36 protein-coding genes and 2 pseudogenes (2 of these 38 only partly in view) are annotated in these 57,671 nt (G+C 73.2%); 18 read left to right on the top strand and 20 right to left on the bottom strand.

Annotated elements, in window-relative coordinates; all coding sequences use genetic code 11:
* From OG276_RS39935 to OG276_RS39920, 4 genes are all read left to right on the top strand, one after another.
* A protein-coding gene (locus OG276_RS39935) for a hypothetical protein (protein ID WP_266914607.1) crosses the window boundary here: on the top strand, window positions 1–273 show its 3' end. The gene continues 522 nt to the left of window position 1, outside the view; 273 of the gene's 795 nt are visible here — the last part of the coding sequence; its start codon lies beyond the left edge, outside the window; the stop codon is at window positions 271–273.
* 1,107 nt (window positions 274–1,380) lie between these two features.
* Window positions 1,381–1,626, top strand: a complete 246-nt coding sequence (locus OG276_RS39930) for a hypothetical protein (protein WP_266914605.1) — start codon at window positions 1,381–1,383, stop codon at window positions 1,624–1,626.
* A 9-nt stretch (window positions 1,627–1,635) separates the two neighbouring features.
* Window positions 1,636–2,601, top strand: a complete 966-nt coding sequence (locus OG276_RS39925; RefSeq protein ID WP_266914603.1) for a helix-turn-helix transcriptional regulator — start codon at window positions 1,636–1,638, stop codon at window positions 2,599–2,601.
* A 133-nt stretch (window positions 2,602–2,734) separates the two neighbouring features.
* Entirely contained in the window at window positions 2,735–2,905 is a 171-nt protein-coding gene (locus OG276_RS39920) for a hypothetical protein (protein ID WP_266914601.1), read from the top strand.
* A 30-nt stretch (window positions 2,906–2,935) separates the two neighbouring features.
* On the opposite strand, the gene OG276_RS39915 is transcribed toward OG276_RS39920, so the two are convergent.
* Together OG276_RS39915 and OG276_RS39910 are read right to left on the bottom strand one after the other, a co-directional pair.
* Window positions 2,936–4,024: an integrase gene (locus tag OG276_RS39915; RefSeq protein WP_266914599.1), complete on the bottom strand. Its 1,089-nt coding sequence runs from the start codon at window positions 4,022–4,024 to the stop codon at window positions 2,936–2,938.
* Window positions 4,021–4,680, bottom strand: coding sequence for a helix-turn-helix transcriptional regulator (locus OG276_RS39910; RefSeq protein WP_266914597.1), 660 nt, complete (start codon window positions 4,678–4,680; stop codon window positions 4,021–4,023). The genes OG276_RS39915 and OG276_RS39910 overlap by 4 nt, the downstream gene beginning before the upstream one ends.
* Window positions 4,681–4,804: 124 nt before the next feature.
* Here OG276_RS39910 and OG276_RS39905 point away from each other — a divergent pair, with 124 nt between their 5' ends.
* From OG276_RS39905 to OG276_RS39895, 3 genes are all read left to right on the top strand, one after another.
* A complete protein-coding gene (locus tag OG276_RS39905; RefSeq protein ID WP_266914595.1) occupies window positions 4,805–5,014 on the top strand; it encodes a hypothetical protein in 210 nt (69 codons plus the stop codon).
* 512 nt (window positions 5,015–5,526) lie between these two features.
* The gene (locus OG276_RS39900) at window positions 5,527–6,213 is read left to right on the top strand and encodes a hypothetical protein (protein ID WP_266914593.1); all 687 of its coding nucleotides are present in this window, start codon (window positions 5,527–5,529) and stop codon (window positions 6,211–6,213) included.
* A gap of 222 nt (window positions 6,214–6,435) precedes the next feature.
* Window positions 6,436–6,723 (top strand): hypothetical protein, encoded by a 288-nt coding sequence (locus tag OG276_RS39895; protein ID WP_266914591.1) that lies wholly within the window; start codon window positions 6,436–6,438, stop codon window positions 6,721–6,723.
* A 73-nt stretch (window positions 6,724–6,796) separates the two neighbouring features.
* Here the strand turns inward: OG276_RS39895 and OG276_RS39890 are convergent, their stop codons facing one another.
* Entirely contained in the window at window positions 6,797–7,168 is a 372-nt protein-coding gene (locus OG276_RS39890; protein ID WP_266914589.1) for a hypothetical protein, read from the bottom strand.
* Between the two features lie 65 nt (window positions 7,169–7,233).
* On the opposite strand from OG276_RS39890, the gene OG276_RS39885 reads away from it, so the two are divergent.
* Both OG276_RS39885 and OG276_RS39880 read left to right on the top strand, forming a co-directional pair.
* Complete coding sequence (locus OG276_RS39885; protein WP_266914587.1) at window positions 7,234–7,458, top strand: hypothetical protein; 225 nt, start codon at window positions 7,234–7,236, stop codon at window positions 7,456–7,458.
* 536 nt (window positions 7,459–7,994) lie between these two features.
* Window positions 7,995–8,946 (top strand): annotated as a pseudogene (locus OG276_RS39880) (transposase); the annotation flags it as partial.
* A 15-nt stretch (window positions 8,947–8,961) separates the two neighbouring features.
* On the opposite strand, the gene OG276_RS39875 reads toward OG276_RS39880, so the two are convergent.
* Entirely contained in the window at window positions 8,962–9,270 is a 309-nt protein-coding gene (locus OG276_RS39875; RefSeq protein ID WP_266914585.1) for a hypothetical protein, read from the bottom strand.
* A gap of 274 nt (window positions 9,271–9,544) precedes the next feature.
* On the opposite strand from OG276_RS39875, the gene OG276_RS39870 reads away from it, so the two are divergent.
* The gene (locus OG276_RS39870; RefSeq protein WP_266914583.1) at window positions 9,545–10,069 is read left to right on the top strand and encodes a hypothetical protein; all 525 of its coding nucleotides are present in this window, start codon (window positions 9,545–9,547) and stop codon (window positions 10,067–10,069) included.
* 138 nt (window positions 10,070–10,207) lie between these two features.
* On the opposite strand, the gene OG276_RS39865 is transcribed toward OG276_RS39870, so the two are convergent.
* The gene (locus OG276_RS39865) at window positions 10,208–10,411 is read right to left on the bottom strand and encodes a cold-shock protein (RefSeq protein ID WP_266914581.1); all 204 of its coding nucleotides are present in this window, start codon (window positions 10,409–10,411) and stop codon (window positions 10,208–10,210) included.
* 197 nt (window positions 10,412–10,608) lie between these two features.
* Between OG276_RS39865 and OG276_RS39860 the strand changes: the two genes are divergently transcribed.
* The gene (locus tag OG276_RS39860; protein WP_266914579.1) at window positions 10,609–10,845 is read left to right on the top strand and encodes a hypothetical protein; all 237 of its coding nucleotides are present in this window, start codon (window positions 10,609–10,611) and stop codon (window positions 10,843–10,845) included.
* A 193-nt stretch (window positions 10,846–11,038) separates the two neighbouring features.
* On the opposite strand, the gene OG276_RS39855 is transcribed toward OG276_RS39860, so the two are convergent.
* Window positions 11,039–11,257: a serine protease inhibitor gene (locus OG276_RS39855; RefSeq protein ID WP_266914577.1), complete on the bottom strand. Its 219-nt coding sequence runs from the start codon at window positions 11,255–11,257 to the stop codon at window positions 11,039–11,041.
* A 269-nt stretch (window positions 11,258–11,526) separates the two neighbouring features.
* On the opposite strand from OG276_RS39855, the gene OG276_RS39850 reads away from it, so the two are divergent.
* The gene (locus tag OG276_RS39850; RefSeq protein ID WP_266914575.1) at window positions 11,527–11,874 is read left to right on the top strand and encodes a hypothetical protein; all 348 of its coding nucleotides are present in this window, start codon (window positions 11,527–11,529) and stop codon (window positions 11,872–11,874) included.
* A gap of 28 nt (window positions 11,875–11,902) precedes the next feature.
* On the opposite strand, the gene OG276_RS39845 is transcribed toward OG276_RS39850, so the two are convergent.
* From OG276_RS39845 to OG276_RS39835, 3 genes are all read right to left on the bottom strand, one after another.
* Window positions 11,903–12,292, bottom strand: a complete 390-nt coding sequence (locus OG276_RS39845) for a DUF1330 domain-containing protein (RefSeq protein ID WP_266914573.1) — start codon at window positions 12,290–12,292, stop codon at window positions 11,903–11,905.
* Between the two features lie 162 nt (window positions 12,293–12,454).
* Window positions 12,455–12,871, bottom strand: a complete 417-nt coding sequence (locus tag OG276_RS39840) for a hypothetical protein (RefSeq protein WP_266914571.1) — start codon at window positions 12,869–12,871, stop codon at window positions 12,455–12,457.
* 55 nt (window positions 12,872–12,926) lie between these two features.
* Window positions 12,927–13,871: an AraC family transcriptional regulator gene (locus tag OG276_RS39835; protein ID WP_266914569.1), complete on the bottom strand. Its 945-nt coding sequence runs from the start codon at window positions 13,869–13,871 to the stop codon at window positions 12,927–12,929.
* 207 nt (window positions 13,872–14,078) lie between these two features.
* Here OG276_RS39835 and OG276_RS39830 point away from each other — a divergent pair, with 207 nt between their 5' ends.
* Complete coding sequence (locus tag OG276_RS39830) at window positions 14,079–14,906, top strand: SDR family NAD(P)-dependent oxidoreductase (RefSeq protein WP_266914567.1); 828 nt, start codon at window positions 14,079–14,081, stop codon at window positions 14,904–14,906.
* A 63-nt stretch (window positions 14,907–14,969) separates the two neighbouring features.
* On the opposite strand, the gene OG276_RS39825 is transcribed toward OG276_RS39830, so the two are convergent.
* A complete protein-coding gene (locus OG276_RS39825; protein WP_266914565.1) occupies window positions 14,970–15,872 on the bottom strand; it encodes a DUF6193 family natural product biosynthesis protein in 903 nt (300 codons plus the stop codon).
* Window positions 15,873–16,004: 132 nt separating this feature from the next.
* On the opposite strand from OG276_RS39825, the gene OG276_RS39820 reads away from it, so the two are divergent.
* From OG276_RS39820 to OG276_RS39800, 5 genes are all read left to right on the top strand, one after another.
* Complete coding sequence (locus OG276_RS39820; RefSeq protein WP_266914563.1) at window positions 16,005–17,639, top strand: phosphodiester glycosidase family protein; 1,635 nt, start codon at window positions 16,005–16,007, stop codon at window positions 17,637–17,639.
* 105 nt (window positions 17,640–17,744) lie between these two features.
* Window positions 17,745–18,881, top strand: coding sequence for an alpha/beta hydrolase (locus tag OG276_RS39815; RefSeq protein ID WP_266914561.1), 1,137 nt, complete (start codon window positions 17,745–17,747; stop codon window positions 18,879–18,881).
* Between the two features lie 412 nt (window positions 18,882–19,293).
* Window positions 19,294–21,024: a BTAD domain-containing putative transcriptional regulator gene (locus tag OG276_RS39810; protein ID WP_266914559.1), complete on the top strand. Its 1,731-nt coding sequence runs from the start codon at window positions 19,294–19,296 to the stop codon at window positions 21,022–21,024.
* Between the two features lie 37 nt (window positions 21,025–21,061).
* The gene (locus OG276_RS39805) at window positions 21,062–21,799 is read left to right on the top strand and encodes an ABC transporter ATP-binding protein (RefSeq protein ID WP_266914557.1); all 738 of its coding nucleotides are present in this window, start codon (window positions 21,062–21,064) and stop codon (window positions 21,797–21,799) included.
* Entirely contained in the window at window positions 21,793–23,697 is a 1,905-nt protein-coding gene (locus OG276_RS39800) for an ABC transporter permease (RefSeq protein ID WP_266914555.1), read from the top strand. Before OG276_RS39805 ends, OG276_RS39800 begins: the two co-directional genes overlap by 7 nt.
* A gap of 114 nt (window positions 23,698–23,811) precedes the next feature.
* Here the strand turns inward: OG276_RS39800 and OG276_RS39795 are convergent.
* The 10 genes and pseudogenes from OG276_RS39795 to OG276_RS39750 all read right to left on the bottom strand — a co-directional run.
* Window positions 23,812–24,738: pseudogene (locus tag OG276_RS39795) on the bottom strand (hydroxyacid dehydrogenase); the annotation flags it as partial.
* 32 nt (window positions 24,739–24,770) lie between these two features.
* Entirely contained in the window at window positions 24,771–25,175 is a 405-nt protein-coding gene (locus OG276_RS39790; RefSeq protein ID WP_266914553.1) for a hypothetical protein, read from the bottom strand.
* A gap of 1 nt (window position 25,176) precedes the next feature.
* Window positions 25,177–31,167 carry a non-ribosomal peptide synthetase gene (locus OG276_RS39785; protein WP_266914551.1) on the bottom strand — a complete coding sequence of 1,997 codons (5,991 nt, stop codon included), beginning with the start codon at window positions 31,165–31,167 and terminating at the stop codon, window positions 25,177–25,179.
* Window positions 31,160–31,939, bottom strand: coding sequence for a thioesterase II family protein (locus tag OG276_RS39780; RefSeq protein ID WP_266914549.1), 780 nt, complete (start codon window positions 31,937–31,939; stop codon window positions 31,160–31,162). The genes OG276_RS39785 and OG276_RS39780 overlap by 8 nt, the downstream gene beginning before the upstream one ends.
* Window positions 31,940–31,943: 4 nt before the next feature.
* A complete protein-coding gene (locus OG276_RS39775) occupies window positions 31,944–32,891 on the bottom strand; it encodes a TauD/TfdA family dioxygenase (protein ID WP_266914641.1) in 948 nt (315 codons plus the stop codon).
* A gap of 47 nt (window positions 32,892–32,938) precedes the next feature.
* On the bottom strand, window positions 32,939–34,360 hold the full coding sequence (locus OG276_RS39770) for an MFS transporter (RefSeq protein WP_266914547.1): 1,422 nt from the start codon (window positions 34,358–34,360) through the stop codon (window positions 32,939–32,941).
* On the bottom strand, window positions 34,357–35,322 hold the full coding sequence (locus OG276_RS39765) for an ornithine carbamoyltransferase (RefSeq protein ID WP_266914545.1): 966 nt from the start codon (window positions 35,320–35,322) through the stop codon (window positions 34,357–34,359). Before OG276_RS39765 ends, OG276_RS39770 begins: the two co-directional genes overlap by 4 nt.
* A 33-nt stretch (window positions 35,323–35,355) precedes the next feature.
* Window positions 35,356–52,467 carry a non-ribosomal peptide synthetase gene (locus tag OG276_RS39760; RefSeq protein WP_266914543.1) on the bottom strand — a complete coding sequence of 5,704 codons (17,112 nt, stop codon included), beginning with the start codon at window positions 52,465–52,467 and terminating at the stop codon, window positions 35,356–35,358.
* Window positions 52,464–57,446 (bottom strand): non-ribosomal peptide synthetase, encoded by a 4,983-nt coding sequence (locus OG276_RS39755; protein WP_266914541.1) that lies wholly within the window; start codon window positions 57,444–57,446, stop codon window positions 52,464–52,466. The genes OG276_RS39760 and OG276_RS39755 overlap by 4 nt, the downstream gene beginning before the upstream one ends.
* Window positions 57,447–57,601: 155 nt before the next feature.
* Window positions 57,602–57,671: the 3' portion of an MbtH family NRPS accessory protein gene (locus OG276_RS39750; RefSeq protein ID WP_266914539.1), read on the bottom strand. 149 nt of this gene lie beyond the right edge of the window; 70 of the gene's 219 nt are visible here — the last part of the coding sequence; its start codon lies off the right edge, out of view; the stop codon is at window positions 57,602–57,604.

The raw sequence follows: 57,671 nt of genomic DNA, 5'->3' as shown, positions 1-57,671 counted from the left end.
CGCGCGCTTGTGGCGCTGAGGGAGCTGCGGCAGCGGGTGCAGGAGAGCGATTCCCCTGCACGGAAGGTAGAACTCTCGGCTGCCCTGGCCACGGCCCTGAGCGAGGTGCCTGGCCTAAGCGACGTGCAGCGGGTGATGCTTCAGATCGACGGCACTCTCCCTGCGCTGAGACCCCTACGGTCCCAGGCAAACAGAGCCTACGAAGCTGCGCTGGGTGAACTGGTCGCCGCCAGCCGGACTCTTCTGCGCTCCGATGACCGCCAGCCGGACTGATGCAGGCGCCGGCGTCCGCCCGGCTGGGGCCGCAAGCCGACCGCCCCCACGGTGCGCGGGTGCTTCACGCGCGTGGGGGCGGCCGGTGAAAAAGTGGGGCGGGGCTTGGCCGGCCCCGTTTCAGTGTGGCTTCGGCCACCGGGACACAGAACACCCATCCGGTTGTCGCGTAGTGCCAGGGCCGTTCCTGCGACCAGGCTGGGAGGCTTCTCTCCCTCGCCCGTCCTTCCGCTCTTTCGGATCGGACCAGGTCAGCGGGCCTGTGGTCTTCTCCGGTCTTTCAAGCTCAGGGTGCAGCCGAGGGCTGCACCCGGGGTCAGGCTCGCTGCAACGAGTTCCGACCTATTTCCCCTGTTGGTGTCGAGTGGCAACGGCCCGGGGAGACCGCGTCTGAGAGTTCCGCCCCGTGGAAGCGGACATGGTTCGCCACGTCTGCGACCTATGCCTGACCTGCAGGCATGTGGACGTGGCCCGGGAGTCCTCCCGGATACACCGGCGGCAGGAAACCCGCGGCCGGGAGCTCCCCCGGGGAAGGCGGGCATGGTCTCCCCGCGTTCCGGACCGGCCTGGCGTGCAGGCTCGGGGGATCGGCGCCGGGAATCAGCTGGGAGCCGCGCGGGGCAGCCCGAGCCACGGCCGGGCGGCCGGGCTCGAGACCGGCGCGGAGCCTACGGGCGGGGCAGGAGTCCTGACGTGCAGGAAGCCGGCACACAGGAAGACGAGCGACTGCAGCAGTGGCCATTCGTTCCGGGTCATGACATGCATCGCCTTCTCTCCCCCCTGAGGCGGCCCGACCGTTCGGGCTGACGACCCGACGATGCGGGTTCCAGAGCGGCGGGACAAGCTCCCTTGGCCTCAGCACGTGGGACACCGCCGGCATACAGCGGCGAGGACGGGCCCGGGTGCGGGGCGGCTGGTCTGCGGGGTTGGCGCTGATGCCGTCTCAACTTCCAGTGGGACAAAGTGGAATGGGGCTTCCTGCGTTGGTAGACGGGCATATGAGGGGTCCTGAACGCTGTGAGGAGGTCTACGACTTTCGGTCCTGCAAGGCCGGCGGTCATCTGGTGGACCTGTCGAGTGGTAACTAGACCTCTTCGGGAGAATCCGTTGAAGAAGAAGACCGCGCTCGCAGCCGCGTGCGTGGAGGCTCCGACGACGAGCACCGGAACCCTGGTTCCGGTGCCCGCCACGATCATCGTGGTCATCGTCATCCTCCTCGCCGCCGCACTCACCATCTACGGGATGCCGGTGGACACCGTCATCACCGTTCTCGCCGTCGGAGGCCTGCTCGCCATCGAGCTGGTCCGCCGACTGGTCGACACGCTCACCGCCGCTCGTCGCCAGGCCTCCTAGGAGACCGCGGTGGGGCGCGACAAAAGCGCCCTGGCTGAGCACACCCGAGGCCTGTCGCAGTGGCTGCTGTCACTGCGACAGGCCTCGGGCCACACCATCAGCCAGGTGGCGGAGCGAACCGAACAGGTGGGTCTGCCCACCTCCCGCAGCACCCTCTATCGCGCCGAGCTGGCCCCCGCCTCCGGGCAGCGGCCCAGCGTCCCGGCGTGGCGCGTCGTCGAGGCCTACACCAAGGCGTGCGGCGGCAGCATCACCGAGGCCAGGCGGCTGTGGACCAAGGCCGCCTCCCTCAAGGCCCCGGGCAAAGCCGGCGTACTACGGCGGCCGGCGATGGCGCCCCAGTACATCGCCGAGCCCGCCGAGCTCCTCCACGCGATGCGAGAACTGCGCGTCCAGGCCGGGAAGCCGTCCCTGCGTGAACTGGAGGACCGGGCCCGGGCCAACCCGGAGGACGTCACCATGCTGCCGCGCAGCACGCTCGGCGCCGTCCTCAACGGCACCCGCCAGTGCCGCCGCGACCTGCTGGCCTACTTCGTGCGGGCCTGCGGGGTGACCAAGGAGTCCGAGGTCATGCGCTGGCTCGCGGCGTGGGACCGCATCGAGGCCTCCCGCAACGGCACCGCCAACCACAACATGCACCAGCGCCTTACCGCGCTCGAGGAGGACCTCCACCACACCAAGACCACCCTGGCCACCGTCATCGCCCTGCCGGCGCCCCGCCCCGAGACCGGCCCCGTACTGATACCGGTACCGGTCCCCGGCATCCGCCCCGCAACCACCGAGAAGGAGAAGCCGAAGCCGCACGCCCCGGAGCCGGCCACCGCGCCGGCCGCCAGCACACCGGCCCGCACCCGGACCAAGCGCACCCGCCGCTCCGGGCAGTGGCTGACCGCACTACTCAAAGGCCTCACCAGCACAGCTGGAACCGCGGCTGTGAGCGCGGCTGTGAATGCAGCAGTGGACGCGGCCCTCTGAAATACCGTGGGGGGAGTATCCGACCACCGGATGCTCCCCCCACCACACCGGGTGCCAGCAAGACCCGCGTACGAAGCCCGTGACCATGTGGTCCCGGGTACGGGGGCATCGACACCCCATATGGCGAAAGCCGATGCCCGTCGTCGACGAGATCACCGGCTTCGCGCAGGACCGCCGCAGAGTCAAGAACGTCCCCTCCGTAGAGACTGTCCACATGCAGAGGGAGACGCTTCAGGCCGCGATTGCCGCCTTCCGCCAGGCGAGCGGGGTAAGGGATGGGGTTGCCGGACACGTCAGGGTGTGATCCATGCGGAGGTCGCGCGGTCGGATTTGGTCAGGTGAGGCCAGCGGAGGCGTTGTCGTCCCACCCGTCCTCGACCTGCATATAGCCGAGCATGGAACGGGAGTGGCGGGCCCAGCCGCCCTGGTCGGCGACGGCGATGGTGTCCTTGCCCTTCCGCCTGCTGGTGGAGGCGAGCCCGATGCGCAGGGAGTGGCCGGTCCAGGAGATCGGTACTCCGGCCCGCCGGGAGATGCGTTTGATAGCGCGAGTGACGCTGTCGGGGACGAGGCCGCCGGTGAGGTGGCCGTGCTGGTCGATGCCGACGAAGGCGGGAGTGGACGGATCGGCCCAGCGGGGGCCGTGCTCGGAGAGTAGGCGGTCGCGGTAGGCGATGTAGGCGCGGACCGGGCAGATCTCCGGGTCGGCGGCGTAGGGGATCTTGGCGTTGCGGACGGAGTGCTTGGTCTTGCCGGTGAGGACTGCGATGGCCAGGCCGCGCGGGTGGAGGGTGACGTCGCCGCTCTGGAGGCCGGCCGGGTCCTGGGAACGTGAGGCGTAGTGGAAGCCGGTGAGAACCAGGGCCTTGTCCCGGTCACCGGTGAGGGTGTCGGGGCAGGAACGTGCGATGGCGTACAGGCCGTCGATGTCGGCGCCGACCGCCTGTCCGCGGCCGCGCCGCTCTCCGGCCTGCAGGAGCTGGACCTCGAGTCCGGCCAGTGCCTTGCGGGCCTCGGCCTGGTCGTCGCCGCTGACCGCGGCACCGCGCTGGCGCAGGCCGATGACGACGGCGGCGAGGTGGGTGTCGGCGGAGCTCGGCGCGTACCCGTTCCCGTTCTGCTGGCCCTCGCGCAGCATCCAGGCCACGAAGGCGACCAGCGCGCCGCGGGATCCCTCCCGCTCGGGCAGGCCGGCGTCCGCGCAGAACCGGGTCCACACCCGCCACGACTTGGCGTACGTGTCCACCGTGTTGTCCGGGACGATGGCGGCGGCGACCGCGTCGGCCAGGTCCTCGGCCTCGGCCAGGCGCTGCGCGGCGGCGATGCCATGGCGTCGTGCCCACTGCTCGATGAGCAGCAGACGCTCGGACGCGGGAAGAAGTTCGTCGGCGCCGCCCGCCGCGTCCGTGGCCTGGACCGTCACCCTTCGGTCCGGGTGTCGTCGGCGCTCCGGAGGGCGGCCTCTGTGTCCCGCAGGGTCGATCCGGCCCGTTCGGTGGCCTCGCGCAGTACAGCCCGCGCCTCGGCCACTTCGGCAGTCGCGTGTTCCAGTCGGTCCATCGCCGCGTTGAGCGCGCGTGTGGCGGCGGCGACTTCGGCGGCCGCTGCCTGGTGCTCGTCGGCGTTGAACACCCAGACCCTGGTTCCCTCGGCTTCCTCGGGACCGGCGGGTGAACGGTGCTTGGCCTGGACGAGCCAGATCCTGTCGCCCTCGACCATCACCCCGTCTGCTGCGGTGTCCGCGGTCGGCGGCGGGACGACGGGCTGGGCCTGCCGTTCACCGTGCACCATCCGGTCCTGAGCCCGGTACCACCTCTCCAGGAAATCCCTCCGCTCCGAGCCTGACAGCCCGTCTGGTCCTGCGATGGCCTTGAGGAGCTCCTCCATGGTGTGCCGGTTGGGGAGCCGCTGCCCGCCGAGGGCGTGCGAGATCGTCGACTTGCCGAGTCCGGAGCGCTCGGCCAACTCGGCGAAGGACGGGTTTCCGTGATGCCTGAGCAGCTCCCGCATGAGCAGCACCAGTTCAGCGACTTCCTTGGGGGTCCCGGGCGGAAGGGGGTTCATCGGACGTCCGGCCATGGGTCTCTACGCCTCCTTGAACAGCAATGTTCGCATTGTTTCTCGGTCGTCTCTACACTGAGAAACAATAGATGGCCCGCTATGCCGGCGGACCGTCACGCCGTTGTCCTGCCTGGGGGTTCCGATGTTCCTTGCCGCCACATCCGCCGAGACCGGCTGGGTCATGTTCGCGCTCGCCATCTGCCTGCTGGTGGCGTTCGGGGTGTACCACGTCTCACGCTCCGCCCCGCTGGGCATTCCACCGGGGCAAGCCCTGCTGGCCGCCGGCGCGGCGGGCGGGGTGTCCGTGCCGATCGTCTTCCAGATCCTGGAGAAGCTGACCCTGCTCGCCTGACCGGTCGGCGCCAAAGGCGCGGCCCGAACAACGAGGGCGTCGGACCGCACCGTCCGGCGCCCTTCGCGATGTCCGCTCATCCCGCCCAACCCCCTTCCCGGTGTCCGGGTTTGTCGCGTCGGATAAGGAGAGCTTATCCGACGCGATACCCCATCCGGCCGCGGTTTCGGGGAAGCTGGCCGGATGGACCTGTCGATCTTCTGATTGCCATCCCAGCCGATTCAGGTGCGCGTCGGGCATCGAGGTGGCGGACTCTGACCGACGCCCTATCGCCAGCTGCCAGGACGCACCGACGGCTCGGCGGTTGGAGTCAGTTCGGCGCCGAAGACGGGCCACCAGCTCAGGTCCAACCCGCGCCGCTTGCCCGCCTCGGGAACGTGCCGACATTAGCCACCACTCCCAGGAATTGGTCACCTTTCGGCCAGAATGCAGAATTAAGCCAAGATCAAAATGAGCGAAAAACCGGAATATCGAGTTCAGCATTTCCGAGTGGTGGAATCAGTGTGCCAAATATGTGCGACCTGCCTGCGGTTTGGGTCGAATTGCCGCCTCAGGTAAACCTCAAGCTTTCAGCAGTTCCCTCGCGGATCCCCTTATCTATCGGTAACTTCATCGACGTAACGCAGACGCAAAGGGAATTACCCGACCAGGGGGGCAAAATGCATTTCAAGAGGGCAACTGCTGTGGCCGCGGGCGCGCTGGCCGCTACCGTTCTGTCGATGGGAGCTGCGGGCGCGGCTCCCGTCAATCCGCTGGACCCGCAGCCCATGGCCGAGTACTGCTCGCCCGGGACGCGTGCGGTCATCTCGAGCAACACTCCCAACACCCTTGACGTGAAGTACCGCACGTCCGTAACCAACAGCACCAGCAGCAACCAGAACTTTAAGTTCACGTCGAAGTCGGGCGGGACGACGACCTGGGGCCTCTCCATCACGGTTTCGGCCGAATTGAAGGCAGGGATCTTCGCCAAGATCGGGGCTGAGGTCAACGGCAGCGTCGAGAAGTCCATGACCGCGGAGATCGGCGAGGAGGTCTCGGGCACGGTGAATGCGCGCTCCACGCTCAAGGGAGACTTTGGCAACTGGAAGGAGAACGTTTCCGGATGGACTGCCTACCAGTACAGCAACTGCTCCTACGGGACCAAGACGTACTACACCGCGTATGCCCCGTACCGCACCAACTGGAGCGTGTACTACTAGCCTGACCTGTAGCGTCGCGTTCCACCCGCCGCGAGCGGGGAACCTAGCGGTGATGGGGAGACAGTGAGATCGAGATCGTTGGTGGCTGCCGGTGGGCTCCTGCTCGCCTTGGTCACAGGATGCACGGCCGAGTCGGAGCCTGGTGGGGGGGAAGCATCACCGGGCTCATCTGCCGGCTCATCGGCGCCTAGCGCGACCCGGAGCCCAGGCTCTGCTCTGAAATTGGAGCAAGCCAAAGGGAAGAAGCTTCTCATCAAGGAGACGGTTGGCGAGGCTGGGGTGGATCTCCCGGTCTTTACTCCGCCAAATGCGTCGTACACGGTGCACTTCGTATGCTCGGGTACCGGGGAGATGTCCCTTGAGGTCAGCGGGCAGAAGTGGATCAGTCGTCCCTGCGACGGCGTAGAGAACGCTGCTGAGCAGATTACCGACAAGCAGCCGCAGGCTGTGTCAGTAAAGTTGTCTGGTGCTGCATCCTGGAAGCTGGCGGTCGCCGACGGTTCCGTCTAAGAATCCGTCACAGTAGGGGTATCAAAAAGTGTGGGAGTGCCATGTGAATTCCGGCACTCCCACACTTTTTCTTTTATATAAGACGTCTACGCAGGGATTGGGTAGACCCCATGCTGACTGCGGCCGGCTGCTTCGTCACCGGCGAGCTGCTCTTGAGGTATTTGTTGCGGCGCTGCGGGAACAGCGCCCCTCTGTTGTACTCGCGTTCGTCCTTGCGCAGCTTCTCCAGGACGCCGGCCTCCACGTACGCGGACAGTGACACCGGGACGTCGGCGTCCACATCGACGATCCGCTGGAGCGCGACCACGGCGTTGCGCAGCCGGTTCATGGTGTCCGGACTGACGTATGCCGGGATCTTCTCCTTCGTTCCCGGGCTGGCCGGCGCCTGGCCGCCCAGCTCCTTGCCGAGGAGAGTTCCCTGCCCGAAGGGCATTCCGTTGCTCATGCTGTGGCTCCCCGCGGCGCCACAGCATGTGACCGAGCTGGTCGACCCCCAGTCATCACCACGACATGCCGCACACAGTGCTACGGCGCAAGGCGCGCGGCGAGTCCGTCGAGCAGATCCAGCCTGATCTGATCATCCCCACCGGCAAGCGCAAGGGGCAGATCCCCAGCGTCGTCAGCATCTACCAGGCGATCGCCGAGCACGAGGAGGCCCCGGCGTACCCCGAGGCCGTCGAGGCGGCGTACGACGACTTCGCCGCTCTTCGACAAGGCGACCACAGCTCCGCGTAGTCACTCAGCGCTACACGCCACCTGACGGCATCTATACGAGAACTGGGCCGAATCGCTGATCACCTGGGCCGCGATCACCCTCATGACCAGGCGCATCACCCAACGGAACTCCCGCCGGGCCGGACGACCCGAGCCCCGCGGCCCCATCGGGCACTGAAGCCGTTCTTCCGGAACAGCACCGACCGGACTCCGCCAGAAACCGGCTCAACTCCCACTCTGACACGCCCCAGGACGCCCCGTCAGCCCTTTCGCCCTCCCCGCCGTCCCGCCCTGGTCCTGCTCTCGGCCCCGGCCGCCGGACTGGCCCTCTCACCACCTCGATCCGGCTCACCGACGGCCTCTGAGTACAACCCCGTTCGATTCCCGACCTGGGAAAACTCTGATCAGACCTTCGAAAACAGGCTCTTACCTTGTCGTTTATGGTCCGGCGTCGAACGAGGGTCGAACTTGTTTGGTGTTTTCCCAGTTCACCAGCCGTGTGAGGGGCCGCGGGTCGATCCTGTGCTGAGCGCCAGCGCACTACGGAGGCCGGGATCGTGGGACGGGTCGAGCAGGAGGTTGAACGAGACGCCTTGACGGTGGTGGCTGGGTTCCGCTCGGAGTTGTACGCGTGTCTGACCGTCCGGAGCGACGCCCTGTTCGAGTTGTGCGACGCCTTGCTGTGTACCGACGGTCCAGTCCGTACCCTCGTGGACCTGGCGCTCGCTCCCGAGCATCGGCGCGGGCACGGAGCCTTGTACTCCGCAATCAACCACGACCGGATCGACGTCGCCCGGCTGCGGCGAGCACTGACCGGTGTCCCGCTTCCCCGAGCCGGCGACGGTCGGCTGGTGCTGGCGGTCGACGTATCCCCGTGGCTGCGGCCGGACGCCGACACCTCCTCGGACCGCTCCTTCTGCCATACCTTTGGCCGGGGCCTGGGCAAGCACCAGATGGTGCCCGGCTGGCCGTCCTCGATCGTCGCCGCGCTGGAGACCGGCCGGACCTCGTGGACCGCACTGCTGGACGCGATCCGGCTGGAACCCGGCGCCGACTTGGCCGCGGTCACCGCTGGCCAAGTCCGCGACCTCGTCCAACGCCAGCCAGTGGCGGGAGGGGGACCCGGAGGTCTTGGTCGTGCTGGACGCGGGTTACGACGCTCCCCGCATCGCCCACCTCCTGGCAGACCTGCCCGTGGAAGTTCTGGGCAGGCTCCGCTCGGACCGGGTGATGCGCAAGCCCGTTCCGGTGCCGTGGATCTGCCCGCCGCAGGGCGGCCGCCCGCCCAAGCACGGCGGTGAGTTCGTCTTCGGTGCCCCGGCCACGTGGGGCGAAGCCAGCGCGGTGACCGTCACCAACACCGACCGGTACGGGACGGCGACCGCGCAGGCATGGGTCCGGCTCCACCCCCGCTTGACCCGAAGGGCGGCGTGGATCGACCACGAGGGCCCGCTGCCGATCATCGAGGGCACTGTGATCCGCCTGTCGGTCGCGAAACTGCCCAGTGGCGGGGTGAACAAGGGATCACAGGCCGCTGTCGATGCCGGTCACGGCCGGCGGGCCGAGCGGGGCGTCAGACTCTGAAAGGCCCGCCTCCTTCAGTACTGCGGTGACGATCCGCATGGCGTCGAGCTCCGCCTCGTACTTGTCCGGGGCTTCAACCTCAAGTCGGATGGAGAAAGTGCCGTCGTCATTCAGGGTGAGGAGGCGCAGCCCCTCGTTCTCGCTGACCTCCGTATGCCGCGATGCCAACTTCCTTTCGACGACAGAGGGCACGGAATCAGCAACGTCCGACACGAACGTACCGGGGACCGTAATGACAAAGCTGGTCACGGCAACTCCTCACATATGACGAAACTCCAGTGCCATCCGACTGCCCCCAATTATTGATAGTGAACACGTATCAGGCCATCCCGGACGCGCGGGCCTGCCACTCCACTCCCTCGGCCGACCGTGCCCTGCCAACAGCCAGGCGCACGCCTCATGAGGTACGTGGTTCGAAGTGAGGGACGAACGTCTTCTGCCGGCCACTCCATGCTGTTCTGATGGTGTCGGGGATACCAGTCACACGGGGGCACTCATGTCGGCGCAGACCATCATCGGTCTGATGGGAATCATCATCCTGGCGGGCGGGGTCGTGGCCGTGGTCGCCATCTGGCGGACCGGCTCACCCTTCCCGGAGCTGACGGACACCAGAGACACCCCACCGCGAGGACCGAGCTGTGCGACCTGCGGCCACAGTGAGCACCGGGGTCGCTGCTCCGAGCGGGTTTCGGCCTCGGGGGACATCTACGACGGCGGCGGTGACTGGGTCGGCTACAGGAACGAGACGTACTGCAACTGCGGTCAGTACCGCACCAAGCCCTGGCCGCCCTGCACCATCTGCGGCCACAGTCGCGGTGAGCACTACATGCTTCTCAAGTGCAGGCACGTCAAGGGCTCCTCCAACGAAAGCGCCTGCGCCTGCCGCAGCTACCGCGCCGAGCCCGGGCCGAAACCGTCGTACTACCTGGACGAGCTGAGGACGGCGGACCGTCGTTGTCCCTTTCCCGCCGACGAGCATGGTGTCCGCACGCACCGGTGCCTCACGTGCGTACTGCTGGACGGCCGGTGCCGATACGACCGGCCGTGACGTCTCCGCCCTGTCGTACTTGCCTCACGGAGGTCCCTGCCAGCCGCCCCGTGCCCGGCGCCGGCGCCGGGCAGAGCTAGCCTGCGGAGATCAACCTCTTAGGGCATCCGCTCCGCTCACGCGGGCAGCCGGAAGGGGTCAGAGGGCTCGTACCTTGTCGGCCTGTAGTCCACGCTGCCCTTGCGTGACCTCGAACTCGACCCGCTGATTCTCTTCCAGGTTCCGGAAACCCGACCCCTGGATCGCGCTGAAGTGTACGAAGACGTCCTCGCCCCCCTCGTCCGGAGAAATGAACCCGAACCCCTTCTCCCCGTTGAACCACTTCACGATCCCCTGAGCCATGCCCACCCCTTTTCCAGCGCCCCGGGAACTCCGACCGAGCCCAGCAGCAGGCACATCCTCCCCAAGGGACCCCATGCGAAACTCCGAGGCGGGGTTCGCTCCGCTCCCCCACCCAGCCTGGCCCGGAGACCGGCGGAGAAGGGGAGGGCTCGTGGAATTGCGCGGGCTCGACGGATCGGTGCGGCGATGATGTGGCTGTGTTCTACGAGGATCTCAGCGAGTACGACTACCGGGCCGAGGATGCGTTCACGGACAGGGAGTCGGGCTTCTACGCACTCTGGTACCGCCCGGCCTACACCCGCCTGAACGTCGGGTGGCTGGACGCCGGCAAGCCGTACTCGAAAGGGGCGGTCCCCACGGCGTTCGTGGAGAAGCTGAAGGCTGTGCAGGAGGTCCAGTGGGTGAACGTCCGCCCCCGCGTGCTGATGCGATGAGCACGGCAGGAGGTGGAGACCACGCTCACCATGGTCCGGTCGATCCGATCCTCGGCGTCGGCGTCGGCGTCGGCCTGGACAGCCCTCGCCTCACGGTCCGCAGAGGAACAGGCGCGCGACCCGTCGGACGGTTCGGGTTGCGCTTCCGCTCCACCTGAACGGCCTGCTCCGCAGGGCAGGGTCGCAGTGGTGGCTAGCCGCGTCTGGGCGGTCTGGCTACCCTGCCGTCCTTCACGAAGAGCCTCACCCGGCGCTCGTTGAAGTCCATCGTCACCATGCTGCCCTCTGGCACCACATGGACCGCGATCTCCGGGAACTCCGCCCGGATGTGCTCTCGGGCCTCCTCCGCCGACGTGCCCGTCAGCTCGGGCCACTCGCTCTTCTCGTCCATCGTCTCCTCCAGGGTGGTCATCGCCTCGGGCCCCACTCGACGCTACCGGTCGCCCGCTGGTTCCGCCGCACTCCATCGGAGCGGGCCTGCGGAGCAGGTTCCGGGGGCCCGCGCGGAGCATGGGAGGTGACCCCGTTTCACGGGGGGGGGTATCGGGGGCCGGCTCGTTGGGCGGGTCTGGTCGCTCCCCTGCAGTTTTGCGGCCCGGATGGCTCCTATGGGGATCTTCAGGCCGCCAGCAAGGAGCACCCCTGAGGGACAGCCCGCTCAGGGGGTGCACGGCGTGTCCCGTGACAGCGATCGAGTCTTACCACCGAAGCTGCTTCATCCTGGAGGCCTGGACGAGCGAGACGGAGGCAGCGGTGATCGCGAGGGTGGCCGTGTGGGAACCGATGCCGACTGACGACCGGGACTGGGTGCTGGATGCTGCCGCCGCGGTGCCCGGTGTCCATGGCGGGTATCACCTCGTCGATCCTGCTACTGGCAACGGGCTGTCTGTCGCGTTCTTCGAGGACGAAGCCGCAGCTCACGCTGCATACAAGGCGATCGAGAAGCGCGCCGAGGAGATCGGATGGAACAAGGACCCGCACCCGGCGCCCGTTTCCCAGACGGTCTATGAGGTGGTCCGGCACACGTAGCGCGGGCCCAGGAGGCGCAGCCGTGGTCTCATGGCGAGCGCTCCTGTGTTCTCGCCGCTGAGCGGCCGGCCAACGGAGGACCGGCTTCTGTTCGCAACGTGCGAGCCCGCTCGGCCGGATCGTAGTCGGGTCCTACGCCCTGGATGAGCAGCACGTCGCCCTCTATGTGGTCGGTGCGCAGACTCAGGATGGCCTGGTAGGCGGGAGAGTCGTACCAGGCACGGGCTTCGGCCAGGCTGGGGAACTCGATCAGCACCATGCTGCCGGGCCACGTACCCTCCACGACTTCGGCCGGCGGACCGTGGATGACGAAGCGTCCCGTGAAGGGGTCGAGGGTTGCCTGGATGCGCTCCAGGTACTCGATGATGTCGGAGTGATTCCGGCGGCTGCGGAGATGTGCGAAGCCGTATGCGGACACCACGGGGCTCCTTCGTTCCGGGGGTGTGAGCGATGACCGGAACGTAGCCGAGTGGGGTGGGGCGGTGCGATTACCCCTGGGGTCATCGCACCGCCCCGTCGAGTACGCGCGTCATGGCCTCCGCCGGCCCATGGTTCTGCCTCGCGTGTTTGGACGGGCGGCCTAGATCGCCCAGCAGTACAGAGGCTGACGCGAGGCTTCGGCGGTGCGGGCGAGGTCGGCTACCTCGGTGAGGATCTCGATCGCTTCCTCGGCCGAAATCCCCTCGTCCTTCATCGTCGCGAGCCCGACCCACGCCCTGGCGACCTCAACCAGCCGCTCCGCGCTTGCCCTTGCCAGGGCCAAGCGCAGGCGCTCCGGGAACGCGAACGCTTCAAAACCGTCGTTCGCCATCGCTACGACGACCCGCGGCTTCGTGGCCACGCCCCCGCCCAGGAGGACCTCCCAGTCCCCCATCGCATCATCGGGGTAGAGGCCCGCACACATGAACGCCGGGAAACCGTGGTCCCGATGCTGAGGCCCCATCTCGGAAGCCACTCCGTCATCCGGAGCGACGAAGAACTCGACGGCAGAAGGCATCGCACGATCATGCCAGCACACCGCTCTCGAGGTCTCCTTCAATGCGACGCCCCGCTCAGGCGGCCTCGGGCCGGGTCTGGGCGGCTCGGCGGTAGCGGCCGGGGGCGATGCCCAGTTCCCGGGAGAAGGCGCGGGAGAAGGTGAACTCGGAGGTGTAGCCGACGGCTGCCCCGATGTCGCCGACCAGGTCGTCCGTCTCGCGCAGCAGTCGGGCAGCCAGGCCGATGCGCAGCCGGGACACGTACGCCAGCGGAGTGTCGCCGACCAGTTCCTTGAACTGCCGTGCGAACGCGGGGCGGGACATGGCGACGTCGCGGGCCAGGCCCTCCACCGTCCACGGGTGCTGCGGAGCGTCGTGGACCAGCGAGAGCGCGGCGCCGATCCGCGGGTCGCGCAACGCGGTGAGCCAGGACCGCTGTCCCGCCCCGGCGTCGGTGAGGTCGAGCCAGGCGCGGATCACCTGGACGAAGAGGACGTCGGTCAGCCGGGCTGCCACGACCCGCGCTCCGGGCCGGGTGCGGGTGGTCTCGGCGACCAGCAGCCGGATGATGCCCTGCAGTTCCGGGTCGGCGCTCATGCCGGGAACGTGGATCACGGCCGGCAAGGCGGACAGGACCGGGTGCTGCGCGGCGTCGCCGTCGTAGGTGAACTTGCCGCAGACGATGCGCAGGGCGGGCCCGAGACCTCCGAGGTCGACGACGCCCTCGCGGCCCGGGGGGTGGGCGGCTTCGAGTTCGGCGTACGGCACCGCGTCCGTTTCGGGGGTGCCGGCCAGGGTGTGCGGTTCGCCGCGGGGCAGCAGGACGACATCGCCGGACACGAGCTGCAGCGGCGGCCGGCCCTCGACGCGCAGCCAGCAGGTGCCCTCGGCCACCAGGTGGAAGCCGGCGGTGTTCTGCTGCTCCAGCGCACAGCCCCAGCCGGAGCCGCGGGAGCGGAGCTGGGCGAGCAGGACCCCGTTGAATCCGGTGGTGGCCAGTACGTCAGCGAGTACATCCATACCGGGCAGCGTATCTGCGGCAGCACGTTCTTGACGCTGAGTCGAGACGATTCGGCAAGTTTTTGATCGTTTACGCCATGGATCCTCTGCGATTGGGTTCCTAGAGTCAAAAGCGAAGAGGCGCCCCGAGGCGCCTTCGACCACCCCGCTGTCGGCCGGCCCGGCCGACACGTCACTTGCGAGTCCTTCGCGTACGGAGCACACATCATGAGCAAGATCTGGTTCGTCACCGGTTCCTCCCGCGGCTTCGGCCGGCGGTACGTCGAGGCGGCTCTGTCGCGCGGTGACAAGGTCGCCGCGACGGCCCGCGACACCGAGACGCTCAAGGACCTGGTGGCCGCCTACGGCGACTCCGTCCTCGCGCTCAAGCTGGACGTGACGGACAAGGGCGCGGTGTTCGCCGCCGTCAAGCAGGCACAGGAGCACTTCGGCCGCCTCGACGTCATCGTGAACAACGCCGGCTTCGGCCTGTTCGGCGCCGTCGAGGAGTTGACCGAGTCGGCCCTGCGCGACCAGATGGAGACCAACCTGTTCGGCGCCCTGTGGGTGACCCAGGCCGCCCTGCCGTACCTGCGCGCGCAGGGCAGCGGCCACATCGTGCAGATCTCCTCCACCGGCGGCGTCGTCGCCTGGCCGCTCGTCGGCGGCTACCACGCTTCGAAGTGGGCGCTCGAAGGCCTGAGCGAAGCCCTGGCCCAGGAGGTCGCCGGGCTCGGCATCAAGGTCACCCTCGTCGAGCCCGGCGCGTACGCCACCGACTGGGGCGGCGCCTCGGCCGTCTCCGCGGACCCCATCGCCGTGTACGACGGGGTACGGGACGCGCTGGGCGCGTTCATGCAGACCCTCGACTTCGGTGACCCCACCGCCGCCGCTGCCGCGCTGCTGAAGGTCGTCGACTCCGACAACCCGCCGCTGCGCGTCTTCTTCGGCACCCAGGGCAACGAGATGATCCCGCAGGCCTACGCCGACCGGCTCAAGGTCTGGGCCGACTGGCAGGACGTGGCCGTCGAGGCCCAGGGCACCAAGCCCGCCTGATCGGTGCCGCGGTGACCAGGGCAACCGTGTCGTCCAAGAGCAGACGGTTGTCGACGGGGATTCTCAGCCGTGCGGACTCCTCGTGGGGACCGGGCTGTCCTGCTGAGTTCCGTCACCGTCGCGGGCCTTGCTCGCCATCGCCCGCCTGGCGTCGTGGATGACTTCGACCGCGGAACCGCACCCTTGCGGGAGCCCTTCCACCACCAGCCTCACTGCCTCGTCGGCGGTGTCGGCCGTACGTACGGGAATGTCCCGGTCCCACAGGGAGATGACCTGCCAGCGGCCTTCTCCCAGAGGAAAGATGCTCGGGACGTCGCTTCCGGGGTCGGAGACCGTGAGCCGGCGGAACTGCAGGGATCCGTGACCGACCATGGGAAACAAGGCGCTCAGTTCCGGAGAACGGAACGCCGCCTCCACCAGGTCGTGGTCGACAAGCCGATCGGGCAGGCCGCGGAGGTACCCCCACTCATGGGCGACGCCCTTTCCCTGGTCATGTGCCAGGGCCTCCGGACTCACCCTCAGGAGTTCCCACCGGGCGGCCATGTCCGCCAGAGGCGTCCCCGCCTGCCAGTCCTGGACCACCTCGATGGCGGCCTCCAGGGATCGCACCGCACACACACCGGCGACACCCGCGAGCGGCAACCTCAGCAGCACCTCGATCCCGCGGCGTTCGGGGCGGAGTTCCACCTGGACAGCCCCGCACTCCGCCGCAAAGTCGGCCGCGAAGTGGCGTGACAGTCCCGTGGGGGAGTACGGGTCGCGCAGCCCGACCAACCGCGTGCCCGTCTTCACGGCGGCAGCTTGCAGCGCCGCCGTCAGGTCTCCTCCCGCGGCCGCCACCTCCGGGTACTGCTCAGCGTCAGGCCTCATCGTCGAGCCACCCATGCCAACCCCCGCAATCAGAAAGATCAAGAGTATGCGGCCGCCTTGATCACCGCATACCGATTCGTGCAGGTCAGGGGCCATTGCAGAGGAATCTGAGGTGGCCCCTGGCTCGTTCCCGGGGAATTCATGCGCGCAGCAAGCTGTGTTGCGCCACCCGCCACGTGTCGCTCCTGCACTGGACGGACGCACCACCTCACCTTCAGGGAGAGCCGCATGCGTCAGCCACCGCACCTCGCCGTGTCGTCCGTTGCCGTCCTCGCCGTCTGCGCGCTCGCCGCCCTCGGTGCGGCGCCGGCCACCGGAGCAGCGGGGCGGCCGACCGCGGCCCCGAGTCCGGTGGAGGCCGCTGCTCCCGAACCCAGTACGCTCCCGTTCCCCGAGTCGGCGCAGTCCACCGTGATCGCACCCGGGGTCACCCAGACCTCGATCGTCCGCGGTCTGACGGACGCCGACGACGTCTGGACCGTCCACGTGAACCAGCCCTTGACCGCCGACGGCTCCTACGGTCAGGCCACCGCGGCCCTCGGCCCCAAGGAGCGTGCCGACCAGGTGGCCGCGGCCCTGCGGGCCAAGGGCTTCGAACCCCGGGTGGAACGGGTCCTCATCCCCGCCTTCGCCGACCGCCCGGGCGGCACCCTGGGGTGGACCGTGCGGATCGGCCGGTACGCCGACCAGCGCGCGGCGACGGCCGCGCTCGCCCAGGTCCGGGCGGCCGGATTCGCCGGGGACACCCGGTACACGGCGCAGGACGGCACGGACGCCGACGCCCTGCAGCGGGTGTTCGTCCTGCGGGTGGACTTCAAGCGGTTCACCGGCCGTCTGGCCAGTGACTTCGGGCCGAGCATCGACGTCCACGAGAAGCTGCCCGACCTGGCGGCCGCCACCGGGGCGCTCGCGGGCGTCAACGCCCAGTGGTTCGCGGCGGGCGGCGCGTCGCTCGGCCTGTACGTCAAGGACGGCCGGCTGCTGGGTGCGGCGACCCAGGGCCGCGGGGGATTCAGGATCACGGACGGCGGGCGGCAGTTGGACGTCGACACGTACTCCACCCGGATCACGGTCAGGGCGGGCGGCTCCACGAGGGAGATCGACGGTGTCAACCGGATCCCCGGCGAGATCTGGAACTGCGGGGGCGTCGGCGGAGACCAGCCCACCCAGCACCCGAAGCACGATTTCAAGTGCACCGACGCGAGCGAGCTCGTCCGCTTCACCCCCGAGTGGAGCACCCCGCCGACCGGAGCGGGCGCCGAGGTGGTCCTGGACCGCGACGACCGGGTGACGGCGGTGCACCGCACGCGCGGGGCCAAGGCGCCCGCGGGCGGCTCCACGCTCCAGGCGATCGGGGAGAGCGCCGAGTGGCTGGTGGCGCACGCGCGCCCCGGAGCCCGGCTGGGCATCACCCAGCGCGTCCTGGACGGCGCCGGATACGACGTCCCGCTCACCCCGGACACCACGATCCTCCAGGTCGGCCCGACGCTGGTCCGGGACGGGCGGATCGCGGTGAACGCCCTCGCCGACGGCATCATCCGTGAGGAGGGCGACCAGACCTTCACCTACAACTGGGTGGTCCGCGGCAACCCGCGCTCCATGATCGGCGTCGACGGCCAGGGGCGACTGCTGCTGGTCGTCGTGGACGGGCGCCGGGCCGGGTGGAGCGAGGGCTTGAGCGTGGCCGCTTCCGCAAAGCTGATGAAGTCCTTGGGCGCCCGGGAGGCGCTGAACCTCGACGGCGGCGGATCGAGCGCGATGGTCACCGCGGGGTCGGGCGTCGTCAACCGCCCCTCGGACGCCACGGGTCCGCGGTTGCTCGGCAACGTCCTGCTGCTGCACGGCGCGGCGCCCGGCCGCTGAGACAGCGGCCGGCTCCGGTGCACGCGGAGCTAGGCAGAATGGTCCAGACCTTCTAGGGTGGGCATTCGTCAAGTCCTTCTGAACGCAGTCGCCTTGGGGTGGTTGATGGTCTCGCGCCGGTCCCTCCTGGTTCTCGCCGGAGTGAGCGCGGGGGCCGTCGCCCTGCCCTCCGTGCCCGCGCGGGCCGCCGGGCAGGTCATCGAGTTGCCCGCTCCCACGTCCCGGCGGCCGGTGGGCACCATCGACCTGCACCTGGTCGACCACGACCGTGACGACCCCCTCGCGCCGGACCGCAGGCCGCGCGAGCTGATGGTGCAGCTCTGGTACCCCGCGCTGACCACTGCCGGCTGCCGCAGGGCCCCGTACACCACGAGCCGGGTCGCCGCCGCCCTGGAGGCGGGTCTGCCGCTCAAGGCGGGCACCCTGGGGGCCGTACGGCCGCACGCCCGGACCGGCGCGCCGGCCGTGCCGGGAGCGCTGCCGCTGGTGCTGCTCGGGCACGGGCGCAAGGGCGGCCGCAGCAACTGCACCGCCCTGGCCGAGGAGCTCGCCTCGTACGGGTACCTGGTCGCGGGCATCGACCACACCTACGACGCCGCGGTGGTGGAATTCCCCGACGGCCGGGCCGTCCACAGCGTGCTGCCCGAGGAGTCGGACGACTGGGACCGCCAGGAGCGCCTGGAAATAGAAGCGCGCGTCGGTGACCTCCGGTTCGTCGCCACGACCCTGACCCGTCGGCGGCGGACGCCCTGCGCGGATCCGCGCGGGATCGGCGTCGTCGGCCATTCCATGGGCGGCGCCGCGGCGGCCGAACTCCTCCGGGTGGACGAGCGCTTCACCGTCGGGGTCAACCTCGACGGCGCCCTGTTCGGCTCGCCGGTGGCCGACCTCGGGCTGGATCGCCCGTACCTGCTGCTCACCGCGCTGGAGGACCACGACACCTGGCGGCGCTGGCGCGAGCACCAGCGCGGCTGGGGCCGCCAGCTGCGGGTGCGCGACACCGGGCACCTCACCTACACCGATCTGCCGCACTTCGCCGTTCCCGGCGGCCTGGCGGAGTCCTGGCCGGCCGACCTGTACGCCGAACTGCTCGGGACCCTGGACCCGGCCCGCTCGACCGAGCTGATCCGGACCTATACCCGGCTGTGCCTGGACCGGTTCCTGAAGGGCCGGCCGTCCCCCCTGCTGAACAGCCCCTCCCCGCGCTACCCGGAAGTCGACTTCCGCTGGACCCGCGGCTGAGGACGACCCCCACGGGGTGCAGGCGCCGGTGCCACCACGGCCCCGGAGTGCTGGACGGCCGGTCCGGCCGGTCCGGCCGGTCTCCACCGGGACGCACGCAGTGCGCCCGGCCGTCAGCGCGGCCCGGGCCACGACTTCGGCGCGATGTCCTGCGGCGTTCCCCGGCAGCGGGACGGGGCGCTACGGAGTTCCTCCTGCGGAGCGGGACGGCACGGTGGAGGATCTTCGGAGGGCGGCCGGAGGCCCTCGTGCGTCCGCCGGCGAAATCGAATCGAAAGCGGGGGGACAGAGGTGGTGGGCAGAGTGGGGGGCACACCACACGACTTCCAACGGGGGAACCATGGAATTCTGCTTGCTCGGCCCCGTTGAAGCCAGACGCGACGGCCGGCCCGTGGGCCTCTCGGGGGCCAAGATGCGTACGCTGCTGGCGGCGCTGCTGCTCGCCCGGGGGAGGGTGGTGCCCGACTCCCGGCTGAGCTGGCTGTTGTGGGGCATGTGCCCGCCGGTGACGATGAGCGCGCAGATCTACACGTACGTCTCGCGGCTGCGCAAGCTGCTGGAGCCCGAGGTCACGATCGTCCGGCGGGCCCCCGGGTACGCCATCGACGCCGAGGGCAGCCGGATCGACATCGTCGACTTCGAGCGGCTGGAGCGCCAGGGGCGCACGGCGCTCCAGCAGGGCCGGTACGACGAGGCGGGGACGCTGCTGGGCCAGGCGCTGGACCTGTGGCACGGGCCCGCGCTGGGGCACACCACGGAGTTCCTCGTCGAGAACGACGGACCCCAGTGGGAAGAGGGACGGGCCGCGGCCCTGGAGAACCGGATGGAGGCCGACCTCGCGCTCGGGCGCCACCAGCAGGTCACGGCGGAACTCACCCGGCTGGTCGGGGAGTTCCCGCTGCGCGAGCGGATGCGGGCGCAGCTGATGACCGCCCTGTACCGGTCCGGACGCCAGGCGGACGCGCTGCGCTCCTTCCACGAGGGCCGCGGGGCGCTGGCCGAGGAGCTCGGGGTGGAGCCGGGCGCCGAACTCACCGACGCCTACCAGTCGGTGCTGGACGGTTCGCTCGCCGTCACCCCGGTTCCCTCCGGCGCCGGAGTGCTCGTCTTCGCGTCGCGGCCCGCCCCCGCGATGCTGCCGGCGGAGCCGGGCCCCTTCGTCGGCCGCGAGCGGGAGCTCGCCGCGGCCCGGCGGCTGCTGGCGCCCGCCGGACGGCCCCGCCGGGGGCTGATCACCGGGATGGCCGGGGTCGGCAAGACGGCGCTGGCGCTGCGCGCGGCGCACGGCTGCGCGGACGACTTCCCCGACGGACAGCTGTACGCGGACCTCGCGGACGGTGAGGGCGGCTCCAAGGACACCCGGGCCGTCCTGGTGCAGCTGCTGCGCGCCCTCGGGCACGAGGCGGCGGCCGCCGCGAGTCACGATCTCGACGAACTGGTGCGCCTGTACCGCGCCCGCACCGACGGGCTGCGGCTGCTCGTCGTGCTGGACAACGTGACGGACGGCGGCCAGCTCGCCGCCCTGCTGCCCGCGGGGACGGCCGCGGCGGCGCTGGTGACCGGGCACACCCATCTGGCCCTGGCGACCGGTCCGCACACCGTCGTCGTGGAGCCGATGGGTGAGGACGACAGCCTCGCCGTACTCGCGGCGGCGGCCGGTACGGAGCGCGTGGCGGCCGACCTGGCCGCCGCCCGGCGGATCGTGGAGCACTGCGACGGCCTGCCGCTGGCCCTGCGGATCGCCGGAGCCCGGCTGGCCTCGCGGCCCCGCTGGTCGGTGGGGCTGCTGGCCGGCCGGCTGGAGGACCCGGGCAACCGGCTGCGCGAACTGCGCTTCGGCGACCTGGACATGGGCCGCTCGCTGCGGCAGTGGGCCCGCCGGACCTCGGTCCCCCTGGACATGCTGCGCCGTCTGGCTCCGCTGGGCGAGAGGTCGTTCACGGTGTCGGCCGCCACCACCCTGCTCGGGCTTTCCCACGCGACCGCCGAGGATCTGCTGGAACAACTGGCGGACGCCTCCCTGATCGAACCGGCCGACCCGGCCGGCGGCGTGCTCCAGTACCGCTTTCACCGGCTCGTACTGCTCTACGCCCGATCCCTGCCCGTACGGATGGCCGATGCGGCACTGCCCGCAGCGAGCTGATCCGTAACCCCTCACCATCCACGAGAGACAGAGGAATATGAGCAACGACGCAGTCGTGCTGACGTCGGTGACGAAGACCTACGGCGGCGGCGACCACGCGGTCACAGCGCTCGGCGGGGTCAGTCTGACCCTGCCCGCCGGTTCGTTCACCGCGATCATGGGCCCTTCGGGATCGGGGAAGTCGACGCTCCTGCAGTGCGCGGCGGGGCTCGACCGGCCCGACTCCGGTTCCGTCGTGGTGGGCGGCACGGAGCTGACCGGGCTGTCGGAGAGGGCGCTGACCCTGCTCCGCCGCGACCGGATCGGTTTCGTCTTCCAGCAGTTCAACCTGCTGCCGATGCTGACGGCGGAGCAGAACGTGGTGCTGCCGCTGCGGCTGGCCGGCCGCAAGCCGGGCAAGGAGGCGGTGCGCGAGGCACTGGGCCGGGTGGGTCTCGCCGACCGTGCGGGCCACCGCCCCTCCGAGATGTCGGGCGGCCAGCAGCAGCGGGTGGCCCTCGCCCGCGCGCTGATCACCCGGCCGGACGTGCTGTTCGGCGACGAGCCGACGGGCGCCCTGGACTCCACGACGGGCCGTGAGGTGCTGCGGCTGCTGCGCTCGCTGGTGGACCAGGGCGGCCAGACGGTCGTGATGGTGACGCACGACCCGGTGGCCGCCTCCTACGCGGACCGGGTGGTCTTCCTCGCGGACGGTCAGCTGAGCGGGGAACTGCTGCGGCCGACCGCCCACGAGGTGGCCGAGCGGATGACCACGCTGGAGGAGGTTCCGTGCTGAGCGTGGTGCTGGCGACGGTCCGGTCCCGGTGGACGCACTTCGCCGGCGTCTTCCTCGCGGTCGCGCTGGGTGTGGGCCTGACGGCGTCGATGGGGCTCGCCCTCGCGGCGACCCTGGACGCGCCGCAGGAGCTGAAGGACCGTGACGCGGAGGCGGTGTTCACGGTCAACGCGATGCTCGGCACCGCGGCGGCGGTGACCACCTTCACCTCGGTGTTCGTGGTGTCGTCCGCGTTCGCCTTCGCGGTGGCGCAGCGGCAGCGCGAGTTCGGTCTGCTGCGCTCCGCCGGCGCCACCGGGCGCCAGCTGCGGGTCGCGGTGGTCGCCGAGGCGGCGCTGGTGGCCGTGCCGGCCGCGGTGCTGGGCTGCCTGATCGGCAGCGCCGGTGGGCCGGCCCTGGTGGAGTGGATGGCCCGCGAGGGGCTGGCGCCGGACTGGCTGACCGTGGAGGCGCGGGTCTGGCCGTACGCGGTGGCCTTCGGTACGGGTCTGGTGGTCGCGCTGACCGGGGCCTTCGTCGCGTCCGGGCGGGCAGCGAAGACCAGTGCGGTCGAGGTGCTGCGGGAGGCCGCGGTCGACAAGCGGGTGATGACCGTGGGGCGCTGGCTGTTCGGCGGTCTGCTGCTGGCGCTCGGCGTGGGGCTGCTGGTGTCGAAACTGGTGTCGGATCCGGCGGACCTGCTCAAGCGCAAGACGTACACGACGCAGCCGATGGTGCTCATCGGCGCGTTCGCGCTGCTGACCCCGCTGGCGGCGGGGCCGCTGGTGCGGCTGGTGGCATGGCCGGCGGCGCGGATGCGGGGGGCGGTGGGCATGCTGGTGCGCGAGAGCGCGGCGGCGGGTGTCCGGCGGACCTCGGCGCTCGCGGCTCCGGTGCTGGTGAGCGTGGCGCTCGCCGGGTCGCTGCTGGGGTCGACGGACACGGTCGGTGCGGGCCGGGCGGACGAGGTCCGCAGCCGGACGGCGGCCGACTTCGTGGTGACCTCGGACGCGGGGCTGTCGGACGCGGCCGTGGCCGCGGCGGCCGTGCCGGGCACGCGGTCGGCGGTCTCGGCGGCCACCACCGTCGAGTTCCTGTACGAGGGCCTGGTGCGGACGCCGGAGCCGGCGCGGGTGGTCGACCCCGCGGCCTTCGCGGAGCTGTCCCGGCTGCCGCTGGTCGAGGGCTCGGTGAAGGACCTGGACGACACGTCGATCGTCGTGAACGACGAGTGGCCGGTGACGGCCGTGGGCCAGCCGGTCGAGGTGTGGCGGGCGGACGGTACGAAGGTCTCGCTCACGGTAGCCGCGGTGATGCGCCGGGGCACCGGCGGCAACGGGGCCTACGTCACGGCCGCCAACGGGGCGGGGGCCAGGCCCGACCGGGTCGAGGTCCGGCTGGAGCCGGGCGCGGACCGGGCCGCGGTGGCGGCGTCGCTGGCCGCGGCCGTGGGCGCGCAGGGCGCGCGGGTGGTCACCGCGGAGGAGTGGATCGCGGCTTCGCAGCCGGAGACCAAGCGGGAGAGCCGGCTGGCGATCTTCGTGGTGCTGGGGCTGGCGCTGCTGTACTCGCTGATCGCGCTGGCGGGGACGATGGTCTCGGCGACCTCTGACCGGAGCCGCGATCTGGCGGTGCTGCGGCTGAGCGGTGCCACCGGCGGCCAGGTCCTGCGCCTGGTGGCCGTCGAGGCGGCGGTGGTCGTGGTGGCGGGGGCGCTGCTGGGCGTCCTGGTGACGGCGCTGAACGTGCTGGGCACGTGGTCGGCGCTGTCGGTGCTGGTCGGATCGGCGGCGCCGTTGTCGCTGCCGTGGGGTGCGATGGCGGCGGTGGCGGCGTCCTGCGCCGCGGTCGCGGTGCCGGCGGCGGTGCTGTCGGCGGCCGTGCTGCTGCGCGGGCGGGTGGCGCCCGGCGCGGCGTGAGAGCCGCGGGCCGATCGAGCAGGCCGTGCGGCCCGGGTGATCCGGGCCGCACGGCCTGTCGCGTTACGCGGCCATGATCACGGGCAGGGACGGTGCGGCCGGCCGGTTGACGGTGGGGACCGCTTCTCCGGCGAGGACGCGGCGGACGGAGTCGGCGGCGTCGGATCCGGCCCGGTCCTGGGCCTCGCCGGTGGAGGCTCCCAGGTGGGGGGTGACCACGACGTTGTCCAGGGTGAACAGCTCGTGGTCGGTGCAGGGTTCGACGGTGAAGACGTCGAGGCCGGCGCCGGCGACGCGGCCTTCCTTGAGGGCGGCGTACAGCTCGTTCTCGTCGATGATGCCGCCGCGGGCGGCGTTGACGATCCGCACGCCCGGCTTCATCCGGCGGAACGCTTCGAAGCCGAGCAGGCCGGTGGTCTGGGGGGTGCGCGGCAGGTGGACGGTGATGAAGTCCGCGCTGTCGAGGAGTTCCTCCAGGGGGACGAGGCGGATGCCCTCCGCGGCGGCCACCTGCGGGTCGGCGTAGGGGTCGTGGGCCAGTACCCGCATGTCGAAGGCGGCGAGCCGGCGGGCGACGAGGGTGCCGATGCGGCCGAGGCCGATGACGCCGAGGACCTTGCCGGACAGTTCGACGCCGCCGAAGGCGGAGCGCTGCCAGGAGCCGGCGCGCAGCGAGGCGTCGGCGCGCGGCACGTGGCGGGCCACGGCGAGCAGGAGGGCGACGGTGAGCTCGGCCGCGCTGACGCTGTTGGCGTCGGGGGCGTTGACGACGCTCACCCCGGCGGCGGTGGCGGCGGGGAGGTCGACGTTGTCGACGCCGACGCCGGCCCGGCCGATGGCTTTGAGGCGCGGGGCGGCGGCGATGGCTTCGGCGTCCATCCGGGTGGCGCTGCGGATGAGTACGGCGTCGGCGTCGGCGAGGGCGGCCAGCAGGGCCGTGCGGTCGGTGCCGTCGACGTGGCGGATCTCGGTGCCGGGGCCCAGGGCCCGGGTGGCGGAGGCGGCGAGGGGTTCGGTGATGAGGACTACGGGTGCGCGCATGGGGTGTCGGTGTCCTTCCGGAAGGGCGGGGGTCAGGCGGAGCAGGCGCGGTCGAGGCGGTCCCCGGCGGCTTCGAGCTTGGTGAAGGTCTTCTCCAGTTCGCCGACCTTGCCCTTGCTGGGGTCGGAGGTGCGGATGCGGTCCGCGAACTCCTCGTAGACGCCCGCGAACTCGCCGAGTGCGGTGCGCACCTCGGCGTCGGTGGTCTTCTCTCCGGCGGCGCGCAGTTCGCCGGCGAGGGCGCCCGCGCTGCGGGCGACGCTTTCGGGGTCCTTCTCGATGTCGTCCGCGGAGCTCGCGAAGGTGTCGGCGGAGGCGATGGTGCGCCCGCACGGGTAGGGCGCGGAGGAACTCGCGCCGGTGGTCTCCTGGCAGCCGGTGGCCGCGGCGGCCAGCAGGGCGAGGGAGACGAGAGCGGTGAGCCGGTCGGTGCGCATTTTAGTAGCCACCCCACTGGATGAGGACTTGGTCCCGCTCGGCCTGCGAGAGCAGTTCGATGGAGCCCACGGACTGTTCCGGGGCGTCTGCCATGGCTTCCAGGGCGCGTGTCATGCGCTCCAGGAACACCCGCGCCTCGTCGGCGCCGTACACGTCGGGGCGGTGGCCCAGGCGCAGTTCGAGTCCGCCGTCGACGGGGACGGCGATGAGCCGCAGGGGGTAGTGCGTGGCGTCCTGGACCGCGAGTGCGGCCAGCCGGGGGCCGGTGACGGCGGAGGCCAGGGCCTCGGTGTCGAGGGGGTAGTTGACGAGCATGGTGGTGGTGTCGAAGAGCTCCCGGCCGGTGGTGAGGCGCTGGACGCGGGAGAGTCCGAGGTGGTGGTGGGCCATCAGGCGGACCTGTTCGGCCTGGAGCCGGGTCAGGAGCGCGTGGAGGGGTTCGCGGCCGTCGGTGCGCACGCGTACGGGGAGGGTGTTGCAGAGCATGCCGATCATGCGTTCGATGCCGGGCACCTCGGGCGGGCGGCCCGAGACGGTGGCGCCGAAGACGACGTCCTGGGATCCGGTGGCCTGGGCGAGGACCAGGCCCCAGGCCGTCTGGTACTGGGTGTTGAGGGTGATGCCGTGGGCGCGGGCGCGCTCGGCGAGCCGGGCCAGGAGCGCGTCGGGGACCAGGTGGGTGACCTGCTGCTGGGCCACGGCGGGCCGGTCGGCGGCTTCGGGTGCGATGAGGGTGGGTTCCTCGATCCCGTCGAGGTAGGCGCTCCAGGCCTCTTCGGCTGCGGCCTGGTCCTGGGTGACGAGCCAGCCGAGGTAGTCGCGGTAGGGGGCGACCGGGGGCAGGGTGTCGCCGCGGCCGGCCCACAGGGTGAACAGTTCCCGGGCGGCGACGGGCAGGGACCAGCCGTCCCAGACGATGTGGTGGGTGCTCAGGAGCAGCCGGTGGTGGTCGGGGGCCAGCCGGACCAGGGTGAGGCGCAGCAGGGGCGGGCGGGTCAGGTCGAATCCGCGGAGGCGTTCTTGTGCGGCGAGCCGGGCGGCGGCCTCCTCGCGTGCGGGGGCGGGCACATCGCTCAGGTCGTGTTCGGCCCACGGCAAGGCGGCCGTGGCGCTGACGGCCTGGACGGGTTCGCCGACGCCTTCGTGGTGGAAGCCGGCCCGCAGGTTGGGGTGGCGGTCCAGGAGGGCTTGGCCGGCGGTGCGCAGTGCGGCGGCGTCGAGGGGTCCCTCGAAGTCGAAGGCGACCTGGGTGTTGTAGGTGTCGTCGGCGCCGTCGGCTTCGAGGGCGTGGAAGAGGAAGCCTTCCTGGAGCGGGGTGAGGGGCAGGACGTCGGTCAGGTCGGGGACGGCCTGTTCGAGCGTTTCCACGTCCTGCTGGGTGAGGGCCGCGAGCGGGAAGTCGCCGGGGGTGCGGCCGCCGGCGCCGGGGCGGGAGGCGTGCAGGGCGATGCCGCACAGGGCCTCGCTCCACAGGGCGGCGAGTTCGGTCAGGGCCTCCTCGGTGAGGACTCCGGCGGGGGCGCCCCAGTCGGCGTACAGCTCGGGGCCCGAGGCGCCCTCGCGGGCCAGGACGTTGACCTCCAGGGCGTGGGCGGCGGGCAGGCCGGGGTCGGCTCCGTCGGGCAGGGCGTCGCCGGGCAGCGGCTGCCAGGGCGCGGCGTCGTCGGTGGCGCTGCCGAGGCGTCCCAGGTAGTTGAACAGGACGCGGGGTGCGGGCAGGGCCGCCAGCCGGTCGCGGGTCTGTGGATCGAGGTGGCGCAGCGGCCCGTGGCCCAGGCCGTCGCCGGGGACGGCGCGCAGCTGTTCCTTGACGGCCTTGACGGCTCGGCCCGCGGCGGGGCCGCCGGAGGTGATCTCGGCCCAGTGGGGGCTGCCGGTCTCCAGGCGGACGGGGTGGACGGCGGTGAACCAGCCGACGGTGCGGGAGAGGTCGAGGGCGCCCTCCTCGGCGCGGCCGTGGCGTTCGAGGTCGACGAGGAGCGGGGTGCCGGGGGCGGCGGTGGCTCGGCGTCCGCGCCATTCGGCGACGGCCAGGGCGAGGCCGGTGAGCAGGATGTCGTCCATCCGGCCGTGGAAGGCGGCGGTGACGGGGCCCAGCAGGGCGGTGGTCACCTCGGTGGGGAGCGCGGTCCTGATGTGGCGGGCGGTGGCGGCGGTGTCGGTGGCCGGGTCGACGGGGCGGGCGCCGATGCCCGGCTGGGGGATGTCGGTCATGGCCTCCCAGAGGGGGAGTTCGGCGCGCCGGGCGCCGGCTTCGGCGGTGCGCAGCTGGTGGTTGGCCCAGGTGCGGTAGGAGGTGGGCACGGGCGGCAGGGTCGGGGTGCGGCCGTCGGCGAGGGCCTCGTAGGCGGCTTTGAGGTCGGGCGGCAGGATCCGCCAGGAGACGCCGTCGACGACGAGGTGGTGGATGGCGAGCAGCAGCCGGCCGGGCCGGCCGGGCCGGCCGGGGCCGGCGTCGAAGCGTACGGCGGCGACCATCCGTCCGGCCGCCGGGTCCAGGGTGGCGCGGGCGGTCTCGGCGGCGCTGTGTACGGCGGCGTCGAGGGCGGCGCCGGTGAGGCCGGCGGTGTCGGTGCGGGTGAGCAGGCCGGGGTAGCGCAGGCCCTTGCGCGGGACGATCAGGCGCTGGTGCTCGCGCTCCAGCCGGGCGCGCAGGGCGTCGTGGTGGTCGAGGAGGATGTGCAGGGCCTCGGCGAGCAGTTCGTCGTCGGTGTCGGCGGGCAGGGCGAGGAGCATCGCCTGGTGGAATCCGTCGACGGAGCCGCCGCGGCCCAGTACGTCGCGGGCGACGGGCGGGAGCGGTACGGGGCCCAGTGCGGCGGTCGCCGGTTCGGACGGGGTGGCCAGGGCGTCGTCGGTGCGGGCGGCGACGGCCAGGGCTTCGACGGTGCGCAGTTTGAAGATGTCGGAGGGGGTCAGGCGCAGTCCGTGTTCGCGGGCTCGGGCGACGAGCTGGATGGCCATGATGCTGTCGCCGCCGAGCTCGAAGAAGGAGGCGTCGGCGCCGGCCCGTTCCACGCCGAGGACCTCCTGGAAGAGGCGGGCGAGGATCTCCTCCCGTTCGGTGACGGGGGTGCGGCCGTGTCCGGTGTCGGTCAGGTCGGGTACGGGCAGGGCGTCGCGGTCGACCTTGCCGTTGGGGGTCAGGGGCAGGGCGTCGAGGACGACGACGGCGGCGGGGACCATGAAGGACGGCAGGACGTCGGCGACGTGGGCGCGCAGTGCGGCGGGGTCGAGGGGGCCGGCGCCGGGTGCGGGGGCGGCGTAGGCGACGAGGCGGCGGCTGCCGGGGCGGTCCTCGCGGGCGACGACGACGGCCTGGGCCACGGCCGGGTGGCGGGCGAGGACGCTCTCGATCTCGCCGGGTTCGATCCGGTAGCCGCGGATCTTGACCTGGTGGTCGCTGCGGCCGATGTAGTCGAGGTGGCCGTCGGGGTGCCAGCGCACGAGGTCGCCGGTGCGGTACATGCGGTCGCCGGGCGGTCCGAAGGGGCACGGCTGGAAGCGGTCGGCCGTGAGGCCGGGGCGGCCGGCGTAGCCGCGGGCGAGTCCGGGGCCGGCGGCGTACAGCTCGCCGGGGACGCCGGGCGGTACGGGGCGCAGTCCCTCGTCCAGGACGTAGACGCGCATGTTGGTGATGGGGCGGCCGATGGGCGGGACGACGGCGCCGGACAGCGGCGCGCTCATGGTGGTGCAGACGGTGGTCTCGGTGGGCCCGTAGCCGTTGACCATGCGCAGGCGGGGGGCCCAGCGGGCGACGAGCGAGGGTGGGCAGGCTTCGCCGGCGACGAGCAGGGTGCGCACGGTGGGCAGGGAGTCGGTGGGCAGTACGGACAGGGCGGCCGGCGGCAGGGTGAGGTGGGTGATGCCGTGCCGGGCGACGAGTTCCACGAGTCCTTCGCCGGGGAGCAGCTGGTCGGCGGGGGCCAGGACGAGGCGGCCGCCGGCGAGGACCGCGGAGACGACTTCGAAGGTGGCGGCGTCGAAGCTGGGCGAGGAGAACTGCAGGACGCGGCTGTCGGTGTCGAGGCGCATGCCCTCGCGCTGGGCGGTGAGCAGGGAGGCGATGCCGGTGTGGGGGACGGCGACGCCCTTGGGGCGGCCGGTGGAGCCCGAGGTGTAGATGACGTAGGCGGTGTTCTGCGGGGAGAGCGGGGCGCGGCGGTCGGTGTCGGCCGGGTCGGCGGCGGAGCGGGCGGCTACGGCGGCCGCGGTGGCGGGGTCGTCGAGGACCAGGCGGGGGCAGCCGCCGGCGATGACGTCGGCGGTTTCCGTGGTGGTCACGGCGCAGACGGGGCGGGCGTCCTCGAGCATGTACGCGATGCGCTCGGCGGGGTAGTTCGCGTCGATGGAGAGGTAGGCGCCGCCGGCCTTGGAGACGGCGAGCAGGGCGGTCAGCCAGACGGCCGAGCGGGGCAGGGCCAGGGCGACGGTGGTCTCGGGGCCGGCGCCGGCGGCGATGAGGTGGTGGGCGAGCCGGTTGGCCCGCGCGCCCAGCTCGGCGTAGGTCAGCTCGCCGGTGTCGTCCGCGACGGCGATCAGGTCGGGCGTGCGGTGGACGCGGGCCTCGAAGAGGGCGGCGATGGTGGCCGGTTCGACGGGGGAGGCGGTGTCGTTCCAGGTCTCGGTGATCGTGAGGAGTTCGGCGCTGCCGAGGAGGGGGACGGTGTCGAGGGGGCGCTCGGGTGCGGCGACCACGGCGTCGAGGAAGGCGACGAACCGGTCCTGGTAGGAGGCGACCTCGGAGCGGGAGTACTGGGCGGGGTCGGCGTCGAAGTCGAAGCGCAGGCCGTTGCCGTCGGCGCGGTCGTACACGGCGAGGGCGAGGCCTTCGACGGGGCCGAGGGAGAGGTTGTGGGCGGTGGCCGCATGGCCGCCGAAGGAGATCTGGTAGTCGAAGGCCATGATGTTGACGACGGGGCCGATGAGGCCCATGTCGGTTCCGGTCAGGCCGAGTTCGCGGCGCAGGTCCTCGTAGCGGCAGCCCTGGTGGCGGACCAGGGTGCGGACCTGTTCGGAGACGCGGGGGGTGAGCTCGGCGAGGCTCTCGCCGGGCCGGACGTCGATGTGCAGGGGCATGACGGTGGAGGCGAAGCAGGGGGTGCGGCGTACGGCCTTCCCGACGCGGCCGGTGACGGGCAGGCCGATGACCACGTCGCTCCGGCCGGTCATCCGGGACAGGTAGGCGGCCATGGCGGCGATCAGGAGGATCGGCCGGCGGGTGCGGGCGGCGCGCGCGGCGTCGGAGAGCTGGTCGGCGCGGTCCTGCCCGACGATGCGGGTGCGGCGGATGAAGGAGGGCGCTCCGGCGGCGAGTTCCTGTGCGGTGGGTGCGCCCTGGGGGGTGCCGGGCAGGGTGACGGGGGCGGGCAGCGAGGCGAGGCGTTCGGCCCAGTGGGTGCGGTCGGCGGCGGCCTGGTCGGAGGCCCGGTAGGCGGCGTCCTCGGCGAGGACGTCGGTCAGCGGGAGGAAGTCGCAGGGTTCGGCGGCGCGGCCCTCGGTGAGGGCGGTGTACAGCTCGGCGATGCGGCGTCCGACCATGGCGCCGGCGACGCCGTCGATGACGAGGTGGTGGAAGCGGTGGAAGTAGAGGAACCGCCGGTCGGCGACCTTGACGAGGGCGAAGGTGCTGAGGCCTCCGGCGGCGAGGTCGACGGGCCGGTTGAGGTCGGCCCGCATCCAGGCCTCGGCGGCGGCCATCGGGTCGGGCTCGGCGCTGAAGTCGGGGGCGGGCAGCGGCGGCAGGGTGTCGTCGAGGTACTGCCACAGGCCGTCGTCGTCCTCGGAGATGGTGCGCACCCGCAGGACGTCGGCCTCCAGCAGCAGGGTGTGCCAGGCCTGCTCCATCAGGGCGTGGTCCACGGGGCCGTCGATGGCGAAGTACTCGCCCACGTTGTAGCCGCGGCCGGTGCTGTCGAGCTGGTGGGCGAACCACAGTCCGGTCTGGGCGGCCGACAGGGGCAGCCGCGAGGGCGGGAACATCTCAGGCATGACGGTCTCCAGCGGGGTCGAGGCCGAGCCGGCCGGTGAGGAAGTCCATGAGTTCGCCGGCCCGCCCTTCGAGGTAGAAGTGGCCGCCGGGGAAGGTGTGGACCTCGTGTCCGGCGACGGTGTGGCGGGCCCAGGCGGCGGCGTCCTGCGGGGTGCAGGAGGCGTCGTCGGTCCCGGTGACGACGGTGAGCGGGCAGGTGAGGGGGGCTCCGGGGGCGTAGCGGTGGCCGGTGAGGAGCCGGAAGTCCCCGCGCAGGGTGGGCAGGGTCAGTTCGCGCAGTTCGGGGATCTCCAGCAGTCCGGCGCCCGTGCCGCCCAGGCGGCGTACGTAGGCCAGTACGGCCTCGTCGTCGGGGAGCGGGAGCCGGTCCCGGGTGTCGATGTGGGGGGCCTTGCGGGCGGAGGCGAACAGCCGGACCACGGCGGACGGGTGGCGGGGGCGCAGCAGCCGGGCGGTCTCGAAGGCGAGGGTGGCGCCCATGCTGTGGCCGAAGAAGGCGGCCGGCAGGTCGAGCCAGGGTTCGATGGCGCGGGCGAGTTCGCGGAGCATGACGGCCATGTCGGTGACCGGTGGTTCGTCGAACCGGTCCTGGCGCCCCGGGTACTGCACGGCGACGACCTCCAGCTCCGGCGGCGCGGCCTCGGCCAGCTCGCGGAAGGCGCTGGCTCCGCCGCCCGCGTGCGGGAAGCAGAACAGCCGCGTGCGGGCCGCGGGCCGGGGGGCGAAGACGCGCAGCCAGGCGGAAGCGGTCGGGGTCTTGAGGACCGGCATCGCGTCAGCCCTCCGTGCCGGAGGGGGTAGGGGTGTGGGCCGGGGCGGGGGTGTGGGGCTCGGCCATGGCGACGGCGATCTTGCGGGGGCCGGTGAAGGGCTCGCGGCCGTGGCTGGAGAGCATGTTGTCCACGACGAGGACGTCGTCCCGCCGCCAGTCGAAGCGGACGCTGGCCTGCCGGTAGCAGGAGCGCAGGTGGTCCAGTACGTCGTCGGGGATCCGGCCGCCGTCCCCGTAGTACGTGTTGCTCGGCAGCTCCTCCTCGGCGAACAGCTCCAGCAGCCCCTCGCGGACGTCGGGCAGCAGGGTGGTGTGGTGGAAGAAGGTGATGTGGTTGAACCAGACCGCCTCGCCGGTCACGGGGTGGCGGTGCACCGCGTCGCGCACGGCCCGGGTGCGCATCCCGCCGCCGGGCAGCCACTCCAGGCCGAGGTCCTTGGCGGCGGCCAGGCGCTCGACCTCGGCGCGGTCGTCGGTGTTGAAGACGGACTCCCACGGGATGCCGAAGCCGGGGTGGAAGGTGCGGGTGGCCATCCAACTGCGGCGGGTGAACTCCTCGCGCACGTCGGGGTGGACGAGGTCCAGGATGCGGCGGGTGTCGGCGAGCGGGGTGGCCCCGAGGGAGTCCGGCTCCGCGATGCAGCAGAAGTAGAGCAGGCGCGGCCAGGACGACTGGTAGGAGTTCTCGTTGTGGAGGAAGATCTCCTCGTCCGGCGGGTAGTCCGTCGAGGTGTAGACGTTGCCCTTGATGGTGGAGCGCGGCGAGGACCGCTCGGAGTACGCGAGCGGAGCGCCGGACAGGGCCCGTACGGAGGCGTCGAACCCGTCGACCCCGCCGAGGGGGAAGCCGCGCAGCAGGACGGCTCCGTGCTCGTGCAGGGCGGCGCGGATCCTGGTCCGTTCGGCGTCGATGTACTCGGTGATGCCGGGGTGGGCGCCGTCGTGTTCCATGACGAGCGGCAGGGTGGTGGTGCGGGTCTGTTCGGGCTGGGTTGTCGTCATGACGGGTCGACCTTCTCGTCGCTCGTGTCGGAGCCGGCTGCCGTACGGGGTACGGGGCGGGGCTCGGCGTGGGGTGCGGTGCCGGCTGCGGTTGCGATTGCGGTTGCGCGGTCCTCGATGGCCGGGGAGGCCTGCGGGCCGGCGGCCTTCGGGTCCGCGGCCGGCCCGGCCTCGGGCTCGCGGCCGGCCCCGCGGATCGCGGGGTTCACCGCGGCGAGGACGGTCATCAGCGCCATGGCGGCGGAGATGCCGAGCACCGTGGTGGAGGTGGGGAAGGCGGCCAGCAGCAGGCCGCCCAGGAGGGCTCCGGCGGAGTTCATCCCGGAGGCCATGAGCATGAACACGCTGCTGACGCGGCCCTGCATCTCGTCGGGGGTGATCCTCATCTGGTGGACCCCGGCGCCCACGTTCATCAGGGAGCCGGCGAAGGCCATGCCGCCGCACAGGGCGCCGAGGGCGAGCGGGGCGGAGAGGAAGGCCACCGGGGCCATCAGCGCGGCCCACAGGGCGAACGCGCTGATCACCACGGTCGAGGGGGCCAGCCGCTTGAGGCACCACGAGGCGCTCAGGGCGCCGAGTGCGCCGCCCACGCCTTCCATCAGCCCGAGGACCCCGAGCAGTGCGGGCGAGTGCCCGGCCTCCTTGAAGATCAGTACCAGGGAGAGGTTGAGGATCTGGAAGAGCATGTTGCTGCCGGCGACCAGGGCGACGGCGGCGCGCATGAACTTCTGCCGCCACACCCAGGCCACTCCCTCGGACACCTCGGCCCGCAGGCTGCGCGGCGCCGCGGTGCGCTCTTCCTGGAGCTCCTTGCGGATGAACAGGACGCAGCCCAGGGCCACCAGGTGGGCGAGGGCGGTGACGCCGAACGGCAGCCACCGGGTGAGGGCGAAGAGGGCGACCCCGGCCGGCTGACCCAGCAGGCCGGCGACCTGGCTGCGGGCCTCGTTCTGGGAGAGCGCGGCCGGCAGGTGGGCGGGGTGCACCACGTTGCGCACCGCGGCGCGTTCGGCGAGCCGGTAGAAGACGAACGCCGCGCCCTCCAGGAAGGCGGCGGCCATCACGTGCGGGAGCCACATGTGGCCGGTGGCCAGGGCCGCCGCGACGCTGCCCATGGAGAGCAGGCCCACGAGGTCGCAGAGGATCATCAGCTTGCGCCGGTCCCAGCGGTCGACGAGGGCGCCGGCCGGGAGCTGGACCAGCAGGTGCGGCAGCAGGGCGGCGAAGCCGACCAGGCCGGCGCCGGCGACCGAGCCCTGCCAGATCATCAGCAGCGGGTACGCGGCCTGGGCGGCCTGCACGCCGAGCAGCGAGAACCCGGCGCCGGTCCACAGCAGCAGGAAGTCGCGGTTGCGGCGCAGCGGGGTGGCCCGGGCCTCGGGCTCGCCGGGGGCGGGGCGTTCTTCGAGGAGGGTCATGCCGCCCGTGCTTCCCGCGCACGGCGGACGCCCGCGGCGGCGGCGCCGGCGGCGCACCACTCCAGGACGGCCATGGCGCTGTGCATCTTGTTCTCGGCCTGCTGGAAGGCGATGCTGTGCGGTCCGTCGAGCACCTCGGCGGTGACTTCCTCGCCGCGGTGGGCGGGCAGGTCGTGCAGGAAGGCGGCCTGCGGGCTGGTCCGCCACAGGGCGGCGGTGACCTGGAACGGGGCGAAGAGCTCGCGCCAGTCGGGGTCGGCCTTGCTGCTGCCCGTGGTCTGCCAGCGGGAGGTGTAGACGGCGTCGACGCCGGCGGGCAGGTCCCGCATGTGGTGGTGCTCGGTGAGGGTGGCGCCGTGGGCCCGGGCGTGGGCCAGGGCCCGCTCCCGGATGCCGGGGGCGAGGCCGTAGCCGGGCGGGGTGCGCAGTTCGAGCGTGGTGCCCGGGTAGCGGGTCAGGCCGAGGGCCAGTGCGGCGGCGGTGTTGTTGCCCTCGCCGACGTACAGCACGCGCAGGTCGCGGATCCGGCCGAAGCGGCCGAGGAGGGTGGTGAGGTCGGTGAGCCCCTGGGTGGGGTGCTCCTCGGCGCTCATCGCGTTGACCACGGACATCTGGGACTGGGAGGCCCAGCCGCGCATCTCCGCGGGGTCGCCGGCGGTCCGGGCGACCAGCAGGTCGAGCATCCGGGAGAAGACCCGGCCGGTGTCCTCGGTGGTCTCCCCGGTGTTGAGCTGGAGGTCGTCGGCGCCGTAGGTGACGATCGTCCCTCCCAGGCGCAGCACCCCGGAGGAGAAGGCGGTACGGGTGCGGGTGGAGGTCTTGCGGAAGTACACGCCGGTGACCAGTCCGGCCAGCGGGTCCCGGGGGGCGGCGCCGCCGGAGAAGGCGGCGCCGCGCTCGACCACGGCGTACAGCTCGGCGTCGGTGAGGTCGTCGAGGGAGATGAGGTGTCGGGCTGACACGGTGTCCTCCAACAGGGGTGGGTTGACGGGGGTTCAGGCCTGGTGGCCGGGGTCGGCCAGCAGGGCCTTGACGACCTGCGGTCCGGTGTCGGCGTTGGTCAGGGCGACCAGTCCGCTGCCGTGCCCGAGGCGGGCGGTGGCCACGGCGTGGTAGCCGGTGACGGTGCCCGCGTGGCCGTACTCCGTGTCGGAGCCGGTGGTGTCGACGAGGGTGCCGAGCCCGTAGAGGGTGTCCGGGTGCGCGGCGAGCATGAGGCGGGCGGTGGCGGGGCTCAGGAGGGCGTCGGGCAGGCCCCGGTGGGAGTCGCGCAGGGCCAGCAGGGCCCGGGCGAGGTCGGTGGCGGTGGTCCACATCCCGCCGGCCGCGGTGTCGGTGCGGGTGCGGCCCGCGGCTGCGGGCCGTCCGGCGTCGTGGTGGCCGCGGGCGGCGCCCGCGGGGAGCCGGCCGTAGCCGGTGCCCGCCATCGCGAGCGGCTCCAGGACCAGGGCGCGCATCACCTCGGCGAACGGTGCGCCGGTGGCGTCCTGCACCAGCTGCTGCAGGACGGCGTAGTTCGCGTTGGCGCTGCGGAAGACCTCGCCGGGTACGGACTCCCGGCGGACGGAGGTCCGTAGCAGGCGGGCCAGCGGCACGGTGGGGGCGCCGGTGTACGCCGTCAGTCCCGAGCGGTGTCCGAGCAGCAGGCGGGCGGTGACCGGGAGGTCCGCGCCGGATCCGGGGACCCGCCAGGTCGTCAGGCGGGCGTTGACGTCCTCGTCGAGGTCGAGGACTCCCTCCTCGACGAGGCGCAGGACGCCGAGGGCGGTGACGAACTTCGTCGCCGAGCCGACCCGGAAGGCCGTGTCGGGGGTGACCCCGCGCGATCCGCCGGCCTGCAGGGTGCCGTGGGCCTCGGCGGCGGTGATCCGGCCGTCCTCGATGACGGCCAGCGAGAGGCCGGGGACCGCGTGTTCGGCCATCAGGCGGGCCGTGGCGGCGCGGCGGCCGCCGGCCGGGGCGCCGGTGTCCGCGGACCGCTCCCCCGCGGCGGCGGCCGCCAGGGCGGCGAGCGTCGTGTGCCGGTAGAGCATGACGGCCGTCACCGCGAGTCCCTGTTCCCGGGCTCCGACGATCACCTGGGGCACCAGGATGGAGTGCCCGCCGAGGGCGAAGAACCCGTCCGCGCGGCCCACCCGTTCGGTGCCCAGGACCTGGCGCCAGACGGCCGCGAGGGTCTTCTCGGCGGGGGTCCGCGGTGCCTCGTACGCCACGGCGCGCGCCGAGGCGGCCTCGTCCGGGGCGGGCAGCGCACGCTGGTCGAGCTTCCCGTTGGGGGTCAGCGGGAGGGCGTCGAGGCCCGTGAAGGAGGCGGGGACCATGTACTCCGGCAGCCGCGCCGCGCAGTGCGCGGCCAGCTCCGCGGCGGGGTGGGCGGCGGCCCGGGTGCCGGTCTGCGGCACCCAGTAGGCCGCCAGGCGGATGTCGCCCGGGCGGTCCTCGCGGGCCACCACCACCGCCTGGCGGACCAGGGGGTGTTCCTGGAGCGCGGACTGGATCTCGCCCAGTTCCACGCGGTAGCCGCGGATCTTGACCTGGTGGTCGATGCGGCCGAGGAACTCCAGGCTGCCGTCCGGCCGCCGGCGGGCCAGGTCGCCGCTGCGGTAGAGGCGGGATCCGGCCGGACCGTAGGGGTCGGGCACGAAGCGGTCTGCGGTCAGGGCGGGGCGTCCGAGGTAGCCGCGGGCGACGCCGGGGCCGGCGATGTGGATCTCGCCGGGGACGCCGATCGGGACCAGGTCGCCCGCCGGGTCCAGCAGGTGGATCGCCAGGTCGCTCAGCGGGCGGCCGATGGCGTTGCCCGCGCCCTCGTCGAAGTCCCGCCGGGTGAGCCGGTGGTAGGTGGAGTGCACGGTGGTCTCGGTGATCCCGTACATGTTGACCAGGGCGGTGCGGCCGAGGCCGCAGCGCTCCACCCACGGCCGCAGTTCCGGGATGTCGAGCTTCTCGCCCGCGAAGACCACGGCCCGCAGGGCGAGCCGGCCCACGCGGGGGTCGCCGTCCGCGGCGGCGGACACCAGCGACCGGAAGGCCGTGGGGGTCTGGCTGAGGACGGTGACCTGCTCCCCGGCCAGGAGGTCCAGGAACTCCTCGGGCGAGCGGGTGGTCTCCCGGGGGACGACGACCAGGGTGCCGCCGTGCAGCAGGGCTCCCCACATCTCGAAGACGGACACGTCGAAGGCGTAGGAGTGGGACATGCTCCACACGTCCGACTCGTCGAAGGCGTAGTGCTCCTGGGCCGTCGTCATCAGGCGCACGACGTTGGCGTGGGTGAGGGCGACACCCTTCGGGCGGCCCGTCGAACCGGAGGTGTAGATCGTGTAGACGAGGTTCTCCGGGACGGACGTGGGCTCCGGGGCGTGCGCGGGTTCGCCGTCGGCGTCCCCGGGCAGGATCCGCACGCCGTCGTACACGTCGTCGAGCAGCGGGGCCAGCTCCGCGCTGGTGACCAGCAGCCGGGCTCCGGCGTCCGCGACGATGTGGCCGAGCCGCTCCACCGGGTTGGCGGGGTCCAGCGGCAGGTAGGCCGCGCCGGACTTGAGGATGCCGAGCAGGGTGGGGATCAGGTCGCGGCCGCGCTCCAGGCAGACGCCGACCAGCTGTTCGGGGCCCGCGCCCAGGGCCCGGAGCCGGTGGGCGAGCCGGTTGGCCCGCTCGCCCAGCTCGCGGTAGGTGAGGGATCCGTCGTGGGCCCGGACGGCGACGGCGTCGGGTGTCGCCGCCGCCTGGGCGTCGAACAGCTCGTGGACCGTGCGCTCGACGGGCTCGGCGGCCGGCCCGCTCGCGGCGGAGCCGAGCAGCCGCTCGCGCTCCCCCGCGGGGAGGTGGACCGTACGGGCGTTGCCGTCGAGTCCGCCGGCCAGGGACTCCAGCACCGCGCGGTACATCCCCGCCAGCCGGTCGGCGTCGGCGCGGCCGAGCAGGTGGGTGTCGGAGTGCAGGCCGATCCGGCTGTCGCCGTGGACCTGTACGGAGAGGCCGAACTCGGTGGGGGCCTCACTGACGCCGGCCGCGCCGTCAACCCGGGCGGTGTCGACCTGGTGGAAGTCCACGTAGTTGAAGTGGACGTCCAGCATCCGGCGGCCGCCGCCCCACTCGCGCTGCACGGCGGGCAGCGGGTAGCGCCGGTGGCCCCAGATCTCGGTCTCCTGGGCGAACACCTGGCGCAGCAGGTCGCCCCAGGTGCGGGCGGTGCGGTCGTGCGGGAACGGCAGGGTGTTGAGGAGCATGCCGACCAGGCGCTCGGCGCCCGGCGCCTCGGGCCGGGTGTGGAAGACGACTCCGGTGTGGAAGGCGCCGGCGTCGGTGAGCTGGCTCATCACCTTCAGGTGGGCGGCGAGGACCACCGTCTTGAAGGGGACTCCCGCCTCGACGGCGCGGGCGCGCAGGGACTCGGCGAGGTCGTCGATCGGGATCCGCACGCCGTACTGCTCGCGGGGGCGGGCCGGGTCGCCGGCCCATTCCGCGGGCGGCACCAGCGGGGCGTACCCGGTGGCGACCCGTTCCCAGAAGGCGCGGTCGGCCGGCGAGTCCAGGGACTCCAGCTCGCCGGCGATCACGTCCGCGAAGCGCACGGGGGGCGCCGTGTACGGGGCGGGGGCCCCGGTGTCGCGGATCTCCCGGTAGGCGTCGAGGAGTTCCATCTGGAGCGTGTGCTGGCTCCATCCCTCCAGGATGACGTGGGACTGGGTGAAGGTGAGCCACCAGGTCCGCTCGTCCTCGCGGTGTGCGGCGACGCGCAGCAGCGGGGCCTCGTGCAGCTCGAAGAGGCGGGTGCGTTCGGCGGCGACGAAGGCGCGGAACCTCCTCTCCAGGGCGGCACCGTCCTCTGCGCGCAGGTCGTGGACGGTGAGGGGCACCTCGGCGTCGGCGTGGACGATCTGGAGGGGCACCGCGTGGCCGGTGATGCGGACCGAGGTGCGCAGGACCTCGTGGCGGGCCGTGACGACCCGCACCGCCTGCTCCAGCGCCTCGGCGCGGAAGGGCCCGTCGTCGTGGATCCGCAGGGAGACGACGGTGTGGTAGGCGCCGCGGCCGGTGTCGTCGCCGAGCTGTTCGGCGACCATGGCGAGCTGGACCTGGGAGAGCGGGTACGCGTCGGCCGCGTCGGCGGGCAGCGCGGCCCGCTCGGCGTCGGGGAGGAGCGCGAACGGCGCGATCCCGGCGGTGGCCCGCGGCTCGGCCGGCTCGGCGTGGGCGGCGAGCGCGGCGATGGTGCGGTGCGTGAACACCTCCCGGACGGAGGCCCGGTAGCCGGCGGCGCGCAGGGCGCCGACGAGGGCCACGGCCCGGATGGAGTCGCCGCCGAGCTCGAAGAAGTCCTCGTCGGTGCCGGGGGCGTCCACGCCCAGGACCCGGGCCCAGACCTCGGCGAAGGCGGTCTCGGCCGGGGTGCGCGGGTCGGCCTTGGGGCCTGCGGCGACGGTGCCCGCGGCCGGGGCCGGCAGGGCCTTGCGGTCGATCTTGCCGTTGGCGGTGAGCGGCAGGGCGTCGAGGACCACGAGGGCGGTGGGCACCATCGCGGCGGGCAGGAAGGTGCCCAGTTCGGCGCGGAGCGCGGCCGGGTGCAGCTCGGCTCCGGCCGCGGGCACGAGGTAGGCGACCAGGCGCTGGACTCCGGGGACGTCCTCGCGCACCACGGCGGCGGCCGCGGAGACCTCGGCCCGCTCGGTGAGCACGGCCTCGATCTCGCCGAGTTCCATGCGCACGCCGCGGATCTTGACCTGGTGGTCGACGCGGCCGAGGAACTCCAGGCTGCCGTCGGGGTTCCAGGCCGCCACGTCGCCGGTGCGGTAGAGCCGGGTGCCGGGCGGGCCGTAGGGGTCGGGCTGGAACCGCTCGGCGGTCAGGGCGGGTCGGCCGCCGTAGCCGCGGGTGACGCCGTCGCCGGCGACCCAGAGCTCGCCGGGGGCGCCCACCGGGACCTCGCGCAGGTTCGCGTCGAGGACGTGCAGGCGGGTGTTGCGGACCGGGTGGCCGATGGTGACCCGCAGGTCGCCGATCGGGTCGCGGGCGCGGATGAGGGCGTGGGTGACGTCGTCGGAGCATTCGGTGGGCCCGTAGGCGTTGACCATCGGGACGCCGGGGAAGCGGTCGAACCAGCGGCGGGCGAGGTCCGGCGGCAGGGCCTCGCCGGTGACGACCATCCACCGCAGGTAGGGCAGTTCGAGGGTGAGGACGCCCGCGTCCCAGGCGTCGAGCGCGGCCCGCAGCAGGGAGGGGACGACCTCCAGGACGGTGGTCCGTTCGGCGGCCGTACGGGGGAAGAGCTCCAGCGGGTCCGCCGCCGCGTCGCGGTCCTCGACGTGGACGCGGCCGCCCGTGGCGAGCGCGGCCAGCATCTGCCACACCGAGATGTCGAAGGCCAGCGGGGCGTTGTGGACCACGGTGTCCTGCTCGCCGAGCGCGAGGTCCTCGATCTTGGCCAGGAGGTGGTTGCCCATGCCCCGGCGGTGCACCAGGACGCCCTTGGGGCGGCCGGTGGAACCGGAGGTGTAGATGACGTACGCCAGGTTGTCGCCGTCGGCGAGCGGCTCCGGGTCGGTCTCGGGCAGCCCGCTCCAGGGGCCGGACGGTTCCTCGTCCAGGATGCCGTCGAGGGCGAGGACCGGCGGTCCGTCCCCGTCCGCGGCGGTGGGCTCGCCGTCGGTGAGGAGCAGTTCGACGCCGGCGTCCGCGACGAGGAAGGCGAGCCGCTCGGCGGGGTACTCGGGGTCGAGCGGCAAGTGGGCGCCCCCCGCCTTGAGGACGGCGAGGACGGCGAGGACGGTACGGGGGGAGCGCTCGGCCCGGATGCCGACGACCGTGTCGGGGCCGACGCCGAGGGCGCGCAGCCGGTGGGCAAGGCGGTTGACGCGGGCGTTGAGCCGCTCGTAGGTCAGCTCCACTCCGTCGGCGCTGAGCGCGGTCCGGCCGGGGCGGAAGGCCGCGTACTGCTGGAAGAGGAGTTCCGGGGCCGTCCACACGGGGTCGGCGGCCGTACGGTTCCACTCGGCCAGGCGCTGCTCGTCGCCGTGCGGCAGCAGGGCGGCCGTCGCGTCGCCGTCGGGGTCGGCGGCCATGCGCTCCAGGGCGGTGCGGTACATGTCGGCGAGGGCAGCGCCGCGTTCGCGGGTCAGGACGGCGGTGCTGGTCTTGAGGGTCAGGCCCTGGCCGGAGGTGTTGACCTCCAAGTCGAACTCGGTGGCGCCGGAGCCCAGGGTGGTGGCGGTGTCCACGGTGGTCTCGTCGACCACGTGGAAGTTCTGGTAGTTGAAGATCACGTCGATGACGCGCTCCCCGCCGGCCTCCCGCTGGATCTCGGGGAAGGGGAAGCGGCGGTGCGGCCACATCCGCGCCTCGCGGGCGAAGACCTCCCGGACCAGTTCGCGCCAGGTGGCGGCGGTGCGCCGGTGCGGGAACGGCACGGTGTTGACGTACATGCCGTACACGCGGTCGGCGCCGACGACCTCGGGGCGCGTGTCGCAGATCAGCCCGGTGTGGAAGGACTCCTCGTCGGTGAGGCGGGACAGCACGGTCAGGTGGGCGGCGAGCAGGACGCTCTTGAGGGAGGCGCCGGAGGCCGAGGCCAGGGCTCGCAGGCGCGGCTCCAGGTCGCGCAGCGGTACGGACAGGTCGTAGTCCTCGTCGGGTGCGTCGGCGGGGGCCCGCCAGGCGGCCGGCAGGGCCAGGGGTGCCTGCTCGGTGATGGTCTCCCGCCAGAAGGCGCGGTCCTGCTCCGAGGCCAGCGAGGCCAGTTCGGCGGCGACGGTGTCGGCGAAGCGGACGCCGTCGGCGGGCCGGGCGGCGGGGGCGGAGCCGTCGCGCAGCTCCTGGTAGACGCCGATGAGCTCCATCAGCATCGCGTGCTGGCTCCAGCCCTCGGTGATGGCGTGGGACTGGGTCAGGACCAGCCACCAGCCGTCGTCCTCGGTGTGGGCGGCGGCCCGCCACAGCGGCCGGCCGGCGTCGACGTCGAAGACGGCGGCGCGTTCGGCGGCGAGGAACGCGCGCAGGGCCCGCTCGCGCTCCGGCGCCGCGACGGGGCGCAGGTCGTGCAGGGTGACCTCGACCGCGGCCTCGGTGTGCACCAGTTGGACGGGGACGGAGCAGCGGGTGAGGTCGAAGGAGGTGCGCAGGACGTCGTGGCGGGCGGCGACGGTGGCGACGGCGCGGCGCAGGGCCGGTCCGTCGAAGGGGGCGGCGTCGCGGACCCGGTAGGCGGCCGCGTGGTGGTAGGCCGCACCGTCGCGACCGGGGAGGTCGCCGGCCAGCATCTCGACGAGCATGCCGGTCTGCACCTGGGTGAGCGGGTAGGCGTCGTCGAGGCCGCCGGGCAGGGCGCCGCGGTCGGCCGCGGAGAGCAGGGCGAAGGGCGCGACGTGGCCTTCGGGGGCGGCCGGTGCGGGCCGTCCGGTGATCACCTCGGCGAGGCCGGCGACGGTGCGCCGCTCGAAGAGGTCGCGTACGGACACGTCGAACCCGGCGGCACGGACCGCGCCGACCAGGGCGACGGCGCGGATGGAGTCGCCGCCGACGTCGAAGAAGCTGTCCTCGACTCCGGTGAGTTCCGGGTCGAGGGCCAGGACCTGCGCCCAGATCTCGGCGAGCCGGGCCTCGACGGGGGTGCGCGGCGCGGTGGCGCCCGCGGCGCCGGCGGCCCGGTCGGACTCGGCCGGGGCGGGCAGCGCCCGGTGGTCGAGCTTGCCGTTCGCGGTGAGGGGGATGCGCTCCAGGGCCACGAAGGCCGCCGGCAGCATGTGGTCGGGGAGTTCGCGGGCGAGGTGGGCGCGCAGTTCGGCCGGGCCGGGCAGCGGGCCCGCCGCCGGTACGGCGTACGCGACCAGGCGCTGCTCGCCCGGGATGTCCTCGCGCAGGACGACGCGGGCCCGGGCGACGCCCTCGTGGTCGGCGAGGCGGGTCTCGATCTCGCCGAGCTCGATGCGGTAGCCGCGGAGCTTGATCTGCCCGTCGGCGCGGCCCAGGTACTCCAGGGTGCCGTCGGGGAGCCTGCGGACCACGTCGCCGGTGCGGTAGAGGCGTGCTCCGGGGGGCCCGAAGGGGTCGGGCAGGAAGCGGTCGGCGGTCAGGGCCGGGCGGCCCAGGTAGCCGTGGGCCAGTCCCGCGCCGCCGACGAGCAGTTCGCCCGGGACGCCGCGGCCCACGGGCCGCAGCCAGGCGTCGACGACGTGGGCGCTGCTGCGCGGGACGGGCGTGCCGATCGGTACGGACACGGCGTGCGGGGCCAGTTCCGCGATGTGGTGGGTGGTGGAGAAGGTGGTGTTCTCGGTGGGGCCGTAGCCGTTGAGGAGGCGGCGCGGTGCGCCGTGGGCGAGGACGGTGCGGACCGTGACCGGGTCGAGGGCCTCGCCGCCGATCAGGACCGTGCCGATGCCGGCGACGGCGTCGGGGACGGTGGCGACGGTGTGGTTGAACAGGGAGGCGGTCTGCCACAGGTGGGTGACGCCGTGCTCGCGCAGGGCGTCGGCCAGGGCCCGGGGTTCCAGCACGGTCTCGCGGGCGAGGACGACGGTGCGTCCTCCGTTGAGCAGCGGGCCCCACAGTTCGAGGGTGGCGGCGTCGAAGGAGATGGAGCCGGCGTGCGCGAACCGGGTGGCCGCGTCGAGCTCCAGGCCGGGGGCTTCGCGGACGAGGCGGACGACGGCGCGGTGCGGGACGGCGACGCCCTTGGGCGTGCCGGTCGAGCCGGAGGTGTACATCACGTACGCCAGGTGCTCGGGGCTCGCGGTGACGCCGGGCCGGCCGGCCGCGGCGGTCGGCGTGTCGGCGTGGAGCGTGTCGGCGTGGAGGGTGGGTCCGGACCAGCCGGGCAGCAGGCCGGCCCGGCCGGTGGTGGTCACCAGGGCAGACGCCCCGGCGTCCTCCGTCATGAAGGCGAGCCGTTCGGCCGGGTATCCGGGGTCCAGGGGCAGGTAGGCGGCGCCCGCCTTGAGGACGCCCAGGAGTACGGCGACCAGCGCGGCGGAGCGGTCCAGGTGGACGCCGACCACGGCGCCGGGCTCGACCCCGGCGGCGGTGAGCGCCGCGGCGACCGCGGTGGCCCGGGCGTCGAGTGCGGCGTAGGTGAGGTCGTCTCCGTCGCCGGTCAGGGCGACGGCGTCCGGGGTCTCGGCGGCGCGCGCCTCGAACTCCCCGTGGACGGTGGTGAGCGGGGCGGGGGCCTGCGCGGCGGTGGCGACGGCGAGCCGGTGCTCCGCGGCCGGCAGGTGGTCGTCCTCCAGGGCGGGGCCGGCGGCCCCGGTGGAGGCCATCGCCTCCAGCACGGAGCGGTACATCGCGGCGAGCAGGTCCGCCTGGTCCTGGGTGAGGGTGCGGGTGTCGGAGCGCAGGCTGACGATCCCGTCGAGGGTGGTGACCCACAGGGAGAACTCGGTGGAGCTGCTGTTGATGCCGTTGCCCTCGTCCTCGGCGCTGCCGTGGCCGGCCGCCCCGAAGTCGAGGTGGCTGAAGAGCACGTCGACGAGGCGGCGGCCGCCGCCCCACTCGCTCTGCAGCGCGGGCATCGGGTACGTGCGGTGCGGCCAGGCCTCGGTCTCCCGTGCGAACACCAGCCGGACGAGGTCACCCCAGGTGGCGGCGGTGCGCTGGGCGGTGTCGTGGGGGAAGGGCAGGGTGTTGAGGTACATGCCGAGCAGCCGGTCGGCGCCGGGGGTCTCCGGGCGGGTGTGGCCCACCAGGCCGGTGAAGAACTCGGCCTCGTCGGTGACGCGTCCGAGCACCGTCAGGTGGGCGGCGAGCAGCACGCTCTTGAGGGGGACGCCGGCCTCGGCGGCGAGGGCGCGCAGCCGTGGGGTCAGGTCGGCGTAGGAGCAGCCCGCTCCGACCGGGACGGGGTCCGCGGCGGTCGTGTCGCCCCAGGCCTCGGGCAGGGCGTAGGGGGCGCGGCCGTGCAGGACCGAGGCCCAGTAGGCGCGGTCCTCGGCCGAGTCCAGTGCGGCGAGTTCGGCGGCGACGGCGTCGGCGTAGCGCAGGGCGGGCGCGGCGGTGTTCGGCTGCCGGCCGGCGCACAGGGCGCGGTAGGAGTCGACGAGTTCGCCGAGCAGGGTGTGGTAGCTCCAGCCTTCGAGGACGGCGTGGTGCTTGGTGAAGGAGCAGCGCCAGGCGTCCGGGCCCTGGACGTGGACGTGGACGCGCAGCAGGGGTGCGTCGGAGGCCAGGTCGAAGGGGAGGGCGCGCTCGGCGGCGGTGAAGGCGGCGAGGGCGGCGCGGCGGTCGTCCTCGCCGAGGGCGGACAGGTCGGTGTGGCCGAAGGGGACGGCCGGCTCGGCGTGGACCAGCTGGAGGGGGGCCGTGTACGAGGTGAGGTCGAAGGAGGTCCGCAGGATGTCGTGGCGGGCGGTGACGGCCCGGACCGCCTGCTCGAAGAGGGCGGCGTCGAAGGGCCGTTCGTCCTTGAGCAGGAAGGAGGTGAGGTCGTGGTAGTGGTTGCGGCCGTCACCGGCGATGCTCTCGACGATCATGCCGAGCTGGTTCTGGGAGAGCGGGTAGGCGTCGGTGAGACCGGCGGGCAGGGCGGCCCGGTCCTCGGCGGTGAGCAGGGCGAACGGTGCGACGGCCGGGGCCGGTCCGGCGGGCGCCGGGCGGCCGGTGATGCGTTCGCACAGGGCGGCGACGGTGCGGCTCTCGAAGACGTCGCGCACGGTGACGTCGTAGCCGGCGGTGCGCAGGGCGCCGACGAGGCCGACGGCGCGGATGGAGTCGCCGCCGAGCTCGAAGAAGCTGTCCAGGACGCCGACGCGGTCGGCGCCGAGGGCGGTGCGCCACACTGCGGCGACGCGCTCCTCGGTCTCGGTCCGCGGTGCGGTCCAGGCGGCGGCGCCGGCCGCGGCGGGGGCGGGCAGGGCGCGCTGGTCGAGCTTGCCGTTGGCGGTGAGGGGCAGCCGGTCGAGGGTGACGAAGGCGGCCGGGACCATGTAGTCGGGCAGCAGGGCGGCGCAGTGGGCGGCCAGTTCCGCGGTGTCGGGGGCGGCCTGCGGGGAGTCGCCCTGCGCGGAGTCCGCGGCGGGAACGAGGTAGGCGACCAGGCGGCGGTCGCCCGGGGTGTCCTCGCGGAGCACCGTACGGGCCTCGGCGACGGCCGGGTGGCCGCTCAGCACGGTGTCGATCTCGGCCGGTTCGATGCGGTAGCCGCGGACCTTGACCTGGTCGTCGCCGCGTCCGAGGAAGTCGACGTCGCCGCCGGAGAGCACCCGGGCGAGGTCGCCGGTGCGGTAGAGGCGGGCGCCGGCGGGCCCGTACGGGTCGGGTACGAAGCGGTCCGCGGTGGCGCCGGGCCGGCCGGCGTAGCCACGGGCCAGGCCGGGGCCGCCGATGTAGAGCTCGCCGGTGACGCCGGTGGGCACGGGCTGCATCCGGGTGTCCAGGACGTACTGGGAGGTTCCCGGGACGGGGCGGCCGATCGGTACGACCTCGCCCCGGGGGGTGCGTGCGGCGGTGACGTCGAAGACGCTGTTGCCGACGGTGATCTCGGTGGGGCCGTACTCGTTGACGACGCGGCCGCCGCCGAGCAGGGCGCACCAGTGGGCGGCGGTGCGGGTCAGGAGCGCCTCGCCGCCGACGACGAGCACCGGGGCGAGACCCTCGGCGCGGCCGTCGCAGAGCTGGTGGGCGAGCATCTCCAGGTGGCCGGGGGTGAGCTTGACGAAGCCGTACGGGCCGTGGGCGACGAGCCAGTCGCCCAGTTCGGACAGGTCGCGGCCGGGGCCGAAGAGGTGCACCGCGCCGCCGGCCAGCAGGGGGGCGTAGAGGGTGGGCACGACGAGGTCGAAGGCGATGGAGGAGAACAGCGGGGCGTTCCGGGCGGTGCCCGCGGCGAGGTAGTCGTCCACGGCCCAGGCCAGGTATCCGGCGAGGCTGCGGTGGGAGACCTGGACGCCCTTGGGGCAGCCGGTCGAGCCCGAGGTGTAGATGACGTAGGCGAGGGCGTCGGGGTCCGGGTCGAGGACGGCGGATCCGGCGGGGGCCGGGGGCAGTTCGCCGTCGGCCCGGAGCACGGGGACGGCTCCGCCGGTCACCTCGGCGGCGAGGTGGGCGTGGGCCGCGTCGGTGACCAGGACCGGGGATCCGGCGTCGGCGAGGACGGAGCGCAGCCGCTCGGCGGGCCAGGAGGGGTCCATCGGCACGTAGGCGGCTCCGGCCTGCCAGGCGCCGATCAGCGCGGGCAGCAGGTCGGGGGTGCGGTCGAGGAGGACGGCGACGACCGACTCGGGGCCGGCGCCCAGGCCGCGCAGGGCGTGCGCGATCCGGCCGGCCCGCTCGTGCAGTTCGCCGTGGTTCAGGGCGGCCGCGTCGGCGACGACGGCCGGGGCTCCGGGGGTGGCGGCGGCGCGGGCGGCGAGGAGGCGGGGCACGGTGACGGTGGCCGCCTCGCCGGGGGTGTGGGCCCAGTCGCCGAGCAGCAGGGCGCGTTCGGCGGGCGGCAGGAACGCGGCGCGGGCGTCGCCGTCGGGGTCGCCCGCCATGGACTCCAGTACGGCGCGGTACAGGGCGGTGAGCCGGTCGACGGCCCGCTGACCGAGGGCCTGGCGGGAGGCGGTGACGATGATGTGACCGGCCCGGGAGGAGACGGTGAGGGGGAACTCGGTGGGGCTGTCGTCGAGTCCCTCCGCGTGGTCGATCGTCGCGGTGTCGACCTGCCGGAAGTCCTGGTAGTTGAAGTACACGTCGAGGAGCCGGCCGCCGCCGCCCCAGGCGCTCTGGACGGCGGGGAGCGGGAAGCGGCGGTGGGCCCACAGCGCGGCCTCGCGGTCGAAGACCTGGCGCACGAGCTCGCGCCAGGTGGCCGCGGTGCGGTCCATGGCGAAGGGCAGGGTGTTGAGGTACATGCCGTACACCCGGTCGGCTCCGACGGCCTCGGGGCGGGCGTCGCAGACCAGGCCGGAGTGGAAGGACTCCTCGTCGGTGAGGCGGGCGAGGACGCTGAGGTGGGCGGCGAGCAGGACGCTCTTGAGGGAGCCGCCGGCCTTGACGGCCAGGGCGCGCAGGGCGGGCTCCAGGTCGCGCCAGTCGGCGGCGCCCTGCAGGGTGCCGGCGGGCTCGCCGTCCGCGGGGTGCCAGGTGGCGGGGAGGGTGAACGGGGAGTGGGCGGTGACGACGCCTTCCCAGTAGGCGCGGTCCTCCGGTGAGGCGAGGGAGCGCAGTTCGCCGGCGATGAAGTCGGCGAAGCGCAGGGCGGGCGCCTCGAAGGGTTCGGGGTCGCGGCCGTCGCGCACCGCGCGGTAGACGCCGAGGAGTTCCATCAGGAGCGAGTGGTGGCTCCAGCCCTCCAGCAGCGGGTGGCATTCGGTGACCGAGAGCCACCAGCCGCCGTCGTTCGTGGCGTGGGCGAAGAACCGCATCAGCGAGGGGGTGGCCAGGTCGAAGAGGCGGGCCCGTTCGCGCTCGGTGTGGGCCACCAGTTCGGCCCGGACCTCGTCGGCGCCGAGGCCGGAGAGGTCCTGGTGGCCGACGGGGAGTTCGGCCGAGGCGTGCACGATCTGGAGCGGGACGCCGTAGCCGGAGAGGTCCATGGAGGTGCGCAGCACCTCGTGGCGTGCGGTGACGATCCGGGCGGCCTCGGCCATCGCGGCCGGGGCGTACGGGTGCTCGTCGCGGATCCGGAAGCTGGAGACGTTGTGGTAGAGGTTGCGTCCGCCGTCGCCGGTCAGCATCTCGATGAGCATGCCGAGCTGGTTCTGGGAGAGCGGGTAGGCGTCGGTGGCGCCGTCCGGCAGCAGGGCCCGTACCTCGTCGGAGACCAGTGCGAAGGGGGCCGTGCGCGTCTCGGCGGGGGCGGCGGGGCGCCCGGTGATGAGCTCCGCGACGCGGGCGACGGTGCGGTGCCCGAAGACGTCGCGGACGGCGATGTCGAAGCCGGCCGCGCGCAGGGCGCCGACCAGGGCGACGGCGCGGATGGAGTCGCCGCCGAGCTCGAAGAAGTCGGCGTGGACCCCGATCCGGGCGGCGGCGAGCACCTGCGCCCAGACGGTGGCGACCTGCTCCTCGACGGGGGTGCGGGGGGTGGTGGCGTCCAGGCCGGGGGCGGCGGCCGCGTCGGCCGGGGCGGGCAGGGCGCGCTGGTCGAGCTTGCCGTTGGTGGTCAGCGGGACCGCGTCGAGGGGGACGACGACGGCGGGGACCATGTACTCGGGCAGGGAGCGGGCCAGTTCGGCGCGCAGCGCGCGGGTGTCGGTCTCGCGGGTGCCGTCCGCGACGATGTAGCCGGTGAGGCGGCGGTCGCCGGGCGCGTCCTCGCGGACGACGACCACGGCCTGGCGGACGCCGTCCAGGGCGGCCAGCGCCGACTCGATCTCGCCGAGCTCGATGCGGTAGCCGCGGATCTTGACCTGGTGGTCGATGCGGCCGAGGAACTCCAGGCTGCCGTCGGGGCGGCGGCGGGCCAGGTCGCCGGAGCGGTACATGCGGGATCCGGCCGGGCCGTACGGGTCGGGTACGAAGCGTTCGGCGGTGAGCGCGGGGCGGCCCAGGTAGCCGCGGGCGACGCCGGGGCCGGCCACGTGGATCTCGCCGGGCACGCCCAGGGGCACGAGGCGGCCGCCGCGGTCGAGGAGGCGGATGCGCAGGTCGCGCAGCGGGTGGCCGACGCGGTTGGGCGCGGTGCGGTCCAGGTCCCCGGCATCGAGGCGGTGGAAGGTGGAGTGCACGGTGGTCTCGGTGATTCCGTACATGTTGACCAGCGCGGGGGCGTCCAGGCCCATGCGGTCGGTCCAGGGGCGCAGTTCGGCGCTCTCCAGCTTCTCGCCGGCGAAGACGACGTGCCGCAGGGCCAGGCGCTCCAGGCGGGGGTCGCCGTCGGCGGCGGCGGTGACCAGGGCCCGGAAGGCGGTGGGGGTCTGGCTGAGGACGGTGACGCCGCGGTCGGCGAGCAGGGTGAGGAACTCGTCCGGGGAGCGGGTGACGTCCTGGGGGACGACGACGAGGGTGCCGCCGTGCAGGAGCGCGCCCCACATCTCGAAGACGGAGACGTCGAAGGCGTAGCTGTGGAACATGCTCCAGACGTCGGTCTCGTCGAAGCCGTAGTGCTCCTGGGCCGTGCTCATCAGGCGGCTGACGTTGGCGTGGCTGAGGGCGACGCCCTTGGGGCGGCCGGTCGAACCGGAGGTGTAGATGGTGTAGATGAGGTTGTCCGGGGTGGCGGCGGGCGCCGGGTCGGCGGTGGGCGCGGCCGCGACGGCCGGGGCGTCGGCGCCGTCAAGCACGACCAGGGGGCCGTCGTGCACCCCGTCCAGGACGGGGGCGAGCGCGGTGCTGGTGAGGACCAGCCGGGCGCCGGCGTCGGCGACCACGTAGGCGAGCCGGTCGGCGGGGTTGGCCGGGTCCAGGGGCAGGTAGCCGGCGCCGGACTTCAGGATGCCCAGGAGGGCGGGCAGGAGCAGCGGGCCGCGCTCCAGGCAGAGGCCGACCAGCTGTTCGGGGCCGGCGCCCAGGGCGCGCAGGTGGTGGGCGATGCGGTTGGCCCGCTCGTTGAGCTCGCGGTAGGTGAGGGTGTCGGGGCCGGCGACGACCGCGGTGGCGTCCGGGGTGCGGGCGGCCCGGCGCTCGAACAGCTCGTGCGGGCAGGCGGTGACGGGCTCCTCGGGGCGCTGTCCGTCCAGGACGCCGGTGGCGTCGGTGGCTCCGGTGGCTCCGGTGGCCATGGCCCGCTCGGCCGGGTCCAGGATCCGCAGGCTCTCGGCGGGGGCGTCCGGCCGGTCGACGGCGTCCTGGAGCAGCAGGGCGAGGTGGCGGGCCATGCGGCGGACGGTGTCCCGGTCGAACAGGGCGGTGGCGTACTGGAGCTGGGCGTCGAAGCCTCCGTCGGGGCGCTCCAGGACGCGCAGCGAGAGCTCGTTCTTGGAGATGCCGTCGCTCTCCAGGAAGGGCTCGACGCGCAGGCCCGGGAGGTCGAAGGCCTCGTAGCGCTCCTCGTGGAGGGTGAAGCCGACCTGGTAGAGCGGGGTGCGGGACATGTCGCGCTGCGGCTGGAGCTCGTCGACCAGGCGGGCGAAGGGGACGTCCTGGTGGTCGAAGGCGTCGAGCACGGTCGTACGGGCCCGGTCGAGGAGTTCGGCGAAGGTGGCGCCGTCGTTCCAACGGGCCCGCAGGACCACGCTGTTGATGCCGTAGCCGATGAGCTGCTGGAGCTCGGGCCGGGTCCGCCCGGAGACCACGGTGCCCACGGGGACGTCGGTGCGTCCGGTCCAGCGGGACACCAGGAGCTGGAAGGCGGTGAGGAACACCGTGAAGGGGGTGGTGTCGTGGGCGAGGGCCAGGGAGCGCACGCGCTCGCCGAGGCCGCCCGGGAGGGGGCAGGGCACCTCGGCGCCGCGGTGGTCGCGCACGGCGGGGCGGGTCCGGTCGGTGGGGAGTTCCACGGGCTCGATGCCGGCGAGCGTGCGCCGCCAGTGGTCGAGCTGGCGCTCCAGGCGGGCGCCGGTGAGCTCGGTGCGCTGCCAGGCGGCGAAGTCCGCGTACTGGAGGGTGGGGGCGGGCAGGTGGACCTCGCGGCCCTGCGCGTGGGCGGCGTAGAGGGCGGAGAGCTCCCCGGCGAAGACCTGGGTGGACCAGGCGTCGCAGGCGATGTGGTGGAAGACGACGGCCAGGACGTGGTCGTCTTCGGCGAGGCGCAGCAGGGTGGCGCGCACCGGGAGGTCGTGGGTGAGGTCGACGGGCGTGGCCAGTTCGCGGGCGAGGGCTTCGCGGGCGGCCCGCTCCCGGGTCCCGGGGCCGCCGTCGGCCGGGTGGCGCAGGTCGGTGAGGGCGATGCCGGCGGCGCGGGGGGCCTCGACGATCTGGACGGGTTCGGCGCCGTCCATGGCGTAGCGGGTGCGCAGGATCTCGTGGCGGGCGCACACCTCGTCGAAGGCGCGTTCCAGGGCGGTGGTGTCCAGGGCGCCGCGCAGGCGCAGGACGAGGGGGACGAGGTACTCGGCGCTCTCGGGCTCCAGCCGGTTCAGGAACCACATCTGCTGCTGGCCGTGGGAGAGGCGCAGGGGCGCCGAGCGGTCGGCGGCGGGGATGGCGGGGCGGCGCCGGGCGGCGCCGCTGCGTCCGGCGAGTCTGCGGCGCAGCAGCTCTTCACGGGCGTCGGCGGCGGATATCGCCGGCTGTGCGCTGTGGTCGATGCTCATGCGTGCTGCTCCTCGTCGGAAAGCTCGTCGGAAAGCTCGTCGATCTCGGCGCGTATGGCGTCCTCGACCGCCTGGGCCTGGCCCGCGACGGTCGGCTGCTCGAAGACCGTGCGGACGGGCAGGTGGATGTCGAACTCGTCGTGGAGTTCGGCGATGAGGCGGATGGCGAGGATGGAGTTGCCGCCGCTGCGGAAGAAGTGGTCGTGCGCGGTGACCTCGCGGCCCAGGATGTCCTGCCAGATCTCGCTGATGCGCTGCTCGGCGGGGCTCAGCGGGGCGTCCGGGCCGGCCGCGGGGGCGGCGACCGGGGCGGGCAGGGCGGCCCTGTCGAGCTTGCCGTTCGCGTTCAGCGGGACGGCCGGGACGGGGAGCAGGACCGGCGGGATCATGTAGTCCGGGAGCCGGCGGGCGCAGTACGCCTGGAGCTCCTCCTCGGTCGGTGCCCGTTCTCCCGCGGCGACCGTGTAGCCGGCGAGGGCGAGTTCGCCGGAGGCCGTGCGGTGGGTGACGACGACCGCGTCGCGCAGCAGGGGGTGTCCGGCGAGTACGGCGCGGATCTCGCCGAGCTCGATGCGGTGACCGCGGATCTTGACCTGGTCGTCGCCGCGTCCGAGGAAGTCGACGGCGCCGCCGGGCAGCCGCCGCACCAGGTCGCCGGTGCGGTAGAGGCGTGCGCCGGCGGGTCCGCCCGGGTCGGGCACGAAGCGGTCGGCGGTGGCGCCGGGGCGGCCGACGTAGCCGCGGGCCACGCCGGTGCCGCCCACGTGCAGTTCGCCGGTGGCGCCGAGCGGGACCTCGCGCAGGTTCGTGTCGAGGACGCGCATCACCATGCCGGGCAGCGGGGAGCCGATCGGGACGACGCCGTCGGCGACCGGGGCGGTCAGCGGGTGGACGCAGGTGCCGACGGAGGTCTCGGTCGGCCCGTACTCGTTGACGAGTCCGCCGGGGCCCAGCAGCCGCGCCCAGTGGTCCGCGAGGGAGCCCTGGAGGGCCTCGCCGGCGACGACGACGACCGGGGCGAGGGCGGCGGCCTGCTCGTCGTCGAGCTGGTGGCCGAGGATCTCCAGGTGACCGGGGGTCAGCTTGAGGAAGCTGTACGGGCCGCCGTCGGCGAGGCGTTTGCCCAGTTCGGACAGGTCGAGGTTGGCGGGCAGCAGGTGCACGCTCTGCCCGCAGGTCAGCGGGGCCCACAGGTTGGGTACGACCAGGTCGAAGGCGACGGAGGAGAAGACGGCGCTGCCGCCGTCACCGGCCCCGGCGAGCGTGGCGGTGGCCCAGGCGAGGTGGTGGGCCAGGCCCCGGTGCGGGACGCCGACGCCCTTGGGGGTGCCGGTCGAGCCGGAGGTGAAGATGACGTACGCCAGCCGGTCCTGGTCGGCCGGGACGGCGGGGGCCCCGGCGGGGGCCGCGGCGATGCGGCCGTCGGGGTCGGCGAGGTCGACGACGGTGCGGGCGCCGGCCGCGAAGCGTTCGGCGTACCCGTCGCGGGTCAGGACCGTACGGGCGCCCGCGGCGTCGAGCATGGCCTCGACGCGCCCGGCGGGGAACGCCGGGTCGAGCGGGACGTACGCGGCTCCCGCCCGCCAGACGCCCAGCAGCGCGGCGTGCAGGTCGGGTCCGCGGTCGAGCAGGACCCCGACGGCCGAGTCGGGGCGGACGCCCAGGGAGCGCAGGTGGTGGGCGATCCGGTTGGCCCGGGCGTCCAGTTCGGCGTAGGTGAGGGTGAAGCCGTCGCCGCGCACGGCGGTCGCGCCGGGGGTCCGGACGGCCTGGGCGGCGACCAGCTCGGGCACGGCCGGGCCGGCGGGCAGGGCGGGGGCGCTGCTGCGGGCGGTGGTCTCGGCCCTCTCCTGGGGGCCGGCGAGCTCCAGTGCGTCCAGGCGCAGCTCGGGGTCGGCGGCCACGGCGGCGAGCACCCGGGTGAAGTGTCCGGCCAGGCGTTCGGCGGTGGCGGCGTCGAAGAGGGAGGTGGCGTACTCGAAGGCGCCGAAGAAGGAGCCGTCGGGGCCCGGGCGCATCATCAGGGTGAGGTCGGTGTGGGCGATCCGCCAGGCGTCCCGCAGGTCGGCGCGGGCCCGCTCGTCCTCGACGCGGCCGTTGAACTCGCCGCCGTGCAGGTCGAAGGCGACCTGGTAGAGCGGGGTCCGGCCGAGGTCGCGGTCGGGTACGAGCTCCTCGACGAGGCGTTCGAAGGGCAGCTCGGGCTGGGCGAAGGCGTCCTTGGCGGTGCCGGCGACGGCGTCCAGGGCCTCGGCGAAGGTCCGGGAGCCGTCGAGGCGGCAGCGGAGCACGAGGCTGCCGAGGAAGAAGCCGACGACGCCTTCGAGTTCGGGCAGGCCGCGGCCGGCCACCGGGGTGCCGACGGACAGGTCCCACTGGCCGCTGTGACGGGCCAGTACGGCCGCGTACGCGGTCAGCAGGGTCATGAACGGGGTGGCGCCGTGGCGCTTGCCCAGGGCGGTGAGCCCGGCGACGACGTCGGCGGGGACGTCGAAGAGGGCGGCGGCGCCCTTGCCGTCGCGGACCGCGGGGCGGGGCCGGTCGGTGGGCAGGGCCAGCTCGGGTGCTCCGTCCAGCTGTGCGCGCCAGTGCGCCAGGACCGGGGCGAGGACGGCCTCGGTGAGGCGGCCGCGCTGCCAGGCCGCGTAGTCGGCGTACTGGACGGGGAGGGCGGGCAGGACGGAGCCGAGCGGGTGGGTACCGCGCAGCGCGGCCTCGGTCAGCAGGGCGAACTCGCGCTCCAGGATGCCGCTGGACCAGCCGTCGGTGGTGATGTGGTGCATGGCCAGGCCGAGGACCTGGCTGCCGTCCTCGGCGCGGACGAGGAGGGCGCGCAGCAGCGGGCCGTGTTCCAGGTCGAAGCCGTGGGCGCGGTCGGCGGCGAGCAGGGCGCCGGTCTCGCCGGGGGCGGCGGTGGCGGTGCGGACCTCGATGCGGACGGCCGGGTCGATGATCTGCAGGGGTTCGCCGTCGGTCTCGACGTAGCGGGTCCGCAGCGCCTCGTGGCGGGCGGTCAGGGCGTCGACGACCTGCTGGACGGTGTCCGGGCCGGCCTCGGCGGGTACGTCGAGCTGCACCCAGGAGACCCAGTCGGGGCCCTGGGGGGCGATCCGGTCCAGGAACCACATGCCGCGCTGGCCGTAGGAGAGCGGCAGCGGCGTTCCGCGCGGGACGGGGCGCGGGCCGGGCTCGTCCGCGGGGCCGAGCAGGGCGGCCTGTCCGGCGAGGGTGGTCTGCACGAACAGTCCGCGCAGCTGGATCTCGCGGCCGGAGACGGCGCGCAGCCGGGAGGCGAGGCGGGTGAGCTGGAGGGAGGTGCCGCCGAGCCGGAAGAAGTCGTCGTCCAGGCCCACCGAATCGATCTTGAGGATGTCCTGCCAGACGCCGGCGACGAGCCGTTCGGCGGCGGTGGCGGGCGAACGGTGGCGGGTGGAGCGGGTGTCGGCGGTGGTGCCGGGGGCGGGCAGCGCGCGCCGGTCGACCTTGCCACTGGTGGTGAGGGGGAAGGAGTCGAGCTCGACGAACACCCCGGGAACGTGGGTCGCGGGCAGCCGCTCCTGGAGGAAGCCGCGCAGGTCCGGGAGGGTCTCGCCGTCGCGCAGGCGGACGTATGCGGCGAGTCGCTTCGCGCCGTCGGGCAGGGCGTAGGCGGTGACCACGGCGCCGGCGACGGCCGGGTGGGCGGCGAGCTGGGCCTCGATCTCGCCCGGTTCGATGCGGACGCCGTTGATCTTGACCTGGTCGTCGAGGCGGCCGAGGAACTCCAGGACGCCGTCGGCCCGCCAGCGCACCCGGTCGCCGGTGCGGTAGAGGCGGGAGCCGTCCTTGGCGTAGGGGTCGGGCACGAACCGGTCGCCGGTCAGGCCGGGCCGTCCGGCGTAGCCGCGGGCGACGCCGGTGCCGCCGATGTGCAGCTCGCCGGGGGTGCCCACGCCCACGGGGGCGCCGGCCGGGTCGGTGACGAGCAGCCGGATGCCGTCGATGGGGCGGCCGATGGGGACCAGGCCGGAGGTCTGTTCCGGGTCGAAGCGGTGGGCGGCGACGTCGACGGAGCACTCGGTGGGGCCGTAGGTGTTCCACAGCTCGGCGGCGGACAGCTGCCGGAGCCGCTGGGCGAGTTCGGCGTGCAGCGGCTCGCCTGCGCAGGTGACGGCCCGCAGGGAGGCGCAGCGCTCCCAGCCGCTCTCCTCGACCAGCATCCGCAGGACGGAGGGGACGACCTGCAGGACGGTCGCCGCGCTGTCGCCGACGGCGCGGACCATGGCCGCCGGGTCGCGCTCGGCGCCCGCGGGGGCGATGACCACGGAGGCGCCGCAGGTCAGGGGGGCGAAGATCTCCCAGCAGTGCGCGTCGAAGGTCGGGGCGGTCTTCTGCAGGACGCGGTCGGCGGGGGTGAGGGCGAGGCTGCGCACCGCCCAGTCGATGCGGTTGGCGATGCCGGCGTGGGGTACGACCACGCCCTTGGGGCGGCCGGTCGAGCCGGAGGTGTAGAGGACGTAGGCGGCGTTGGCCGGGTCCGGGCCGGTCTCGGGCGCGTGGTCGGGCAGGACGGCGAGCGTCTCGCCGAGTTCGGCGGGGACGACCGGGCGGGCGCCGGCGGCGAGGACGGCGTCGGCCGCGTCCGCCGAGGTGATGGCCACGGCCGCGCCGGTGTCCTTGACCAGCCAGGCCAGGCGCGCCGGGGGCTGCTCCGGGTCGAGGGGTACGTAGGCGGCCCCGGCCTTCCAAACCGCGAGCAGGGCGGTGACGAGCTCGTGGCCGCGCGGGAGGCAGACGGCGACGGGCACCTCGGGGCCGGCGCCCAGGGCGCGCAGGTGGCGGGCGAGCTGGTTGGCCGAGCGGTCGAGTTCCGCATAGCCGATGCTGCGTCGGCCGTCGACGACGGCGACCGCTCCCGGTGTCCTGGACGCCTGACGGGCGACGAGGTGGTGGGTGAGGGGGATCTCGTCGGGCGAGTATCCCGTCCGCGGTTCGAACATAACGCTGGCACTCCTAATGAGATCGTCGGGCGAACCCCGGAAGCGGTGTGTGCGGGCGGGCCGTGCGCACGGGTGCCTGAGCCGTGCGCACGGCCCGCCGTGGTGCGGCGGAGCGGCGGTGCGGCGGAGCGGCGCTGCTGCGGCGACGGGCCGGATCAGCCGGCGGCCTGCTCCGCCATGCGGCGGCGCAGGCTGGCCGGACGCATGTCGGTCCAGATCTCGTCG

This window comes from Streptomyces sp. NBC_00086 (assembly GCF_026343255.1).
In the GTDB taxonomy this organism is placed as follows: domain Bacteria; phylum Actinomycetota; class Actinomycetes; order Streptomycetales; family Streptomycetaceae; genus Streptomyces.
Note: the sequence above shows the minus strand (reverse complement) of the source record. Positions and strands in the feature narration are given on the sequence as shown.

Coding starts and splice junctions, on each gene's coding strand:
- OG276_RS39920 (WP_266914601.1), top strand. CDS start 2,735: ATGCCCGTCGTCGACGAGATCACCGGCTTCGCGCAGGACCGCCGCAGA.
- OG276_RS39910 (WP_266914597.1), bottom strand. CDS start 4,680: ATGGCCGGACGTCCGATGAACCCCCTTCCGCCCGGGACCCCCAAGGAA.
- OG276_RS39905 (WP_266914595.1), top strand. CDS start 4,805: ATGTTCCTTGCCGCCACATCCGCCGAGACCGGCTGGGTCATGTTCGCG.
- OG276_RS39900 (WP_266914593.1), top strand. CDS start 5,527: ATGTGCGACCTGCCTGCGGTTTGGGTCGAATTGCCGCCTCAGGTAAAC.
- OG276_RS39890 (WP_266914589.1), bottom strand. CDS start 7,168: ATGAGCAACGGAATGCCCTTCGGGCAGGGAACTCTCCTCGGCAAGGAG.
- OG276_RS39885 (WP_266914587.1), top strand. CDS start 7,234: ATGCCGCACACAGTGCTACGGCGCAAGGCGCGCGGCGAGTCCGTCGAG.
- OG276_RS39870 (WP_266914583.1), top strand. CDS start 9,545: ATGGGAATCATCATCCTGGCGGGCGGGGTCGTGGCCGTGGTCGCCATC.
- OG276_RS39865 (WP_266914581.1), bottom strand. CDS start 10,411: ATGGCTCAGGGGATCGTGAAGTGGTTCAACGGGGAGAAGGGGTTCGGG.
- OG276_RS39855 (WP_266914577.1), bottom strand. CDS start 11,257: ATGACCACCCTGGAGGAGACGATGGACGAGAAGAGCGAGTGGCCCGAG.
- OG276_RS39840 (WP_266914571.1), bottom strand. CDS start 12,871: ATGCCTTCTGCCGTCGAGTTCTTCGTCGCTCCGGATGACGGAGTGGCT.
- OG276_RS39835 (WP_266914569.1), bottom strand. CDS start 13,871: ATGGATGTACTCGCTGACGTACTGGCCACCACCGGATTCAACGGGGTC.
- OG276_RS39830 (WP_266914567.1), top strand. CDS start 14,079: ATGAGCAAGATCTGGTTCGTCACCGGTTCCTCCCGCGGCTTCGGCCGG.
- OG276_RS39825 (WP_266914565.1), bottom strand. CDS start 15,872: ATGGCCCCTGACCTGCACGAATCGGTATGCGGTGATCAAGGCGGCCGC.
- OG276_RS39820 (WP_266914563.1), top strand. CDS start 16,005: ATGCGTCAGCCACCGCACCTCGCCGTGTCGTCCGTTGCCGTCCTCGCC.
- OG276_RS39815 (WP_266914561.1), top strand. CDS start 17,745: ATGGTCTCGCGCCGGTCCCTCCTGGTTCTCGCCGGAGTGAGCGCGGGG.
- OG276_RS39810 (WP_266914559.1), top strand. CDS start 19,294: ATGCGTACGCTGCTGGCGGCGCTGCTGCTCGCCCGGGGGAGGGTGGTG.
- OG276_RS39805 (WP_266914557.1), top strand. CDS start 21,062: ATGAGCAACGACGCAGTCGTGCTGACGTCGGTGACGAAGACCTACGGC.
- OG276_RS39790 (WP_266914553.1), bottom strand. CDS start 25,175: ATGCGCACCGACCGGCTCACCGCTCTCGTCTCCCTCGCCCTGCTGGCC.
- OG276_RS39785 (WP_266914551.1), bottom strand. CDS start 31,167: ATGCCTGAGATGTTCCCGCCCTCGCGGCTGCCCCTGTCGGCCGCCCAG.
- OG276_RS39780 (WP_266914549.1), bottom strand. CDS start 31,939: ATGCCGGTCCTCAAGACCCCGACCGCTTCCGCCTGGCTGCGCGTCTTC.
- OG276_RS39775 (WP_266914641.1), bottom strand. CDS start 32,891: ATGGAACACGACGGCGCCCACCCCGGCATCACCGAGTACATCGACGCC.
- OG276_RS39770 (WP_266914547.1), bottom strand. CDS start 34,360: ATGACCCTCCTCGAAGAACGCCCCGCCCCCGGCGAGCCCGAGGCCCGG.
- OG276_RS39760 (WP_266914543.1), bottom strand. CDS start 52,467: ATGAGCATCGACCACAGCGCACAGCCGGCGATATCCGCCGCCGACGCC.
- OG276_RS39755 (WP_266914541.1), bottom strand. CDS start 57,446: ATGTTCGAACCGCGGACGGGATACTCGCCCGACGAGATCCCCCTCACC.